This window comes from Amycolatopsis sp. WAC 01376 (genome assembly GCF_003947415.1).
Lineage (GTDB): Bacteria > Actinomycetota > Actinomycetes > Mycobacteriales > Pseudonocardiaceae > Amycolatopsis.
Map to the genome: position 1 here is coordinate 457,835 of NZ_QHKL01000007.1, position 55,124 is coordinate 512,958.

59 protein-coding genes (2 of these 59 running past the window's edge) are annotated in these 55,124 nt (G+C 68.5%); 36 read left to right on the top strand and 23 right to left on the bottom strand.

Annotation, left to right across the window (positions count from 1 at the left end):
* Window positions 1-262, bottom strand: partial view of an aldehyde dehydrogenase family protein gene (locus DMH03_RS32580; protein ID WP_125795807.1) — the 5' portion only. It extends 1,124 nt beyond the left edge of the window; 262 of the gene's 1,386 nt are visible here — the first part of the coding sequence; it begins with the start codon at window positions 260-262; the stop codon falls past the left edge of the window.
* A 198-nt stretch (window positions 263-460) separates the two neighbouring features.
* Between DMH03_RS32580 and DMH03_RS32585 the strand changes: the two genes are divergently transcribed.
* The 14 genes from DMH03_RS32585 to DMH03_RS32650 all read left to right on the top strand — a co-directional run bounded on the left by DMH03_RS32585 (window position 461) and on the right by DMH03_RS32650 (window position 15,412).
* Window positions 461-1,396, top strand: a complete 936-nt coding sequence (locus DMH03_RS32585; RefSeq protein WP_233611776.1) for an alpha/beta hydrolase — start codon at window positions 461-463, stop codon at window positions 1,394-1,396.
* A gap of 1 nt (window position 1,397) precedes the next feature.
* Window positions 1,398-1,667 carry a phosphopantetheine-binding protein gene (locus DMH03_RS32590; protein ID WP_125795808.1) on the top strand — a complete coding sequence of 90 codons (270 nt, stop codon included), beginning with the start codon at window positions 1,398-1,400 and terminating at the stop codon, window positions 1,665-1,667.
* Window positions 1,657-3,099 carry a class I adenylate-forming enzyme family protein gene (locus DMH03_RS32595; RefSeq protein ID WP_125795809.1) on the top strand — a complete coding sequence of 481 codons (1,443 nt, stop codon included), beginning with the start codon at window positions 1,657-1,659 and terminating at the stop codon, window positions 3,097-3,099. Before DMH03_RS32590 ends, DMH03_RS32595 begins: the two co-directional genes overlap by 11 nt.
* A complete protein-coding gene (locus DMH03_RS32600; protein WP_125795810.1) occupies window positions 3,096-4,418 on the top strand; it encodes a nucleotide sugar dehydrogenase in 1,323 nt (440 codons plus the stop codon). Before DMH03_RS32595 ends, DMH03_RS32600 begins: the two co-directional genes overlap by 4 nt.
* A complete protein-coding gene (locus DMH03_RS32605) occupies window positions 4,408-5,382 on the top strand; it encodes an NAD-dependent epimerase/dehydratase family protein (protein ID WP_125795811.1) in 975 nt (324 codons plus the stop codon). Before DMH03_RS32600 ends, DMH03_RS32605 begins: the two co-directional genes overlap by 11 nt.
* A complete protein-coding gene (locus DMH03_RS32610) occupies window positions 5,379-7,214 on the top strand; it encodes a beta-galactosidase trimerization domain-containing protein (protein WP_125795812.1) in 1,836 nt (611 codons plus the stop codon). The genes DMH03_RS32605 and DMH03_RS32610 overlap by 4 nt, the downstream gene beginning before the upstream one ends.
* A complete protein-coding gene (locus DMH03_RS32615; protein ID WP_125795813.1) occupies window positions 7,211-8,254 on the top strand; it encodes an alcohol dehydrogenase catalytic domain-containing protein in 1,044 nt (347 codons plus the stop codon). The genes DMH03_RS32610 and DMH03_RS32615 overlap by 4 nt, the downstream gene beginning before the upstream one ends.
* A 113-nt stretch (window positions 8,255-8,367) precedes the next feature.
* Window positions 8,368-9,300 (top strand): 3-oxoacyl-[acyl-carrier-protein] synthase III C-terminal domain-containing protein, encoded by a 933-nt coding sequence (locus DMH03_RS32620; protein WP_125795814.1) that lies wholly within the window; start codon window positions 8,368-8,370, stop codon window positions 9,298-9,300.
* 63 nt (window positions 9,301-9,363) lie between these two features.
* Complete coding sequence (locus tag DMH03_RS32625) at window positions 9,364-9,630, top strand: acyl carrier protein (RefSeq protein WP_125795815.1); 267 nt, start codon at window positions 9,364-9,366, stop codon at window positions 9,628-9,630.
* A 3-nt stretch (window positions 9,631-9,633) separates the two neighbouring features.
* Window positions 9,634-11,103 (top strand): hypothetical protein, encoded by a 1,470-nt coding sequence (locus tag DMH03_RS32630; RefSeq protein ID WP_125795816.1) that lies wholly within the window; start codon window positions 9,634-9,636, stop codon window positions 11,101-11,103.
* Window positions 11,100-12,248, top strand: a complete 1,149-nt coding sequence (locus DMH03_RS32635; RefSeq protein WP_125795817.1) for an acyl-CoA dehydrogenase family protein — start codon at window positions 11,100-11,102, stop codon at window positions 12,246-12,248. Before DMH03_RS32630 ends, DMH03_RS32635 begins: the two co-directional genes overlap by 4 nt.
* The gene (locus tag DMH03_RS32640) at window positions 12,245-13,699 is read left to right on the top strand and encodes an MATE family efflux transporter (protein ID WP_199749111.1); all 1,455 of its coding nucleotides are present in this window, start codon (window positions 12,245-12,247) and stop codon (window positions 13,697-13,699) included. Before DMH03_RS32635 ends, DMH03_RS32640 begins: the two co-directional genes overlap by 4 nt.
* Window positions 13,700-13,871: 172 nt before the next feature.
* The gene (locus tag DMH03_RS32645; RefSeq protein ID WP_158633142.1) at window positions 13,872-14,543 is read left to right on the top strand and encodes a LuxR C-terminal-related transcriptional regulator; all 672 of its coding nucleotides are present in this window, start codon (window positions 13,872-13,874) and stop codon (window positions 14,541-14,543) included.
* Window positions 14,544-14,557: 14 nt separating this feature from the next.
* Entirely contained in the window at window positions 14,558-15,412 is an 855-nt protein-coding gene (locus tag DMH03_RS32650; RefSeq protein ID WP_125795819.1) for an SAM-dependent methyltransferase, read from the top strand.
* 112 nt (window positions 15,413-15,524) lie between these two features.
* Here DMH03_RS32650 and DMH03_RS32655 read toward each other — a convergent pair whose 3' ends face one another.
* The 8 genes from DMH03_RS32655 to DMH03_RS32690 form a co-directional block, all read right to left on the bottom strand.
* The gene (locus DMH03_RS32655) at window positions 15,525-16,574 is read right to left on the bottom strand and encodes a C45 family peptidase (protein WP_125795820.1); all 1,050 of its coding nucleotides are present in this window, start codon (window positions 16,572-16,574) and stop codon (window positions 15,525-15,527) included.
* Window positions 16,571-17,173, bottom strand: a complete 603-nt coding sequence (locus DMH03_RS32660) for a GNAT family N-acetyltransferase (protein ID WP_125795821.1) — start codon at window positions 17,171-17,173, stop codon at window positions 16,571-16,573. The genes DMH03_RS32655 and DMH03_RS32660 overlap by 4 nt, the downstream gene beginning before the upstream one ends.
* A gap of 34 nt (window positions 17,174-17,207) precedes the next feature.
* Window positions 17,208-18,731, bottom strand: a complete 1,524-nt coding sequence (locus tag DMH03_RS32665) for an AMP-binding protein (RefSeq protein ID WP_125795822.1) — start codon at window positions 18,729-18,731, stop codon at window positions 17,208-17,210.
* Window positions 18,728-20,707, bottom strand: coding sequence for a class I tRNA ligase family protein (locus DMH03_RS32670; RefSeq protein WP_233611760.1), 1,980 nt, complete (start codon window positions 20,705-20,707; stop codon window positions 18,728-18,730). The genes DMH03_RS32665 and DMH03_RS32670 overlap by 4 nt, the downstream gene beginning before the upstream one ends.
* The gene (locus DMH03_RS32675; RefSeq protein WP_125795823.1) at window positions 20,704-21,756 is read right to left on the bottom strand and encodes an FAD-binding oxidoreductase; all 1,053 of its coding nucleotides are present in this window, start codon (window positions 21,754-21,756) and stop codon (window positions 20,704-20,706) included. The genes DMH03_RS32670 and DMH03_RS32675 overlap by 4 nt, the downstream gene beginning before the upstream one ends.
* A gap of 2 nt (window positions 21,757-21,758) precedes the next feature.
* Window positions 21,759-23,069: a lysine N(6)-hydroxylase/L-ornithine N(5)-oxygenase family protein gene (locus DMH03_RS32680; RefSeq protein ID WP_125795824.1), complete on the bottom strand. Its 1,311-nt coding sequence runs from the start codon at window positions 23,067-23,069 to the stop codon at window positions 21,759-21,761.
* 159 nt (window positions 23,070-23,228) lie between these two features.
* Window positions 23,229-24,038, bottom strand: coding sequence for a MerR family transcriptional regulator (locus DMH03_RS32685; RefSeq protein WP_125795825.1), 810 nt, complete (start codon window positions 24,036-24,038; stop codon window positions 23,229-23,231).
* A 37-nt stretch (window positions 24,039-24,075) separates the two neighbouring features.
* On the bottom strand, window positions 24,076-24,543 hold the full coding sequence (locus DMH03_RS32690; protein WP_125795826.1) for a GyrI-like domain-containing protein: 468 nt from the start codon (window positions 24,541-24,543) through the stop codon (window positions 24,076-24,078).
* 193 nt (window positions 24,544-24,736) lie between these two features.
* On the opposite strand from DMH03_RS32690, the gene DMH03_RS32695 reads away from it, so the two are divergent.
* Window positions 24,737-25,288, top strand: a complete 552-nt coding sequence (locus DMH03_RS32695; RefSeq protein WP_125795827.1) for a flavin reductase family protein — start codon at window positions 24,737-24,739, stop codon at window positions 25,286-25,288.
* Here the strand turns inward: DMH03_RS32695 and DMH03_RS32700 are convergent.
* Window positions 25,264-25,737, bottom strand: coding sequence for a DUF1801 domain-containing protein (locus DMH03_RS32700; protein WP_125795828.1), 474 nt, complete (start codon window positions 25,735-25,737; stop codon window positions 25,264-25,266). The genes DMH03_RS32695 and DMH03_RS32700 overlap by 25 nt on opposite strands.
* A 523-nt stretch (window positions 25,738-26,260) precedes the next feature.
* Window positions 26,261-27,649: a KamA family radical SAM protein gene (locus tag DMH03_RS32705; protein WP_125795829.1), complete on the bottom strand. Its 1,389-nt coding sequence runs from the start codon at window positions 27,647-27,649 to the stop codon at window positions 26,261-26,263.
* Between the two features lie 142 nt (window positions 27,650-27,791).
* On the opposite strand from DMH03_RS32705, the gene DMH03_RS32710 reads away from it, so the two are divergent.
* The 3 genes from DMH03_RS32710 to DMH03_RS32720 are packed head-to-tail and all read left to right on the top strand — an operon-like array spanning window position 27,792 to window position 31,798.
* Entirely contained in the window at window positions 27,792-29,402 is a 1,611-nt protein-coding gene (locus DMH03_RS32710; protein WP_125795830.1) for an amidohydrolase, read from the top strand.
* Window positions 29,403-29,411: 9 nt separating this feature from the next.
* Window positions 29,412-31,004 (top strand): apolipoprotein N-acyltransferase, encoded by a 1,593-nt coding sequence (gene lnt, locus DMH03_RS32715; RefSeq protein WP_125795831.1) that lies wholly within the window; start codon window positions 29,412-29,414, stop codon window positions 31,002-31,004.
* A 26-nt stretch (window positions 31,005-31,030) separates the two neighbouring features.
* Window positions 31,031-31,798: a polyprenol monophosphomannose synthase gene (locus tag DMH03_RS32720; RefSeq protein ID WP_125795832.1), complete on the top strand. Its 768-nt coding sequence runs from the start codon at window positions 31,031-31,033 to the stop codon at window positions 31,796-31,798.
* Here the strand turns inward: DMH03_RS32720 and DMH03_RS32725 are convergent.
* Entirely contained in the window at window positions 31,785-32,549 is a 765-nt protein-coding gene (locus DMH03_RS32725) for a DeoR/GlpR family DNA-binding transcription regulator (RefSeq protein WP_125796000.1), read from the bottom strand. The two genes, DMH03_RS32720 and DMH03_RS32725, sit on opposite strands and share 14 nt — an antisense overlap.
* Window positions 32,550-32,600: 51 nt before the next feature.
* Here DMH03_RS32725 and DMH03_RS32730 point away from each other — a divergent pair, with 51 nt between their 5' ends.
* From DMH03_RS32730 to DMH03_RS32740, 3 genes are all read left to right on the top strand, one after another.
* The gene (locus tag DMH03_RS32730) at window positions 32,601-32,975 is read left to right on the top strand and encodes a DUF4406 domain-containing protein (protein ID WP_233611761.1); all 375 of its coding nucleotides are present in this window, start codon (window positions 32,601-32,603) and stop codon (window positions 32,973-32,975) included.
* 44 nt (window positions 32,976-33,019) lie between these two features.
* Window positions 33,020-34,312: a sigma-70 family RNA polymerase sigma factor gene (locus DMH03_RS32735; protein ID WP_199749112.1), complete on the top strand. Its 1,293-nt coding sequence runs from the start codon at window positions 33,020-33,022 to the stop codon at window positions 34,310-34,312.
* A 69-nt stretch (window positions 34,313-34,381) separates the two neighbouring features.
* Window positions 34,382-35,167, top strand: a complete 786-nt coding sequence (locus DMH03_RS32740; protein ID WP_125795833.1) for an SDR family NAD(P)-dependent oxidoreductase — start codon at window positions 34,382-34,384, stop codon at window positions 35,165-35,167.
* Here DMH03_RS32740 and DMH03_RS32745 read toward each other — a convergent pair.
* Complete coding sequence (locus tag DMH03_RS32745) at window positions 35,060-36,052, bottom strand: LysR family transcriptional regulator (RefSeq protein ID WP_125795834.1); 993 nt, start codon at window positions 36,050-36,052, stop codon at window positions 35,060-35,062. The two genes, DMH03_RS32740 and DMH03_RS32745, sit on opposite strands and share 108 nt — an antisense overlap.
* A gap of 73 nt (window positions 36,053-36,125) precedes the next feature.
* On the opposite strand from DMH03_RS32745, the gene dapA reads away from it, so the two are divergent.
* Entirely contained in the window at window positions 36,126-37,058 is a 933-nt protein-coding gene (gene dapA, locus DMH03_RS32750; RefSeq protein WP_233611762.1) for a 4-hydroxy-tetrahydrodipicolinate synthase, read from the top strand.
* Between the two features lie 298 nt (window positions 37,059-37,356).
* On the opposite strand, the gene DMH03_RS32755 is transcribed toward dapA, so the two are convergent.
* The 3 genes from DMH03_RS32755 to DMH03_RS32765 all read right to left on the bottom strand — a co-directional run bounded on the left by DMH03_RS32755 (window position 37,357) and on the right by DMH03_RS32765 (window position 40,120).
* Window positions 37,357-37,704, bottom strand: coding sequence for an RNA polymerase-binding protein RbpA (locus tag DMH03_RS32755; RefSeq protein ID WP_005151365.1), 348 nt, complete (start codon window positions 37,702-37,704; stop codon window positions 37,357-37,359).
* A 226-nt stretch (window positions 37,705-37,930) separates the two neighbouring features.
* Window positions 37,931-38,689 carry a thymidine kinase gene (locus DMH03_RS32760; protein ID WP_125795835.1) on the bottom strand — a complete coding sequence of 253 codons (759 nt, stop codon included), beginning with the start codon at window positions 38,687-38,689 and terminating at the stop codon, window positions 37,931-37,933.
* A gap of 30 nt (window positions 38,690-38,719) precedes the next feature.
* Complete coding sequence (locus tag DMH03_RS32765; RefSeq protein ID WP_125795836.1) at window positions 38,720-40,120, bottom strand: MFS transporter; 1,401 nt, start codon at window positions 40,118-40,120, stop codon at window positions 38,720-38,722.
* A gap of 270 nt (window positions 40,121-40,390) precedes the next feature.
* On the opposite strand from DMH03_RS32765, the gene DMH03_RS32770 reads away from it, so the two are divergent.
* Complete coding sequence (locus tag DMH03_RS32770; protein ID WP_199746717.1) at window positions 40,391-41,065, top strand: transglycosylase family protein; 675 nt, start codon at window positions 40,391-40,393, stop codon at window positions 41,063-41,065.
* Between the two features lie 57 nt (window positions 41,066-41,122).
* Here the strand turns inward: DMH03_RS32770 and DMH03_RS32775 are convergent, their stop codons facing one another.
* Window positions 41,123-41,902, bottom strand: coding sequence for a glycerophosphodiester phosphodiesterase (locus DMH03_RS32775; RefSeq protein WP_125795838.1), 780 nt, complete (start codon window positions 41,900-41,902; stop codon window positions 41,123-41,125).
* A gap of 66 nt (window positions 41,903-41,968) precedes the next feature.
* Here DMH03_RS32775 and DMH03_RS32780 point away from each other — a divergent pair, with 66 nt between their 5' ends.
* Window positions 41,969-42,352, top strand: a complete 384-nt coding sequence (locus DMH03_RS32780; protein WP_125795839.1) for a hypothetical protein — start codon at window positions 41,969-41,971, stop codon at window positions 42,350-42,352.
* A 1-nt stretch (window position 42,353) separates the two neighbouring features.
* Here DMH03_RS32780 and DMH03_RS32785 read toward each other — a convergent pair whose 3' ends face one another.
* Window positions 42,354-43,334, bottom strand: coding sequence for a tyrosine-type recombinase/integrase (locus DMH03_RS32785; protein WP_125795840.1), 981 nt, complete (start codon window positions 43,332-43,334; stop codon window positions 42,354-42,356).
* Window positions 43,335-44,118: 784 nt separating this feature from the next.
* Here DMH03_RS32785 and DMH03_RS32790 point away from each other — a divergent pair.
* The 6 genes from DMH03_RS32790 to DMH03_RS32815 all read left to right on the top strand — a co-directional run bounded on the left by DMH03_RS32790 (window position 44,119) and on the right by DMH03_RS32815 (window position 46,993).
* On the top strand, window positions 44,119-44,445 hold the full coding sequence (locus DMH03_RS32790) for a helix-turn-helix transcriptional regulator (protein WP_125795841.1): 327 nt from the start codon (window positions 44,119-44,121) through the stop codon (window positions 44,443-44,445).
* Window positions 44,442-44,924, top strand: a complete 483-nt coding sequence (locus DMH03_RS32795) for an SRPBCC family protein (RefSeq protein ID WP_125795842.1) — start codon at window positions 44,442-44,444, stop codon at window positions 44,922-44,924. Before DMH03_RS32790 ends, DMH03_RS32795 begins: the two co-directional genes overlap by 4 nt.
* Window positions 44,924-45,403, top strand: coding sequence for a pyridoxamine 5'-phosphate oxidase family protein (locus DMH03_RS32800; protein WP_125795843.1), 480 nt, complete (start codon window positions 44,924-44,926; stop codon window positions 45,401-45,403). Before DMH03_RS32795 ends, DMH03_RS32800 begins: the two co-directional genes overlap by 1 nt.
* A gap of 33 nt (window positions 45,404-45,436) precedes the next feature.
* On the top strand, window positions 45,437-45,925 hold the full coding sequence (locus DMH03_RS32805; RefSeq protein ID WP_125795844.1) for an HIT family protein: 489 nt from the start codon (window positions 45,437-45,439) through the stop codon (window positions 45,923-45,925).
* A 59-nt stretch (window positions 45,926-45,984) separates the two neighbouring features.
* Window positions 45,985-46,476 (top strand): DUF4303 domain-containing protein, encoded by a 492-nt coding sequence (locus tag DMH03_RS32810; RefSeq protein ID WP_199749113.1) that lies wholly within the window; start codon window positions 45,985-45,987, stop codon window positions 46,474-46,476.
* A 100-nt stretch (window positions 46,477-46,576) separates the two neighbouring features.
* The gene (locus DMH03_RS32815) at window positions 46,577-46,993 is read left to right on the top strand and encodes a VOC family protein (protein WP_125795846.1); all 417 of its coding nucleotides are present in this window, start codon (window positions 46,577-46,579) and stop codon (window positions 46,991-46,993) included.
* Between the two features lie 17 nt (window positions 46,994-47,010).
* On the opposite strand, the gene DMH03_RS32820 is transcribed toward DMH03_RS32815, so the two are convergent.
* A complete protein-coding gene (locus DMH03_RS32820) occupies window positions 47,011-47,382 on the bottom strand; it encodes a helix-turn-helix domain-containing protein (protein ID WP_125795847.1) in 372 nt (123 codons plus the stop codon).
* A 91-nt stretch (window positions 47,383-47,473) separates the two neighbouring features.
* Between DMH03_RS32820 and DMH03_RS32825 the strand changes: the two genes are divergently transcribed.
* The gene (locus DMH03_RS32825) at window positions 47,474-48,313 is read left to right on the top strand and encodes an NAD(P)H-binding protein (RefSeq protein WP_125795848.1); all 840 of its coding nucleotides are present in this window, start codon (window positions 47,474-47,476) and stop codon (window positions 48,311-48,313) included.
* Window positions 48,314-48,364: 51 nt separating this feature from the next.
* Window positions 48,365-49,204, top strand: coding sequence for a class I SAM-dependent methyltransferase (locus DMH03_RS32830; protein WP_125795849.1), 840 nt, complete (start codon window positions 48,365-48,367; stop codon window positions 49,202-49,204).
* Window position 49,205: 1 nt separating this feature from the next.
* Here the strand turns inward: DMH03_RS32830 and DMH03_RS32835 are convergent, their stop codons facing one another.
* From DMH03_RS32835 to DMH03_RS32850, 4 genes are read right to left on the bottom strand one after another with little or no spacing between them, the layout of a single operon-like run.
* Complete coding sequence (locus tag DMH03_RS32835; RefSeq protein ID WP_125795850.1) at window positions 49,206-49,847, bottom strand: class I SAM-dependent methyltransferase; 642 nt, start codon at window positions 49,845-49,847, stop codon at window positions 49,206-49,208.
* A 10-nt stretch (window positions 49,848-49,857) separates the two neighbouring features.
* On the bottom strand, window positions 49,858-50,616 hold the full coding sequence (locus tag DMH03_RS32840) for a putative protein N(5)-glutamine methyltransferase (RefSeq protein ID WP_125795851.1): 759 nt from the start codon (window positions 50,614-50,616) through the stop codon (window positions 49,858-49,860).
* A complete protein-coding gene (locus DMH03_RS32845; protein WP_125795852.1) occupies window positions 50,613-51,380 on the bottom strand; it encodes an NAD(P)-binding domain-containing protein in 768 nt (255 codons plus the stop codon). The genes DMH03_RS32840 and DMH03_RS32845 overlap by 4 nt, the downstream gene beginning before the upstream one ends.
* Before the next feature lie 2 nt (window positions 51,381-51,382).
* A complete protein-coding gene (locus tag DMH03_RS32850; RefSeq protein WP_233611763.1) occupies window positions 51,383-51,898 on the bottom strand; it encodes a DinB family protein in 516 nt (171 codons plus the stop codon).
* A 144-nt stretch (window positions 51,899-52,042) separates the two neighbouring features.
* On the opposite strand from DMH03_RS32850, the gene DMH03_RS32855 reads away from it, so the two are divergent.
* The 4 genes in view from DMH03_RS32855 to DMH03_RS32870 are tightly spaced (at most 32 nt apart) and all read left to right on the top strand, a layout consistent with a single transcriptional unit that may run on beyond the window.
* Entirely contained in the window at window positions 52,043-52,576 is a 534-nt protein-coding gene (locus DMH03_RS32855) for an RNA polymerase sigma factor (RefSeq protein ID WP_125795854.1), read from the top strand.
* 19 nt (window positions 52,577-52,595) lie between these two features.
* Complete coding sequence (locus DMH03_RS32860) at window positions 52,596-53,054, top strand: peroxiredoxin (protein ID WP_125795855.1); 459 nt, start codon at window positions 52,596-52,598, stop codon at window positions 53,052-53,054.
* Window positions 53,055-53,086: 32 nt separating this feature from the next.
* Complete coding sequence (locus DMH03_RS32865; RefSeq protein ID WP_076167033.1) at window positions 53,087-53,692, top strand: TetR/AcrR family transcriptional regulator; 606 nt, start codon at window positions 53,087-53,089, stop codon at window positions 53,690-53,692.
* Window positions 53,676-55,124, top strand: the 5' portion of a protein-coding gene (locus DMH03_RS32870) for an acyl-CoA dehydrogenase family protein (RefSeq protein ID WP_125795856.1). 171 nt of this gene lie beyond the right edge of the window; only the first 1,449 of its 1,620 coding nucleotides appear in the window; its start codon is at window positions 53,676-53,678; its stop codon lies off the right edge, out of view. The genes DMH03_RS32865 and DMH03_RS32870 overlap by 17 nt, the downstream gene beginning before the upstream one ends.

Genomic DNA, 55,124 nt, shown 5'->3' on the forward strand with positions numbered 1-55,124 from the left:
AGGGTTTGCCCTGTTCCCTGGTGAGGAGGGTGGCCAGTTCCTCCCGGCAGGCCGCGATCGACGCACCACAGTCCCGCAGGGCGGCCCGGCGGGAATCCGACGGACTTCGCGCCCAATGCGGTTGGGCGGCCGAGGCGGCGGTGACGACCCCGCCGAGTTCCGACGGCGAGGTCGCCGCGATCTCGGCGAAGACGGAACCGGTCGCGGGATCCTCCACGGCGATCAGGTCGGTGGCGGCACCGCGCCCCGGTTGAAACGTCATCGACCGCTCCCGCCACTCGACTGCACCGGCCGTTTCCAGCCTGACCGGGAACTCCGCGATCGGGAAGGTGCCCTTGTGACCTGCCTGGCCGGCCAGGTGTTTCGCGCGCTCCAGGGCCGCTTGTCCAGCGTCCGTCCTGTTGCGACCGTGAACCGACGGTGTTCGTGGATCGCTCGTCCTCGCGGAGGTGACGCGTTGGTGCTCAAGGCATACACGGCGGCGGTGATGTCGATGATGGCCGCGGCTCACCCGGACGTCGGCGGCACCGTCACCGACGCCGCACAGGCGCGCCGCATCCACGCCGAAGCCCGGTTCCCGCCCGGCCCGTCCGTCGCGTCCGTCGAGGACGTCGACCTCGACGGCGGTCTCTCGGTACGCGTCTACCGGCCGCGAGATCCCGGCACCGGAGGTGACCTGCCGGTGGTCGCGTACTTCCACGGAGGCGGGTTCGTGCTGTGCGACCTCGACACCCACGACGGCGTGTGCCGGATGATCGCGGCGAGGACACCGGCCGTCGTGATCGCGGTGCACTACCGGCGCGCTCCCGAGCATCCGTTCCCCGCCGCGGTCGAGGACGCCTACCGCGCGGTGCGCTGGGCGTCGGAGAACGCGGCGGCCTACGGCGCCGCTCCGGACCGGCTCGCAGTCGCGGGAGACAGCGCGGGCGGCACTCTCGCCACCGTCGCCTGCCTGATGGCGCGGGACCAGGGCGGACCGTCCATTCGCTTCCAGCTGCTCGTCTACCCGGTGACCGACTGCTTCGCACCGAGGACCGAGCATGCCAGGGGATTTCACCTGACGCGCCGCCAGATGACCTGGTTCATCGAGCAGTACCTCGCCGACCCCGCCGACGGAGAACAGCCCTACGCGTCACCGCTGCGTGCCCCAGACCTGAGCGGCCTGCCGCCGACGCTGGTCCTGACCGTCGAGCACGACCCCCTGCGCGCCGAGGGCGAAGCCTACGCGCGACGACTGGCCGACGCCGCCGTCCCGGTCACCCTGCACCGGGTCGACGGCTTGTTCCACGGCGTGTTCGGGCTCTCGGGGCTCTTGCCCGAGGCAGGCGAACTGGAACACCGGGCGGTCTCCGCGCTGAGAGACAACACACGCTCGACCACGACGAGAAGGGGATGAGATGCACGATCAGGCGATCGACCTGGTGCCGGCCATCGGCAGGGTGATGGGCGAGGTGTTGACCCGTGAACCACTGGACGGCGGCGACGACTTCTTCGCCTGCGGAGGCGATTCCGTCCGGGCGGTGGAGGTGCTCCAGCGGCTGGCTTCGGAACACGGTCCGGCCGGAGAGGAGGCGTCGGACATCTTCCAGGCCCAGTTGCTGCTCGCGATCTTCGACGACGCCTCGCCCGCGGCGCTGGCGTCGGTGATCACGTCCTATGTGGACTGAAAGGGCGGCGACGCCGGTACGCGCGGTGCTGCGGGCGAGGCTGAAATGGAACCGGGAGCGGGTGCCGGACCGGACCGCCTTGCGGGTCGCCACCGCGACCGGCTGGGACCACACCACCTGGGCGGAACTCGACCACGCGGTCGCCCAGGTCGAGCGACGCGCGACCGGGCTTCCCGGCGGGCCGGTCGTCGTGGTGGCCAACGGCGACGCCGACAGCGTCGCCACGCTGTTCGGCCTGATGACGTCGGGAGTGGACGTCGTGGTGCTGGAATCGCAGTCGTCCACAGTGGACGACCCTCGTTCGGTGGTGCACCGGATCGGCGCGTCCACTGTGGTCGGTGTACCGGAGCGGCCACACCGGGCCTGGCGTGCGGAGGCGGCACCGCCGGGCACCGCCGGGTTCGGCGCACCGGACGGCGAGGTGTTGCAGCTGACGTCCGGGTCGACCGGTGAACCGAAGCTGGCCCGCCAGCCGCTTCGCAACGTGTTGTCAGGTGCGTTGACCTACCGGCGGACCTTCGAGCTGACCGCGGACGACTCAGTCGTCGTCGCCGTCCCCGTCGCGCATTCGTTCGGTCTGATCGGCGGACTACTCGCGTCCTTGGTGTCCGGGGCGGATGTGTGGACGTTGCCCCGGTTCACCGTTCGCAGGGTGGTCGAGGCGCTCGACGGTGGTGCCACGGCACTGCTGGCCACGCCGCTGGCCTACCGATTGCTGATCCCGGCGCTGCCCGCGGCGGAGCGTGCGCTGAGAGTGGCGTTGTCGTCCGGCGCACCGCTCACCGACGAGCTGGCGAACGGTGCGCGACGCCGTCTGGGATGTCCCGTGCGCCAGGTTTACGGCAGTACCGAGACGGGATTGATCACCTGCCATCCGGCGTCGGCGACGGTGTGGCCCGCCGGTTCGGTGGGCACCGCGCCGCCGGGAACGGAACTGCTGGTCGACGACGCGGGAAGGGTGCTGGTGCGAACTCCGACCCTGTACGAGGGCTACGCGGGCACGACCGGCCCGGTCCGCCTCGAAGACGGCTTCTACGACACCGGTGACACGGGCCGCATCGAGGACGGCCACCTGTTCCTCACCGGTCGCAAGACGACGTTCGTCAACGTGGGCGGGAGAAAGGTCAACCCACGACGGATCGAACGATTCCTCGGTGGGACGCCCGGTGTGCGGGATGTCGCGGTCTACGGCGACACCGACGACAGGACCGGTGAGCAACGCCTGCACGCCGCGGTGGTGCTCGCGCCGGGCACGACCAAGGGGGACGTGTTGGCGTCCTGCCGCGAACTCGGATTGCTGCCTTACGAGACACCCCACCGCCTGGTTGTGCTGGAGCGCGTACCGCGGACGGCGATGGGGAAGGTCGACGCGCGGCGACTACGGGAGGCGCTCGGCGCCGTCCGCGACGACGAGAGCGAGGGAGTCACATGAATCATCCAGGAGCCTCTCCGGGCAGCGGCCCGATCGCCGTGATCGGCTTGGGGTACGTCGGACTGCCACTGGCACTGTCGTTCGCGCGACAGGGCAGGACGGTGGTCGGGGTGGAGTCGGACCCCGAGGTCAGATCGTCGCTGGCCGCCGGCCGTCCGCGGTTCCACGAGGCAGGGGTGGCCGAGCTGCTGAGGGAACAGCTGGGGGAGCGGTTCACGGTCGCGGCGCAGACGCCGTCATGGCCGGACGCGGTGGTGATCTGCGTCGGCACCGCCGTGGACCCGGAGACGAAGCGGCCGAATCTGGCCCATCTGCGGGCCGCCGTCGACGACATCGCGCCACGGGTGGACGACGACACACTGGTGGTCGTCCGCAGCACCGTGCCGGTGGGCACCACTCGGAAGCTGGTGCGTGCCCGGCTGCGGGACCGGGGTGTCGATCCGCTGCTCGCGTTCTGCCCGGAACGCACGATCCAGGGGCGCGCGATGGCGGAGCTGACAGAACTGCCCCAGGTCATCGGCGCGATCGACGAGCGGTCCCTCGCCAGGGCGAAGGAGTTGTACGCGCCGGTCGCTCCGGATCAGGTTCCGGTGTCCAGCCCGGAAGCCGCAGAGCTGGTGAAGCTCGTCTGCAACGCGCATACCGATCTCATCTACGGTTTCGGCAACGAGGTCGCATTGATCGCGGAGGCACTCGGGGTCGACGCCAGTGAGGTCATCGCGTCGGCGAACCTGCGGTATCCGCGGCCGGATCTGTGTCGTCCGGGATATGTCGGAGGCAGCTGCCTGACCAAGGATCCGTACCTGCTGGCGCATTCGGCCGAGGAGGCCGGTTACCACCCGCCGATGGTCGCCGCCGCCCGTGAGGTGAACGAGCGGGTCCCGCGGGCGGCGGTGCAGCACGTGCTCGCGGCGCTGGCCACGGCGGGGCGTCCGGTCAACGACGCGAAAGTCCTGGTGTGCGGCGTCGCCTACAAGGGCCACCCGGAGACCGACGATGTGCGTGGTTCGGCCGCGATCGATGTCGTCCGGCTGCTCGGGGGCCGGGTGGCGGAGCTGGCGGGCCACGACTACGTGGTCGGTGCCGAGCCGACCGCGCGGATCGGCCTCACCCCCGCGTCACTCGACGACGGGATGGCCGACGCCGACGCCCTGCTGGTCCTGGTCGACCACCCTCGCTACGCGCGGGAGATCACCGCCGAAGCGGTACGGGCGCGGATGCGTCCGTCCGCCACCGTCGTCGACATTTGGGGCGTGCTCGAAGACGAGCTCGGCGCTCTTCCGGACGTGGACTACCGGAGGCTGGGCAATGGGCGCTGAACGGGTCATGATCACCGGCGGCGCCGGGTTCGTCGGGCTGCACCTGGCCCGGCACCTCGTCCGCGGGGGCAGCGAAGTCACCCTCGTGGACGACTTCTCCCGTGGACGGCAGGACGAGGACTTCCGCGAACTCGGCGAGCACGTCGCGCTGATCGAGCACGACCTCCGGGAACCGTTGCCGTTCGACCCGCCCGACGACGGATTCGACGCCGTCTACCACCTCGCGGCGGTCGTCGGGGTGGCCAGGGTCAGCCAGAACGCGGCATTGGTGCTCGACGTCAACCTCCGCTCGGCGCTGAACGTACTGGAGTGGTGTCACCGGTACCCGCCGGGAGCGTTGTTCCTCAGCTCCACCAGTGAGGTCGCCGACGGCGCCGCCGGCCTCGGCCTGACGGCGTACCCGACGAAGGAGGACGGACCGTTCGCACTCGCTGCTCCCGCCGCCCCGCGCGCTTCGTACGCGCTGAGCAAGGTGGTCGCGGAATCCCTGTTCCGGCAGAGCGGTCTGTCGCGCGTGCGGATCGGGCGGTACCACAACATCTACGGCCCGCGGATGGGAGACGAGCACGTGATCCCCCAGTTCGTCGCACGTGCGCTCGGGAGGCTCGATCCGTTCCCCGTCTACGGCGGTACACAGGCCCGCGCGTTCTGCTACATCGAGGACGCGATCGACGCGACCGTCGCGCTCACCCGGCTCCCTGATGCCGACCCGATGGTCGTGAACATCGGGAACGACCGGGAGGAGATCCGGATCGACCGGCTCGCCGACAAGGTCGTCACGCTCGCCGGTTACCGGCCGGCACTCGACATTCACCCGGCACCGGCAGGGTCGCCCGAGCGGCGGCTGCCCGACCTCGGAAGGCTGCGCGACGCCGTGGGATACCGGCCGCGGGTGAGCCTGGACGAAGGGTTGCGCCGCACCTTCGAGTGGTACCTCGCCGAGCGCACCCGGACCGAGCCATGACCGGCTTCACCGTGCGTGCGGGCCGGTTGCTGCGCGACGGCGAGGACTTCGTCCCGGTCGGGGTCAACTATCACCCCTCGGTGGCGGGCTGTCGCATTTGGACGGACTGGGATCCGCACGCGCTGCGGTCCGACTTCGTCCGGATGGCCGCGGACGGCTTCGACACCGTGCGCCTGTTCGTTTTCTGGCGCGACTTCGAGCCAGAGCCCGGCGTTTACCGCGACGAGTCGTTCGAACGGCTGCGTGACGCGGTGCGGTTCGCCGGAGAAGCGGGGCTGGTGTGCGTGCTGTCCCTGCTGACGATCTGGATGAACGGGCAGCGGCTGGATCTGCCGTGGCGGCGGGGCAGGGATCTCTGGCTGGACAAGGGCATGCTCGAACGGCAGGTCGAGTTCGCGAACCGGGTCGCCGGGTCACTGCGCGGCCTTGGCAACGTGCTCGCCGTCGACCTCGGCGACGAGGTGTCCAACGTCGAGCCCGCCGCGGCCGCGGCACTGTCCCGCGCGGATGTCGCCGGGTGGCACTTGCTCCTGGCATCGACGTTGCGACGTGAACTGCCAGGCGTGCTGGTGACTCAGGCCAACGACGCCACGGGTGTTTTCGGCGGCTCGCCGTTCGGAGTGGACAACGCGGGGGGCCTGGATCTCATCGCTGTCCACGGATTCCCTACCTGGGCGCCAGGATCCATCGAGTCGACCATGTCGTACAAGGCGACGTCGCTGGTGCCCTTCCTCGCGCGGTTCGCGGGGGCGTACGGCCTGCCTTACGTCGACGAACTGGGTGGTTACGGGGTGAGCGACGAGGTCGCGGCCCGGTACCTCGGCGCGGCCGCGGCGGCGGCGCTCGCCAACGGCGCCGCCGGGCTCGCCGTGTGGTGCTGGCAGGATCTCACCTCGGCCACCGAGCCCTACGACCAGCGCCCTGGCGAGCGCCACACCGGGCTGCGCCGGATCGACGGCAGCCCGAAGCCCGCGCTCGCCCGGCTGAGCCGGGTAGCGGCGTCGGCGGCGGAGCTGGCGGGCTTCTCTCGTGGAGGTACCGCGTCCATCGCGCTGTACCTCCCGGAGGCCGTCCGCGCCGGACAGGGCTCATATCTGGACCCGGATTCGGGAACCGTCGCGTCGTTCTACGCGTACCTCCTGCTCAAACGCGCGCATCTCGACTTCGACGTCGTCTCCGGTCCGATCGACGGCTACCGGCTGGTGGTGTGTCCGTCCGTGACGAGGGTCGGCGCGGTGGACATCGAGCGGCTCGGTGCGTGCCTCGCCGACGGCGGCAGTGTCTATTACTCGCTGGGTGACCATCTGCACGGTTTCCCCGGCGACGCGGTGGCCGGCGTGCGGCTTCAGGACTTCCGCCGGTGCGCGGACGGGCGGGAGTCGTTGCGCTGGGGCACGGGTGAGTGGGCGCTGGACTGGGAGAAGGAGACTGCCTCGGACGTCGTGCCGACCACGGCCGACCCGGTCGGGTTCTACGGAGACGGCAGCCCCGCGGTGTTCGTCAACGCCGTCGGGCCGGGACGGATGCTGTTCTGTGGCGCGCCGGTGGAACGGCAGCTCGACCGGCCGGGACGTCTCGATGCCTGGGGAGGTGAGCGGTTCTACCGTCGGATCGCCGAGTTCGCCGGTGTCCTCCCTGACGTCGACTGCACGCTGCCGGAGGTGGAGGTGGTGCCCGCCAGAGCCGATCCAGGCGGGGCCGCGCTGGTCGTCAACCACGGCGCCGAACCGGCGCGAGTGGTCCTGAGCTGGCGGACGGGCGCCACGGCGGAGGTGGAGTTGGAACCGAAGGACTGGCGGATCGTCCCGGCCGGAACGGGGATGTCCGGATGAGGGGCGTGGTGTACCACGGGCCGGGAGACGTCCGGGTGGAACCGGACCTGCCGATGCCGACGGTGCGAGGACCGCGGGACGCGGTCGTCCGGGTCACCAGGACGGCGATCTGCGGTACCGACCTGCACCCGTACCGAGGTGAGATTCCGGGGTTCGAGTCCGGCACGGTACTTGGTCACGAGTTCACCGGCACGCTGGTCGACGCCGGAGCGGAGGTCTCTTTACATGCGGGGCAAAGGGTCGTCGCCTCCGACATTGTCGCATGTGGACGGTGCGAACGGTGCGCGCGTGGCGAGCATTACCAGTGTGAACTGGTGACCCTGTTCGGCTACTCGACCGTGGTCGGTACCGCCCTGCCCGGCGGCCAGGCGGAGTACGTGCGTGTCCCGTACGCGGACGTCGTCCTGGCAGCCGTACCCGACGATCTCACCGACGAGGAAGCATTGTTCGCCGGTGACATCCTGTCCACGGGATACGCCGCGATCCAGGCCACCGCGATGCTGCCGGGACAGGTCGTCGCGGTGGTGGGCGGCGGGCCGGTCGGGCTGTGCGCGGCCATGTGCGCCATCGCCGCCGGCGCCGCGCGGGTCGTCGTGACCGACCTCGACCAGGAACGCCGGGAACGCGCGAACCGGCTCGGGTTCACCGCGTCGTCGCCAGCCGGACTCAGCGCGGCGCTCGCTCGCGCAGGTGCGCCGGATGGCGCACCTGCGGTGGTCGAAGCGGTCGGGACCGATGCCGCGCTGGCCGCGGCCGTGCGCGCCGCCCGCCCGTGCGCCACGATCGCCATCGTGGGCGCGCACCACGCACCGGATCTGCCATTCCCCGCAGGCACGGCCTTCGCCAGGGAACTCACGGTGAGATTCGTTGTCGGCGACCCGATCCGACACCGGGACCAGGTGTTGGCGCTCGTCCGGGCGGACCGGCTCGACCCGGCCGCGCTCGTGTCGCACCGCATGCCGCTTTCCGCCGCCGCCGAGGCCTATCGCCTGTTCGACCGGCGCGAGGCCTTCAAGGTGGTTCTCGACGCCTCCGGATGAGGACACCCGATCAGCGGTAGCCGTTCGTACCGCTCAGTGGCCCGCCCGTTCGCGCATTACCGAGGTCGGCGGGGGTCTGGGAACGTGAGGACATCAGCAAGCGAGGAGGACGGATGACGGCGTTGGCGGCGGTATCGGTGCATCTGCCGGAGGAGGTCACATCGATCACCCCGTACCTCGCCGATGTAGGCCTCAGCCCGGCGCAAATCAAGCTGTACCACAGGTTCTACGGATTCTCCCGGCTGCGGCTCGCACCGTCGGAGTCGATCACCGAGCTGATGCTCGCCGCGGCGAAAGGGCTCGACGCGTTGCGCGGCAGGGAGAACCACGTGCGGTACCTCGTGCAGGCCAAGACGATTCAACTCGCCGCGCCCTATCCCCGCAACCCGTTGCACGAAGTTCGCGAGGCGCTCGGTCTCGACCACGCGATCGCCTTCTCCCTCACCCAACACGCCTGCGCGTCCGGACTGCTCGCCGTCGACCTCTGCGGCAAGCTCCTCGCCGCGGACGGCGACCCGGATGCGCTGGCGCTGATCCTGTTGGGGGAAAAGGCGTTCACGCCTTCGGCGCAGCTGATCGCGGACTCCGCGATCATGGGCGAAGGTATGGCGGCCGTCCTGGTCACCGCGAGCGGCGAGCGGGACCGGTTGATCGGTTACGCGACCAGGACCCACGGCGAATACCACACCGGTCCCTTTCTTTCTCCGGAACTGATGGCGACCTTCGATCGGCTCTACGCCCCCGCGCTCGCGGAGGTGATCCTCGCGGCGGTGGGCAGGGCAGGACTGGAAATGTCCGATGTGGACCTCGTGCTGCCGCACAACGTCAACCAGATGTCGTGGCTCCGGGTGGCGAAGTCGATCGGTCTGCCGAGGGACCGGATCCTGCTGGACAACCTGCCCGAGCTGGGGCACTGCTTCTGCGCCGACTCGTTCATCAACTACCGGACGGCGATCGAAGGCGGACGTCTCCACCGGGGAGCCCACTACGTGATGACGTCGGTCGGTCTCGGAGCGACCTTCGCCGCGATGGTCTTCCGGCATTGAGCCACGAGGACGACCGACTGCACCACCCACCCAGAGAAGAACGGCAGGCTGGAGGCAACAACCATGGAGTCGCACAGCGTCGAACGCGGCAAGATCGTCGAAACGGCCATCGGTCTGCTGGCGACCATGAGCCGGCGGGAGCCGGCGACCATGTCCGAGGAGACGCGCCTGTTCGAGGAACTCGGCCTGGACTCGGTCAACACACTGGAACTGCTGATGCAGCTCGAGGAGCTGCTGGACTTCCAATTCGACGCCGAAACGCTGGAGCAGCGGTATCTGGAAACCGTCGGCTCCCTGGCCACCTACGTGGCCAAGCAGGCGAGTGTGTGACCGATGTACCTGGCGACTTCACCGGCGGTGGCGACGATCGCACCGGAGGCCGGCAGACAAGTGCCGTTGCGGCTGGAGCGGGCCGCGAGCCGCGTCTTCGGCGAGGGCCGCCCCTACGATCCGGGCCTGATCCAGTACTTCGCCGATCTGGCAGCGCTGTACGGCCTGCGGCATCGGGACGACTACTTCACCCGCGTCCGCCGCAACACCTTCACCGACATGATCGGCGGTGTGCTGGCGGATCTGGCACCACTGGACGAGCCGTTCGACCTCGTCGTGCTCGCGCACAGTACGCCCGACGCCGAACCGGGCTGGCCCGCGTGCTTCGCCGCCGACGCGCTGCCTGGCGACCCGCTGATGCTGGCGGTGTCGGATCAGGGTGCCGCGGCCGCTTTCACCGCGCTCCGGATCGTGGCCGACTACGCGACCGCGGACGGGTTCAATCGCGCGCTTGTGCTGATCCTGGACCAGACCACCTTGATGGACGACGATCAGCCTGCCCCGCGCGAAGTGAGGCCCACTCACGACGCCGTGGTCGCACTGGTGCTGAGCCGTCATGCGAACGGCGGCTGCCCGGCGATCCGTTGCCAGGCCGACCTCGGGCGCGATGAGGCGATCGCGTCGGTGACCGAACTGCTGGCAGGCAGCCGGCCCGCGGCACTCGTGGCGGGACCCGCGGTCGGCGTCGAACGGCCAGGCGTCGATCTGGTGGTGGCCGAACCCGGCAGACCGTGCACGGGCGTCTGGGCCGCACTGGTCGATCGGCTCGGCGACTGGGACGCGGGACGCCGGGTGGTGCTGGCCGAATACGACCCGGCACTGCGCTATCTGGGAACCTGCTCGATCGAGACACCCCCGCGAGCGATCGCCCTGCGGTGGGCGCGCTGCCGGGCGGTGACGCGGGGCGAGAGCCTCGGCGCTGGATTCGACGTGCTGCTGGAGTCGTTCCCGGGCGGGCCCCCGGCGGGGCCGGGTGGGCATGTCCTCGTCCGGCGAGGGGAAGGCGAACCGCCCGAGGACGACCTGCCCGCGACGTCAAGGGAATTGCTCGCCGCCGAGGGCCTCGCCGTCGGAGAGCGCGATCCCCGCCCGGCCGTCGACGACGCGACGTGGTTGACCGGACTCGCCTGGCTGCGGCTGGGGGCGTCCGAACAGCTCACCGACCGGTGCGTCGCGTACCTGGGGGAGCGTGCCAGCGGCGAAGGCAGCCTTCTCGACCGGCAGCTGGTCGCCGGTCAACTGGCGGACGCCCTGATCGAGCAGTTCGAAATCGAGGCCGTACTCGGTGCGCCCGGCCTCGATCGCCCGACCCTGCGCCGGGTGCACCGCCGGATCACCGACGCAGACCGCCTCCTGTCGCGGCTGCTGGCGGCGAGCGGCTTCCTCAGCGACGGGCCGGGGCGGGTGGCCTACGTGTCCCAGCTGATCGCCGATGTCTGGCTCGGCACGGAGAGCACCGGGGAACGCGGATGACCGAACTGGATGACCGTCTGCTCGCGCTGCGAACGCATGCCCGTGGTTGGGCGGGCGATCTGCGTGCCGTCGCCCTGCGGCTCGAACGCGAGCCCGACCGGATCGTGGAGTCGCTCGGCCTGCCCGCGATGGACCACGTCGGATTGTTCCAGAGCCCGCCGCGGTTCCGTCCCGCGCCACTGGTCATCGGGTCGCACCGGTTCACCGGGGACAGCCTGCTGGAGCAGGTGGTGCTCGTCGAGGAACTGGCCTGCGGTGATCTCGGGGCGCTGATGGCGGCGCCCGGCGCGCCGATGGCGGGACCGCTGGTCGCGCTGCTGGGTGACGAACAGCAGCAGGAGAGCTTCTTCGGCAGGCTGGCGTCCCGGCCGACCTGGACGTTCTTCGCGCTCACCGAACCGGGTGGCGGTTCGGCGGCCACCAGTCTCGAAACCCGTCTGCGCCGTGACGGCGACGGCTATCTGCTCGACGGCGTGAAGAAGTACATCGGCAACGCTTGCCGCGCCGGGGTCGGCGTGGTCTTCGCCCGGTCGGATCCGGGCCCGCTCGGCATCCGCGCGGTGCTCGTCGACGCCGAAGACGCGGGGTACACCCCGACCGCGTTGCCGACCCTCGGGTTATGCGCGGCGGGGCTGAGCGAACTCACGCTGCGCTCCGTCCGGCTGCCGTCGGAGCGTCTGCTCGGACGGCAGCTCTCGGCGGTCCGTCGCGGCACGCTGGGCTGGACCCGGACGTTCGACCGGCTCCGTCCCGTGGTCGCGGCGATGGGGATCGGTGTGGCGCGGGCCGCCCACGACTACGTGCGGGCGCACCGCCGGGTCCTGCGGGGCGACGAGCGCACTCGCTGGGAAGAGCTCGGGCTGCGGATCGACGCGGCGCGACGGCTCGTGCGGCACGCGGCCGTCACCGTCGACGCGAATCCGGCGCAGGGCCACCTGGCCTCGGCGGCGAAAGTGCGCTCCACCCGGCTGGCCGAGGACGTGACCCTCGCGGCGCTCGGATTCTTCGGTCCCGGCGCCCGGCTCGACCACCCGTTGCTCGACAAGTTCGCCAGGGACGCGCGCGGCGTCGAGTTCATGGAGGGCTCGGGCGACGTGCAGAAGCTCGCCGTCCACCATCAGCTCACCCGAGGGAGGACCTCATGACTCAGCCGAACAAGCACGGCGGCCCAGGAGAGGCGGCCCCACCCATGCCATCCGGTCCGGGCGGTGGGCCGCCGGATCCGGCGGGTGGCCCGCCTCCCGGTGCTGGCCCGCCGCCGTGGGCGGTGCCGGGGCCGGACCGCCGTTCGATCCGCGCCGCGCTCGCGCGGCTGGCCGTTCCCATGGTGCTGGCCGAGGTCATCGGTCTGCTGGTGGTGGTCGGCGTCCAGGCGTTGCTGGGCAGGATGGACGGGGACGCGCTCTACGTGCGTGCGCTGTACATGCCCGTGGCGAGCCTGTTCCTCGCGTTGTTCATCGCGTTCGACATCAGCAATCAGGTCGCCGCGGCCATCAACCGCGGCAGGGGACGGCCTCAGGACGTGGTGCCGATGGCGCTGAGTTTCAGCCGGATGTGGCTGGCGTTCATCTCGGTTCTCATCGTCGTGCTGGCGCTCGTCGCGCCGTTGCTCGCCGACGCGCTGCTGGTGCCGCCGTCGTCCCACGACCACTTCGTTTCCTTCGTCCGTTGGATGGCGCTGGCCGAGCTGACCTACGTCGGCGTGGTCCTCTGCGCGTCCAGCCTGCGCGGGTTCGGCCACGCGCGGCACAGCGCGGCGGTGATGCTGGTGGGAGCGGGTGTCCAGTTCGGCGGGGTGTGGGCGCTGGGCATCGGCGCCGGAATGGGCGCGAGCAGTGTTCCGCTGTCGATCGCGCTGTCGTCGGTCGTCGGACTGACGCTCGGCCTGTTCTTCCTGCGCCGCACCGGTCTATGGCGGCCGGGGCAGCCGAAACCGTGGCAACCGGACGCCGTCCGGCATCTGCGGCAGGTCGGTCTGCCGGTGGCGACCACCCAGGTCATCCTGTTCGGCTCCAACCTCGTGCTGCTGCGGGTGCTCGGGGTTTTCGATCCTACGGTGGTCTCGGCCTACTCCGGTGCGTCGAGCCTGCAGATCCTGGTACTGATGCCCGGTATCGTCCTTGGCTCGGCGACGGCCATCGTGCTCAACCAGCAACGGGGGGCAGGCAAGGCCGAGCGGCTCCCTGGAACGCTCCGCGCCGGCCTGGAGATCGCGATCGGGACCTACGTCGTGCTCGGCGTCGCGGTGTGGGCGGCGAGCGGACCGCTGGGTTCGCTGATGTCCGACGTGCCCGAGGTGTCCCACCAGACCGCGCTGTACCTCGGCACGATCGGGCTGACCTATGTCCTGCAGGGGCCGGTCCTGTCCTCGCTGAACATCATGGAACAGATCGGTTCCGGGCTGGTCGCGGTGCTGTTGAACATCTTCTATTACGTCGTCATCGTGGTCGCCAGTGCGCTGGTCGTGGCCGCGGTACACGACCCGGTCGCCTTCTACCGCACGGTGGCGTTGGCCAACCTGGCGGGAGTCACCGTCGTAGTGGCGGCGGTGGTCGTGGTCCGCAGGGTGAGCCGGATCGAGTCGGGGCAGCCCTGACGTGCGGTTTGGCACGGTCGCGCCGTCGCGGGCGGCGGACCGCTGCCGCACATTTGGCATGGCCGGCCAGTGATTCTGCCGGGCCGGGCGCTGGAACCCGCTGCTATCAATGAGAAGCGGCGTTGTTCCGGCCGCAGCGGCACGAGCCGCGACGAGGGGAAGGGGCACAGCCATGACGCATACCGTTCCGGTCGCCGAGGACGCCGGCATGTTCAGCATCGCACTCCTGTCCGGCAACGAGGTCCTGCGGCACGGGCTGGAAATCGTGTTGAGGTCCGTACCCGGTGTCGGGACGGTTCACCGGTGCGGCAGCCGGGAGGACATCGACGGGCTGGCCGCGCTGCCGGTACTGGACTTCGTCATCGTCGCCTCGGCCGACGCGCGGTGGCTGGACAGCGTCGCGGGCGCGTTCGCCGCGAAGACGAAGATCCTCGTGGTGATCGACGAGATGTCGGTCACCGGTCCGGTTCTGCCCACCTCGGTTCCGGTGGACGGCTTCCTGTCCCAGCAGGACCTGTCCGCCGAGACACTCGGCGACGGCCTGCGCCGGTGCGCGCTCGGCGAACTGCCGATGCCTTCGCGGCTCGCACGGGAGTTGCTGTTCAGGGCGGACGACCCCACCTCGCGTCAGCGGATGCGAGCGGTGAAGCTGACCAGCCGTGAGACCGAAGCGCTCTCCCTGCTGGTGAAGGGGCTGAGCAACAAGCAGATCGCCCGGCGCCTGACCATCTCGAGCCACGGCGCGAAACGGCTCGTGGGCAGCATCATGTTGAAGCTCGACTCGCCGAACCGGACGACCGCCGCGGTCAACGCCATCAAAGCCGGCCTTCTCGACGATCACTGACGGGACGTAGGACCATGACCGCTGACCTGTCCGGCGAGCGCGAATCCTTCGCCGAAGTCGCCAAGACAGCACTGTGGACAGCCGCCGCGCGGGCACGGGAGAGCCGTCGCCACGACAGACTCTTCGACGATCCGTTCGCGGCGACGCTCGCCGGCCAGGAAGGCGTCACCCTGCTGTCCCACTTCCACCCGTCGCACGCGGCCGACGACGGCAACCCATTCCTGGCGATCCGCACCCGCTGGTTCGACGAGTTTCTTCTCCGGTCGGCCAGGCCGGGGTGCCAGGTCGTAGGTCTCGGCGCGGGTCTGGACACCAGGGCGTACCGGCTGGACTGGCCCGAAACGGCCGTCGTGTTCGAAGTGGACCAGGCGGACTTGCTGTCCTACAAGGAATCCCGCCTGTCGATGATCGGCGCGGAACCTCGCTGCGAGTGTCGCCGGGTGTCGGTGAACCTCACCGACGACTGGGTTGGCGCTTTGTCCGACAACGGTTTCGATCCGGCCCGGCCGACGATCTGGTTCGCCGAGGGGCTGCTGTTCTACCTCCCCGAGTCGCTGGCCAGGAACGTGGTCGCGCGCACCGCCGAGCTGTCCGCACCCGGCAGTCTGTTCACGGCCGACCTCATCGGCACCGGAATCTTCCGCTTCCCTTACCTGAAGCCGTTTCTGGGGAAACTGGAGGCGGCGGGCAGCCCGTGGCGCTTCGGCACAGACCGGCCCGGCGGGTTCGTACAGAACTGCGGCTGGCTGGTTGACAAGGTCGTCGAACCGGGTGCTCCGGCAGCCGATTACGGGCGGTGGCCCGCCTCCGTGGCGCCGGAGACGCTGCGCGACTTGCCCCGTAGCTACCTCGTCGAGGCGGCTGTCTAGACCGTGTCTCCCCGTTCAGCGCCCGGCACTGTTCCCAATGTCGCATTTGAGACACTCAGTGTCCCCGAGGAGGCATTGGGGACATCAAGCCTGTAGGTCAGCCACTTCGCCTTCACCTGAGAGTGAAGACCCTGGCCGGACCGTCCACCTGGCCCCCCGGTCGTAGATGCAGCTCACCGCGAGCGGGAAACAGGACCACCGTGGCCACCGTGTGCTCGTGACGGATGTCGCCGTTCGCGGCGACGTGCACCGGCGGCACCGACAGCAGCGCGAAGTGCTCCGCGGCGCTCGCGTTCGCGCGCAGTCCGGCGAGGCCCGCGACGCAAGCTTCGAGCCGCCGTACCGAAGAGCGGCGAGCGAACCGGTTCACCTCGTCCTGAGCCGTCAAATCCGGGTGCAGGATGTGGTTCGTATGCGCGAAAACCGGTGCGGAGACGGTCCGTAGCCGGCCGTCCACCAGCTCGACCCATGCCGCGCGGGACCGGTCGCAGAGCACGAGGTTGCGTGAACTGGCCAGTGGCAGGGTCTGAAGCAGCTCGACGCCCTCCTTCACGTCACGAGCGTGGTCGAGGAGGTACCGGACCGCGAGATAGGGCGGTACTCCCGGTTTCCAGGTCCCTCCCACGATCAGATTGATGCCGATCGCCAGCCCGGCGTCGTTCAGGCCGAGATAGCCGAGCTGACCACCGAAGCTGAGCACGAGGGCGCGGCCGGGCGAACCGTCGCGCACCACCTCGAGGACGGCGATCTGGTCTGCGAGATCGCCGTTGAGATCGACCGTCTGCGCCAGTACCGGGGTGCCGTGCCCCACCCGCGCGTAGGCGGTGCAGTCGCCGTGAGCGGGCACCCGACGGTAGCCCAGTATCTCACGCCGTGCCTGCAGCAGTACCGCCTCCCGACGGCTCAGGCCCGCCCCTTCCGCCAATCCGTCGATCTCGTCGGCAAGCTCCGGCACCGCGGCGGCGATCGCTGTCCGGTAGGCGTCGATCGTGGGACCGAGCGTGGCCAGCGACACGGGCCGCCACAGTATCCGGTTGAGACGGCAGAGATCATCGTCGAGGAAAGCCCGCAAAGCGGCCGCGCGAGCCGTTCCATGCGCGCGTCCCCGGGTACGGGCATCGCCCTCGACGCGGACGAACGGGACGTCCGGTACGCGGGTCATCCGGGAGTGATCTTCGGCTGCCGTTCGAGCTGTTCCTTGATCCGCGGCCACTCGGCGCGCAGGACGCTGAAGAACACGGCGTCCCGGCGTCGTCCTCCGGGCATCGGGTTGAAGCTGCGCAGCGTGCCTTCTTCGCGGGCACCGATGTTGCGCAGCGCGCTACGTGCCTGCTCGTTGAGCCGGTCGGTTTTGAACTCGACCCGTTCCGCCCCCAGCCGTTCGAAGGCGTGTTGGAGCAGCAAGTACTTCGCCCACCGGTTCATCCCCTTGCCGCGGAAATCCCGGCCGAGCCACGACCACCCGATCTCCATCCTGCCGTCGCGTTCGGCCAGATTGCCGTAGCTCATGCTGCCCGCGACGCGACCGTCACGTTTGTCGAAAACCAGGTAAACGACCCGCGTGCCGTCGGTGTGGTCGGCGAGCGTGGCGTCGAAGAAGGCTTCGAAGTCGGCGTCGGTCTCGACGCGTGAGACGAAGAAGCGCCAGATGTCCGGGTCCATCGCGATGGACCGCACCGCGGCCCGGTCCTCGGCCACGATCGGCCGCAGGAGTACGTACTCGTTGTCCAGGGTCGTAGCCGCGAGTTCCAGCCAGCTCATGCCGTTCCTTTCGGGTCCGCCGAGTTCGTTCCGCTCATGGTGCCCTGGTAACGCCCGTTCTGTCGTTCACCTCGTTCTCGTGAGCGGCGAGGATCGCGGCACGTCTCGGTTTGAGCTGCGCGGTCAGCTGGCCGTTCGCCACACTGAACCGCTCGCGCGCGAGCACGATCTTGGCGATCCGTTCATCCCGTTCGACCGTGGCGTTCGTCCGCGTCACCCAGTCCGTGATCGCGTCGAGGTCGGGCGGACGGCCGACGGCCGAAACCACGGCGACCAGGTAAGTCCGGAAGGGGCAGAAGATGACGCACTCGTCGACCGCGGGGCATTCCCGCAGCCGTTCCTCGATGGGCCGCACGACGATCTTGCGGGCGTTGTCGAGCACGATGACGTCGTCGGCGCGGCCGCGGATGTAAAGGAAACCGTCGCCGTCGAAATAGCCGAGGTCACCGGTGCGGACGGTGCCGTCGGTGCCGAACACCTCCTCCGAGGCGCCGGGCGGTCCGTACTCGTACCTTGTGTTCACCGGGTGGTCACCGCGGACGCTGATCACCCCTTCGGCGTCGATCAGGACCTCCTTGCCGGGCACGACCTTTCCGACACTGCCGATCCGCCAGGCCCCGGGGTGGTTCTTGGTGACGATGCAGGTCTCGTTCAAGCCGTAGCCCTCGAAGATGGGCAGGCCCACGTCGCTGAAGAAGCGCAAGGTCGCCGGGCTGGCGGGGGCGGAGCCGGTCCACAGATACCGGATTCGGGGGCCGAAGAACCGTTGCGCGGCGATGGGGAGCGCCGCGGCGGGGTCTGCGGGCGAGATCCTGGCCGCCAGCGACTCGATCCGGCGCCGCATCACCTCGTAGAAGGCCGGGATTCCCATGACCACGCTCGGCGCGGCGCGCCGTAGCGTGGCGAACGCCGCGTTGTGCGTGCTGATCGTGACGTCGTGGCCGTGCAGCAGAGCCGAGTAGATCCAGTACCGTTGCTGAAGCAAGGACAGCGGCAGGAAGACGAACAGGTGGTCGCCCGGTCCGTGGGAGAACAGCTGCTGAACCGCGCGCAGCGAGCTTTCGATGCTGCCTACCGTCGCGGCCAGTCCCTTCGGCTCGCCGGTGCTGCCCGAGGTGAACTTGATCGTCGTCACGTCGCCGGGCCGGTGGCTCACGGGTGCCGGTGTGGTCCCGGCGTCCATCCATCGGCGTACCTCGGCCATGTCGTGGACACCGAGCGCGTCCACCGGTGTGTCGGTGAACAGCAGACGCAGGCTGTAGCGCGGGAGAAGCGCGGGATCAACCCTGAACTTCTCCGGTTCCAGTCCCGCGGTGACGACACCGAGCCGGAGCGCGGCGAGGTCCAGCAGCACCCATTCGAGGCTGTTGCTCCCGTGGATGCCAATGCGGTCTCCTCGGACGACACCGAGTTCGGCCAGTCTGCCGGCCACGTGTCCGGCCAGCTCCTGAAGCCGGCTGAGATCAAGCGATTCCGACCCGCCGAAGCGGGTGAAGGTGATGTGACGATCGCTGCGGGGGCGGTCGGTGGCGAGGTGGTCCAGCAGTGACTCGCTCACTCGTCCGCCTCCTCGACGAAGAACACGCGCCCGGCGAGGTCGACGCGGGCCCCGGGAGAGAGCAGTTCCACGGCCGACGGCCAGCGTTCCGGCGGCGTCAGCCCCAGTGCGCCTGCCAGACGATGGGCGAAGCGGGGCATCACCGGCGCGGCGCAACCGGCGAGCAACCGCGCGGCCGCCAGTTCGAGCGCGATCGCGGTACGGGCCTGATCGCTCCAGCCCGGCAGTCGGATGCCGGGTTCCTCTCGTCCGGCGAACGCGCGGGCGTCCTGAACCAGCGCGGTCAGGCCACGGGCGGCCTGGTTGAGGGAGAAGCCGTCCGGGCCGAGACTGCCGGTCAGTGCCCGGAGCCTGTTCTCCAGATCGGCGAGGAAGGCCGTGTGCTCGGGTGTCCAGGTACCGGTGTCCGGAGCGTGGCCGCCGTACCGCTCGTCGACCCGGGCACCGAGGTCGCGCAGCCAGCTCTGCCACTGTCCGATGAGGACGGTGCTCCGCACGGCCTCGAACTTGCTCTGGCTGAAGCTGGTCCGCCGCCCTTCGGGACGGGTCGAGGCGAGGAAGTATCGCACTGCGTCGACGCTTTCAGCGGAGAGGATCTCCTTCCCCCAGATCGCATGACGCCTGCTGGTCGAGAACTTGTCCTTCTCCAGCAAGTAGAACTCGTTGACGTGGTAGTCGATGTCGGGGCGCCACTCGGGAAACGCGAGCCGGTAGAGCGTGGGGTACAGCACCGCGTGGTAGAAGCTGTTGTCGAAGCCGAAGAAGTGGACGATCTTCCAGTCATGCCGTGGCTGATCCCACCGCCAGTTCTTCGCCGAACGGCGTCCCAGCGCTTCGATTCCGTACAGGAAACCGTAGGCCATCTCCGGCCAGGCCCAGATGACCTGCTCACCGATGTCCGGCGCGGCAGGTGACACACCCCAGCCGGTGGGATGGGTCAGGCTGACATCGAGCCTGGGGCGGGCGAAGAGGCGGTCGGCCAGTTCACGCAACCGTGCCGGAACCCGGCCGAGCGCGTGGTGGTCCGCGACCGTCGCTCGGAAGTCGTGCAGAGGCAGGGAATGCCGGACCATCTCCGCCCGTCGCGGCGGTTCCGGGGACAGTGCCGACCGTGGCTGCAGCAAATCGACGCACGCGTTGGGCTCACCGCACTCCTCGCACAGGTTCCCCCCGGTCGGCTGCCCGCAAGCGGGGCACGTGCCGCTGACGTCCCCTTCGTGCAGGTACTCACCGGTAGCACCGTCGAACAGCGCGGTTCCGGGCGTCGGGCGGACCTCGCCCGACGCCGTGAGCCGGGAGAAGAACTCGCGCAGCCCCTCCGCATACCGCGGCGCGGTACGCGGGACAGTGAACTGATCCGGTTCGATGTCCATCAGCGCCAGCGTCTCGCGGATCTCCGCGCTGAACCGCGCGGCGGTGGTGGCGGGTAGCTCGCCGGCTTCGCGAGCGTACGCCGCGACGTAGCTCTGGAAATCGTCGCTGCCGGTGAGATGCCATGCGTCCGCACCGTTCATCCGCTGGAACCGGACGTAGACGTCGGCACCGAGGTACGGGCCGGAAAGATGCCCGAGGTGCAGGTCACCGTTGGGGGTGGGCGGAGTGGAGAACACCAGTAGCGGTCGCCGCCGAAGCCTCGTCGGTGATCCCGCCGCGAGGGACGCGCGTGCGAAATCCCGCCAGTACACGTCCGCGAAGACGAGGTCGGTTTCGCCGGTGTTCTCCACGATGTGCGTCTCGAAGGGCTCGAACAAGGCAACGGTCCCCGGCCCGATGGAATGGTTGACTCCGTTCACGACCAGCTCGCCAGAGCCTTCGAGCACGACGAACATCTCGATCTCGTCGTGCTGGTGTGGGGCGGAGCTGGTGCCGGGGCGTACCCGTGCCCATCCGGCGCCGACGGCGCTCCAGTCGATCACACTCATGTCGATACCGAACGCCGGATGCAGTTCGGCGTCGGAGTACTTGTCAAGAATCACCACAGGCTCCTCGAACCGACGGGGACTTCCAGAAGATCGGCGGTCTCTCGGGCGATAGCCGGGGCCAGTCGGTAGCCCGAGCCGTTCGCGGCGCCGGCGAACACCACGCGACCGGTGTCGTCAAGGGTGCGAATCTGCGGCTCGCCGTTGTCGCTGTAGGCGTCGCAGAACACCCTGCCCGACCTGAGGGCGGCTCCGGGCAGATAGCGGTTCAGCACGGTCTCCGCCTCGCGTCTGTGCCCGGCCGAGAGGCCCTCCGGCGGCGCGTCGGGATCGACATCCCATTCCGGGCAGGTATAGCTGAACAACCAGTGCGCCCGGCGGGGCAGCGGGAGCAGGAAGGCGTCCTCCCGGTCGAACACCACGAGACTGTGCCGCCGGGAGACCGGCCGGTCCAGATGCAGGGCGACCACCCGTTTCACCCTGGCGCCCACCGTGGGTACGAGGGTTCGCCAAGCCGGGTCGCCGAGCCAGGGGCCCGGACAGAGCACGACTCGGCCCGCCGTCAGGGTGTCGCCGCTTGCCAGCCGCAGCGCGACATGGGTCGAGCAGGGTTCCACGCCGGTGACTCGCACTCCTTCGCCGATGCCGACCTGTGGCCGCAGGGATCGGGCCAGGAGCTGGGCGAGGGCGGGTACATCGGTGTGGTGGCAACCCCGGCATCGCCACACTGTGGCGCCCGACGGAAGGGTCACTGACCGGCCCGGGACAGCGTCGACCCTGCCCAGTTCCGCCCCGGCGAGGTAACCGGCCGGAGGCGTGGCGCCGGAGGACACCACGTAGGCGTCGACCGAGCGGATGGGGGAACCCGGTAGCTCCACGCGGAGCCGCCGGTAGTAGTCCTGGCTGTATTCGGTCATCGCCTGGACGCGCGGTGTCGCCCCGCGCGGGAAGTGCACACCGGCGGACCGCCGCGTGGCACCGGATCCGATGGCGTCGCGGTCGAGCACCACCACCGTGGAACTCGGCTGCCTCGTCACGATCTCCCTCGCGACGAGGCAGCCGACGATTCCGCCGCCCACCACCGCGACGTCGACGGTACCGTGCATCGTCAGGTCCTCTCCTGGCCGTCGACCGGCCGCTGGGCGGACCACTCGAGGAACGACGGGAGCTGGTCATCGGAGTCGACCTCGCGCAACCGGTCGATGATGCGTCGGCAGCGCCACGCGAGCAGGCTCAGGTTCGGGTCGGCGAGCCCGCGCTGCTGCCGAGTCGCGTTCTGCACGAAGATGTTCCGGTCCCTCGGTCCGTCCCATCGGACGGCGAAGCTGCGGTCGATGCGGTATTCCTCGTTCTCCCGTTCCAGCCGGCTTTCCAGCGGTGTCAGGAAGTCCATCCGGGAGGGCCGGTAGCCGGTCGCCCAGACCACGACGTCCGCCCGCACGCGTTCGAGCGTTCCGGCGTGGGCGTTGTGACGGCAGGTCAGCTCCCACTCGCCGGGCCTCCCGGCGACGTCGACCACTTCCCGGTTCGGGTACAGCGACACCAGGCCCTCGTGTCCGTAGACGAACCGGTGCAGATAGAACTGCTGATACAGCTGGCGCAGGGTCGACATCGAGATGCCGTCGCTGGAGAGGACCTGGCGGCGGTTGAACTCCGCCCGCGTCGCGGGGTCCAACCCGGCGAAGTAGTCCGAATGGCAAGGCATGTAGTAGTCGTTGGTGAACGGCGAGTCGTCCAGCGGGAGGTAGTTCGGCCGCCGCGACAGCCAGGTCACGTTGGCGACCGGGCGTTCGACGCGGCTGATCAGATCGAGTACCGCTTCCGCCCCGGACTGCCCGCCGCCGACGACGGCGACCCGCTTGCCGCTGAGGTCACCCGCGGTGGTGAGGAAATCGCTGACGTGGAACTGGGTCTCGCCGAGTTTGCCGGTGGTGCAGGCGGGCAGCCACGGGCGCTGTCCGATACCGACGGCGATGTTCTCCGCCGTGAACGTCCGATGGTCGGTCCGTATCCGGAACAGGCCGTCGAACTCGACCGACCGCACTCGTTCACCGAAAAGCAGGTTCTTGTTCCGCTTGCTCGCCCATTCCAGATAGTTGCGGTACTCCTGCCGTGGAATGGCGTCGAACTGAGCGTTGGCGAAGTGGTAGATGCGGCCCTGGTCGTGCAGGTACGCCAGGAACGAGAACTCGTTGGTCGGGTCGGCGAGGGTGACGAGATCCTTGAGGAGCGACACCTGCAGCGTGGCGCCGTGGAACAGTTGCCCCTCATGCCAGCCGAACTCAGGCTCGCGTTCGAGGAACAGATTCGAGATGTCGGGACGGCCGTGCAGCAGCGAGGCGAGGCTCAGATTGGCCGGGCCGATGCCGATCCCGACACACCGGTACCGGATCTGCTCCCGGTTTCGTCCGGTGGCCACCGCCAAACGGTTCGTCTCGGGTGCCGCCACTGTTATCCACCTTCGGCGTGAATCGCTGTTGTCCACACAGGACCCGGCTCGGTCAGTGCTTTCAGTGTTCAGCAGCGCGAAAGCGGGCGGCAGATCCACATTGTGGTATGCCTGTTTTTCCGGAGGGGCTCAGCCGACGGGGATGGCGACGTCGCACACCTGGTCGTCCGGCTCGGCCGAGGCGAAGTCGGCGAAGTACACCTCGCGAGGGGCGCCGGTCATGTTCAGCTCCCGCTGGGAGATCCAGTGCGTGACGAGGTCGTAGGCGGACAGGATCTGCGGGAACTCCACCTGGGCGCGACGCAGGCGCAGGTACGCCTCGCGGTGCGCGGGCTCGGGACGGACGGCGAACTTGGCGGCGGGTGTCACGTCGAGGGAGATCGGCACGCAGACCTCGACCGGCCCGTCACTGTCCTCGGAGACGTCGCCGTAGTAGACGGCGAACGGGTGGCCGGCGGGTCCGCCGAGAGCCGCGGCGGCCTTGTGCAGTCTGCCGAACGCGCCGCCGAGCCAGCAGGAGAGTGTGTCGACGGTCGTATGCCGCTGTTCGGTCAGGACCTGCTGTGGCAGCACGTCTCGTACGGCGACCGCGGTGGTGTCGGGTGTGTCCCCGCGCATCGTGCCGAGCAGGTGACTGACGAGTTCGCGACGGACGGACATGTCGCGTTCGATCGTCTGCCAGTACCGCGTGATCATCTCGGCAGCGTGCGGCGACGGTGCCGAGATGATCTCCGCGATGGTGGAGAGGGGGATGTCCAAGCGCCGCAGCGTGCCCACGAGCCTCGCGGTTTCCAACTGGCTTTCCTCGTACCACCGATAGCCGGTCTGCGCGTCGACATGCCTCGGTGTGAGCAGGCCGAGCCGGTCGTACAGGCGCAGCGCCTTCAGCGACAAGCGTGATCGGCGTGCGAACACGCCGATCTTCAGCAGGGCGTCCACGCCATCGAGCGTAGTACAGGTGAGCGGACGGACGCGGTCATCGAATGGGGAAGGCGATGTCACAGACGTCTTCGTCGTCGGCGGCGGCCATAAGATCGGTGAAGTACACCTCGCGGGGCGCGTCGGAGATGGTATATCCCTGCTTCGCGACCCACTGTGCCACCGTGGCGAACGCGTTCGCGATCTCCGAGGGGTTGGTGAACTGGTGTTTCTTCAGCCGCAGATACGCCTCGCGGTGTGCCGGCTCGACCCGGGTCGCCAGGTCGCCTGCCTCATCCGGGGCGACGGGACCGCAGACCTCGACGGGGATCTCCGGCGTCTCGTCGGTGAACTGGCCGTGGTAGACGACGAACCAGTGCCCGGTCAGCCCGTTCATCGCCTGGGCGATGCCGAACTGCCGGTCCATCGCCTCGGTGAGCCACTCTTTCACGTCGGGCGCCGCGACGGTCCGCTGCTCGGTGAGCACGAACTGCTCGGGTACGTCGCGCTCGAGAATCTCGGTCATGGGGGCCTCTCCCTGTCTGCGCGGACGCTGTTCGCCCGGTCAGGGGCGACACTGATGCCTGCCCCAAGGGCAGGGTCAAGAACGCGCGGCCGGTTCACCCGATGGTGACGCAGCGCTGCGCACGGACGAAGGTGGTGGGCTCGACCTTTCGGCGGCACGCTGATCTGCGACGGCACCGGAGACGGGAGACCAGGTGGCCAGCGACGAGAGAGTGCCGGCGCGGCATCCCGCCGCATCGGCTGGAACCCCGCTGCGAGACGTGCTTGCCGAGTTCGCGACCAGTGTCACGGTGCTGACGGTCGCCGGTGAGCGACCGCACGGGATGACCGCCAACTCGGTCACGTCGGTGTCCCTCGACCCGCCGCTGGTGTTGTGCTGCGTCGCCCGCACTGCGCGGATGCACGACGCGATCGCTTCGACCGGCAGGCTGGGCGTGTCGGTGCTCGGCCGAGGGCAGGAACAGCTGGCCAGGCACTTCGCCGACAAGCGTCGCCCTGAGGGTGCGGCTCAGTTCGACCGGGTCGACTGGCGCCCTGGCCCGTACACCGGGGCGCCGTTGTTGAGCGGCGCTCTGGCCTGGCTGGAATGCGAGGTGGCCGAGACCTACGAGGGTGGCGATCACTCGATCTTCCTCAGCCGTGTTCTCGACGCGAACCGCCGCGACCGGCGCCTGCCCGGTCTGGTGTTCTTCCGCAGCGCTTTCCACCGCGCCGTAGCGGATCAGGATGCTTTGACGCGACCGTAGCGCAGTTCCAGTTCGCCGGTGGCGAGACCGTCCTGGACGTGGTGGAGGAGTGTGCCGAGACCCGAGTCGTCCAGGTCGTCGGCCTTCTTGAAGCGGACACAGTTCTGGCCGAGGCTGACCTTGCCGAGTTTGCCCGCGTAGTCCTCGACGAGGTATCGGTCGTTCCGCACGGCGGCGACGTAAAGACTGAGGTAGTTCTTCTGCAGTGCCAGTCCGATGACCGGCCAATCGATGGGGTCGGAAGAGGACTTGACCTGATATTGGAACTTCCCGTAGCCGATCAGGCTCATTCCCATCCCGGGCTTTCCCGCGCCGGTGCCGCCGAAGAACTCCCGTTTCAGCTCCGGCGCCGCGTCCCGGACGATGCGGTCAACCGCCCGAAGGTCTGCTTCCCTGGCGGGATCCGCGGCGAAATATTCGTTGAGATTGGACGCTGCCACTGTGAACATGGCGGCCAAGCGTACTCGCGATATCGACCGGCCGAGTGAGGAATCACGCGCAAGTACATCTTTGGAGGAATATCGCGGTTCGCCCGGCCCGGCCGTGAACCAGAAGGATTTGCGGATTTCGCATCATCGACGGTCGAGTCTTGCGATCGCGGTACCACTTCGGCCGGTCGAATACTGAAGACCGCGCCGGCGCGCAGCATTTCCAGGCTGCCGGTCAGCGACTTCAAGAACGGCTTGGCGAACGGTCGCGATGGTCTCGCTCAGGCCGTCCCTGAAGGAAGTCAGCCGCGTCACGACCGACGGGAGTTTTGCCCGCTCGGCGGCCAGTTCCGCGCCGATACCGTTACCGCCGTTACGCCTGAATGCGAACTGGATGCCGACGGCGGGCGGACTCGTACTGTCCGGCAGCGTGCGAAAGTGCGGCCCAGGGCGGCTCAGTGTCCTATCTCTGGGCCGCTCCCGGACCGCTTCAGGACCAGTCGCATCCGGTCCCTAACCGGTATTGACCAGTTTTCCGAACTGATCAGCGCGGCTGGTCACGCCACCAGCGCTGGCCGGCTTCAGGCAGCGTCGAGATCGGGTCGTAGTACGGGTACTTGCGCTGCAAGGCCTCGGGGTCTTCGTGTTCGATCCCGGTCCGGTAGTTCTTGGTCCAGTACGAGATCCCGAGCTCGCGGTCGTACTCCGCCAGCTGGTGGACCCACCGCTTCCCGACATAAGGCACGTCGCAGACGATGCGCGGAGTGGCGTAGCCCGGCAGATACCCCATGATCGCGTGCTGGAGTTCCTGTGCCTCGTGCACGGAGACCCGCCAGTGCTCGGCGTTGGGGATCATGTCGCACATGTAGAAGTAGTACGGCAGGATGTTCGCCTCGCCTTGGAGCGCGAAGCACAGGTCGAGCAGTTCGGCCGGGGTCGCGTTGACGCCCTTCATCAGCACGCCCTGGTTGCGCACGTCGCGGACGCCGACATCGAGCGCGGTCCTGGCGGCTTCCGCGACCAGCGGGGTCACCGACTGGGCGTGGTTGACGTGGGTGTGGATCGCGAGGTTGACGCCGCGGCGCTGCGCGGTGCCGGCGACGCGCTCGAGGCCTTCGACGACCTTCGGCTGGATCCAGTGCTGCGGCAGGGCGGCGAGCGCCTTGGTGGCGAGCCGGATGTCGCGGACGGTGTCGATGTCCATCAGCCGCATCAGGAACGACTCCAGCTGCGGCCACGGCACGTTGGCGACGTCACCGCCGGAGACCACGACGTCACGCACGCCGGGGGTCTTCTTCAGGTAGTCGATCATCGCGTCCTGGCGGTCGACCGGTTTGAGCGAGAGCTTGTGCTTCTCGACCTGCTCGGTGGAGTTGCCGACGAGGTCCATCCGGGTGCAGTGCCCGCAGTACTGAGGGCAGGTGGAGATCATCTCGGCGAGGACCTTGGTGGGGTAACGGTGCGTCAGCCCCTCCACGACCCACATCTCCGCCTCGTGCAGCGAGTCCCGTTCGGAGTGCGGGTGGCTCGGCCACTCGGTGTCACGGTCGCTGCGCACCGGGAGCATGTAGCGGCGGATCGGGTCGGCGTACCAGGCCTCGGTCACCTTCGCCGGGTCGGTGCCCGCGTTGGGCGCCGTGGTGTTGATCATCTGCGGCGGCAGCAGCATCGACATCGTGGCCATCTCGCGCTGGTCGGCGAGCATGTCCTCGTAGAAGCGCTCCTCGAGCAGGTCACCCATGAGGGCGCGCAGTTGCTTGGCGTTGCGGATGCAGTGCACCCGCTGCCACTGCGCGTCACGCCACTCTGCCTCGGTCACGTCGTGCCAGCCGGGGAAGCGGCGCCAGTCGGGTTCGATCAGCTCGACTCGGGTGTAGTCGTAGGGCTGATCGTAGGCGGCCACCGGCGAGGTCGGTTGCTGGATCGCAGTCACTTGTGCTCCTCGTCGTCGGAAACGCGTGAAATTATCCTGTCACATCGTTCGGAAGACGTAAATATTCCTGTCCTGCGTGGTGTGTCGAAATCATGCCGACCCGCCGGTCGCGTGGTCGTCCGGACGCTGCAAACTCGGGAGGGTGACGAACGCGCGAACCACACTCCTGCTCGGCGGACGCATCTACAGCCCCTCGGCTCCCGACGCCACGGCCATGGCGATCACCGACGGCACCGTCGTCTGGGTGGGACAGGACGGACCGGCCAAGGCACTGCATCCCGACGCCGAGGTGGTCGGCCTCGACGGCGCCTTCGTCGCCCCGGCCTTCGTCGACGCGCACGTCCACGCAACCGCGACCGGCCTGCACCTCACCGGGCTGAACCTCGCGGGGATCCGCGGTGCCGGTGAACTGCTGGCCGCGGTCCGCGACGCCGTCCGGCCCGGTCAGGTCCTGGTCGCGCACGGATGGGACGAATCCCGCTGGACCGACGGCAGGCTGCCCAGCCGCGCGGAGATCGACGAGGCGTCGAACGGGACTCCGGTGTACCTCAGCCGGGTCGACGTCCATTCCGCGCTCGTCTCCAGCGCACTTGTCGCGCTCGCCTCCGGCGTGCACGAGGCGCCGGGCTGGTCTGCCGATGGGCCTCTGACCCGCGAAGCCCACCATCTCGTGCGTGCCGCGATGCGCGAGGCGATCACGCCGGAGCAGCGCCGTGAGGCCCAGCGCGCTTTCCTTGCCGAAGTGGCCGCACGGGGAGTCGTCAGCGTCCACGAATGTGCGGGCCCGGACATCTCCGGCGCCGAAGACCTCACCGACCTGCTCGCGCTCGCCTCCGGACCGGGACTGCCGGAGGTCGTCGGCTACTGGGGTGAACGCGGCGGGGTCGACAACGCCCGCGCACTCGGTGCCAGGGGCGTCGCGGGCGACCTGTTCGTCGACGGCGCGCTCGGCTCCCGCACCGCCGCCCTGCACGAGCCGTACGCCGACGCACCCGGTACCTCCGGGACGCTTTACCTCGACGCCCCCGCCATCGCCGAACACATCAGCGCCTGCACCGAAGCCGAGCTCCAGGCCGGTTTCCACGTCATCGGCGACGCCGCGGTCGCCGAGGTCGTCGAAGGATTCCGGCTCGCGGAGAAGACCGTCGGCCGCCGAGCGCTGGCCGCCAGGCACCACCGGCTCGAACACGTCGAGATGATCGACGTCGACCAGGCGAAGGCGCTCGCGGACTGGGGTGTGGTCGCCTCTGTCCAACCGCAGTTCGACGCCGAATGGGGCGGCACCCACGGCATGTACACCGACCGTCTCGGCGCGGAACGGGCCGCGAAGCTCAATCCCTTCGCCGCGATGGCCGCCGAAGGGCTCCTGCTCGCGTTCGGCTCCGACGCCCCCGTCACGCCGGTCGACCCGTGGGCCACGGTCCGCGCCGGGACCTATCACCGCACAGCGGGCTCGGGTTTGTCCGCTCGCGCGTCCTTCACCGCCCACACCCGTGCGGGGCACCGCGCCGCCGGGGTCAACGACGGCGTCACCGGCAGCCTGGTCCCGGGTGCTCCCGCGCACTACGCGATCTGGGACGCCGAGGACCTGGTCGTCGCGACCCCGGACTCGCGAGTGCAGCGCTGGTCGACCGATCCGCGGGCGGGTGTTCCGCCGTTGCCGAACCTGGCGGAGGGGGCGACACTGCCCCGGTGCCTGCGCACGGTCCGCGACGGGCAGGTCATCCACGATCTGTTCACCCGGACGGCCTAGGGTTCAGGAGTGTCCACAACCGTGACCGATCCGGATCCCGAAGCGGCGCCCCGGAAGCGGTTCTCCCGCGCCTGGCTGCTGCGTTTCCTCGTCGCCGCGGCGTCGGGTTTCACCTTGTACCTGAGTTTCGCGCCGCGTCCGCTGTGGTGGCTCGCGCCGCTGGCGTTCACCGGCTTCGCGTTGGTGGTGCACGGACGCCGGTTCCGTGGCGCGTTCGGCTACGCGTTCGTGTTCGGGGTGGCGTTCTTCCTGCCGTTGCTGACGTGGCTGCTGGATTTCCTCGGTCCTGGCTTCGGGCCGTGGCCGTGGCTCGGGCTGGCGATGGCGCTTGCGGTGTATCTCGGCTTCGGCGGGGCTTTCGCCACCGTGGTGTGGCGGCTGCCGCTCGGGCCGTTGTGGGCCGCGCTGGTGATCATCGCGCTGGAGACACCGCGGACCTGGTTCCCCTTCGGCGGCTTCCCCTGGGGCCGCGTCGCTTTCAGCCAGCCCGAGGGCGCCTTCGTCTCGCTGGCCTCGATCGGCGGCGCTCCGCTGGTCGGGCTCGCCGTCGTGCTGACCGGTTTCGGGCTCGCGGCGCTGTGCCTGCGACTGAAGGGCGCGGATCCGCGACGTTCCCTGGTGGCCGCGTCGGCGCTGATCTTGGTGCCGGTGGTGGCGGGGCTCGCGGTGTGGCCGACGATCGGCACCGAGGCGCAGGACGGCGAACTCACCGTCGCCACGGTGCAGGGCAATGCGCCCGACATCGGCCTGGCGCTGGAAGGCCGCCGCGACGAACTCCGGGACAACCACCTCGCCGAGAGCGCCCGGCTGCTCGAAAAGCTCAAGGCGACCAACACGAATGTCGATCTGCTGGTCTGGCCGGAGACCGCGATGGCCATGCGCACCGGTGACGCCGGCGTCGACCAGATGGTCCGCGACTACGGCACGCAGGCGATCATCGGCGCGCTGGTCCGGCTGCCCGACGGGAGCGCGCAGAACTCCGCGCTCGTCTGGGATCCGGCCACCGGCCCGGGCCAGCGCTACGCCAAACAGCAACTCGTCCCGTTCGGCGAGTACGTCCCGGCCCGTGAGCTCGCGAAGCTGGTGACACCGTTCGTCGACAGCGTGGCGAACATGACACCGGGTGATGGCGCCAACGCCGCCCTGTCCGTCGCGGGCACGAAGGTCGGCGTCTTCATCTGTTACGAAACGGCGTTCGACTACCCGGCTCGTGAGTCGGTGGCCGATGGCGCGGAGCTGCTCGTCGTGCCGACCAACAACGCTTGGTACGGGCCGGGGGAGATGAGCTACCAGCAGCTGGCGATGTCGCGGCTGCGGGCGGTCGAACATGGGCGCGCGGTGATCGTTTCCGCCACCAGCGGAGTGAGCGCGATTGTCGCTCCCGACGGTTCGATCACGGCCTCTACCAGCCTGTTCACCGCAGACTCCCTGGTGGGGCGCGTGCCGTTGAGGCAGCAGACTACGCTGTCGGATCGACTCGGTGTGACGACGGAGTACGGGCTGCTGGCTCTGGCGATCGCCGGGGTTACCGGCGGGTACGTGCTCCGTTTCCGCACCCGGCGCGCGAGCGCCGCCAAGGCAACGAGGGAAGCGGCGGGCTGACCCGCCGGAACACGGAGGAAAAGCGGATGGCGCAGGCGCCGCGGGGGGCCCAGGGAATCGACCCGGTGCTGGTGGTGGTCCCGACGTACAACGAGCGGGAGAACATCGGGCCGATCCTGGAACGTCTGCTCGAAGCACTCCCGGACGTGCACGCCCTCGTCGTCGACGACGGCAGCCCGGACGGGACCGGCGATGTGGCCGATGAGCTCGCGAAGGCCGACGAGCGGATCCAGGTCATGCACCGGACCGAGAAGGCCGGGCTGGGCGCCGCGTACGTCGCCGGGTTCCGCTGGGGTCTCGCCCGTGACTACGCCACCATCGTCGAGATGGACGCCGACGGCTCGCACGCGCCGGAAGATCTGCCCCGGGTGCTCGCTGCCCTCGAGGACGCGGACCTGTCCATCGGCTCCCGCTACGTTCCCGGCGGCAGCACGGTGAACTGGCCGTTCCGGCGCAAGGCGCTGTCCTGGGTGGCGAACTTCTACGCGAAGGTCGCGCTCGGCATGAAGATCAACGACATCACCGCCGGCTTCCGCGCGTACCGCCGCACGGTGCTGGAGAAGCTCGCGCTCGACGAGATCGCCTCGCGCGGCTACTGCTTCCAGATCGACCTGGCGTTCCGGACGAAGCTGGCCGGGTTCGAGGTCGTCGAGGTGCCGATCACCTTCACCGAGCGTGAGGTCGGTCAGTCGAAGATGAGCGGTTCGGTCGTGCGCGAGGCGATCCTCCTGGTCGGTTTGTGGGGGATCAAGCGTCGCTGGCAGCAGCTTCGCGGCCTGGTCAAGAAGGGCTGACCCCCAGCACGCTCACCCCGAGCCTCCCCAGCTCCTTCACCGTCGGTTCGTCCGGCGCCGCGTCGGTGATCACGCCCGCGACGTCGGAGAGGGGAAGCACGGTGAACGGCGAGGCCGCGCCGATCTTCTCCGAACTGGCCAGCACATAGGTGTCGGCTGCCCGTTTGGCGAGGGTGCGTTTCATCGCGGCCTCGTCCGAGTCGCCGGTGGTGAGCCCGGTCTCCGGGTGCACGCCGGTGACGCCGAGGAAGAACAGATCGGCGTTGACGTTCATCGCCGCTTCCGCCGCGGTCGCTCCGCAGGTGACAGCCGAGTGTTTGAAGAGCCGTCCGCCGATCAGGAACACCTCGACCTTCGGATGCGTGACGAGCGCGGCCGCGACCGTGGGGCTGTGGGTGACGATCGTCGCTTCGAGGTCGACGGGGAGCGCCTTCGCCAGCGCGAGCGCGGTGGTCCCGCCGTCGAGGATGACGGTCGATCCCAGGCGGATCAACGCTGCTGCACGTTTTGCGATCCGTTCCTTGCCCGCGACGCTGACCGCCATACGGGTCGCGTAGTCCGCGGTGGCGGGGGAGACCGGCAAGGCACCGCCGTAGACCCGCTGGCAGAGTCCGGCGTCGGCGAGTTCTCGCAGGTCCCGGCGGATACTGTCCTCTGATATGCCGAGTTCGGCGGCAAGGTCCTTGGCCACGATCCGGCCTTCGGTCTTCAAGCGTTCGAGCAGCAGGTCTCGGCGTTGCGCAGCCAACATGTGCACGTTCCTCCTTGTTCTTGCCGATTGTTGCACATTAGGCTCCGGTTCATGAGCAAACCTCTGATGATCCTCATCGCCGGTCCGTTCCGCTCCGGCACCGGCGACGACCCCGAACTCCTCGCCCGCAACCTCGCCCGGCTCGAAGAGGCCGCGTGGCCGATCTTCCGCAGCGGGCACGTGCCGATGATCGGCGAGTGGGTCGCGCTCCCGGTGCTGCGCGGCGCGGGCGGGAAGACCGTCGCGGACCCGATCGCCAAGGAGGTCATGTACCCGACGGCCGACAGGCTCCTGCACCACTGCGACGCCGTCCTGCGCCTGCCTGGGGAATCCACCGGCGCCGACCAGGACGTCGCCATCGCGCTCTCCCGCGGGCTGGCGGTGTATCACCGTGTCGAGGACATCCCGGGCTACCAAGCCGCATAATGCGTAACTCGACCGCGTGTGACGTTTCTGGGGGAAGGTGAGCCGTGACCGGGAAGGTCTGCGGAATGTGCGGAGGCCCGCTGCCATCGAAGGCGGGTTCGCGCGGGCGCGTGGCCGTCTACTGCTCGGCCGCGTGCCGCCAGCGGGCCTACCGGTCACGGCACGACCCCGCCCCCGACGTGGAAGCCCTCATCGCCGAGGTCGGCCACGTCGCGAACCGGCTGGCACCTCAGCCGCCGGAGGCGTTCCTCACCGATCTCACCTCGCTCACCTCCGACGTCGGAAGGCTGCGACGCATCGCTCAACTGGCGTTGCGGGCCGAAGACGAAAACGTCACGCAGGCGCCCGTGACGGAAACCGTGGACGAGGTCGCCTTCGCCGGGAGGATCGAGCAGCACCAACGAGAGTTGCGCGTGCACTGCTACCGCATGGTCGGGTCCTACGACGACGCGGAGGATCTGGTCCAGGAGACGTTCCTACGCGCCTGGCGCGGCCGCGAAGGCTTCGAAGGCCGGTCGAGTTTCCGTGCCTGGCTCTACCGCATCGCCACCAACACCTGCCTGGATTTCCTGCGGCGCAACAAACGGGTCCCGCGCCCGTACGACCCGCTGCCCGGCGTCGACCAGCAAGGCGAACCGCCCCAGTTCCTGCCCTGGCTGCAACCCTTCCCGGACAGCCAGCTGGTCTCGGCGGAGGCCGAACCCGACGAGATCGCGGAGACCAGGGAAACGATGGAGCTGGTCTTCCTCGCCGCCATCCAGCATCTCCCGCCGAAACAGCGGGCCGTGGTGATCCTCAACGACGTCCTCGGCTGGAAGGCCGCGGAGACCGCCGACCTGCTGGAAACCACCGTCGCGTCGGTCACCAGCGCACTCCAGCGCGCCCGCCCCACCCTGCGCGAACGCCTTCCGGAACGCCGCACCGACTGGGCACGGACCGTCCAGCCGACCGAGGAGGAGCAAACGATCCTGCGGCGCTACATGGCCGCCGCCACCGGCAGCGGCGACAGCCGGGTCATGGCCGAGCTGCTGAGGGAGGACGTGCTGGTCACGATGCCGCCGAACCCGCTGTGGTTCTCCGGCCGCGACGTCTTCCTCGGCTTCGTCGCCGAGTCCTTCGACCCCGCGTCACCGACGTACTTCGGCGAATGGAAGCACCTTCCTGCCATCGCCAATCGCCTTCCCGCCGCGGCGGGCTACGTCCGGCGGCCGGGCACCCGGATCTACCGCGCACAGGTGCTCGACGTGCTGCGGATCGAGGACGGGAAGGTCGCGGAGATCACCGCTTTCGAACCGCATTTGTTCCCCGCGTTCGGGTTGCCGCTGACGATCACCTGAGGACCGATGAGATCCACGCCCCTTCCGCGTCTCAACGGTCGAACCCGATCAAGCGGAAGGAACACCCTCATGAGCCTCCAGAACAAGAACGCGGTCATCTACGGCGCCGGCGGATCGATCGGCGGCGGTGTCGCCAAGGAGTTCGCCGCGCGCGGCGCCCGTGTCTTCCTCACCGGCCGCCACGAACCGGCGCTGACGAAGGTCGCCGACGAGATCAAGGAGACCGGGGGACTGGCCGAAGTCGCCGTCGTCGACGCCATGGACGAGACCGCGGTCGATGCGCACGCCGCGTCCGTCGTCGCGGAGGCCGGCAGCCTCGACATCTCCCTCAACCTCGTCCCGCGCGGCGACGTCCAGGGCAGCCCGCTCGTGGAGATGTCGGTCGAGGACTTCGTCCGCCCGATCACCACGGGCGTCACGACCAACTTCATCACCGCCCGAGCGGCCGCCCGGCACATGATCACGCAGGGCTCCGGCGCGATCCTCGCCCTCGACAGCGGCTCCGCCCAAGGCAGCCCGATGATGGGCGCGACCGGTTCGATCGACGCCGCGCTCGACACCTACATCCGCAATCTCGCCGTCGAGATCGGGCCGCACGGTGTCCGCGCGCTCGGCATCTGGGTCGCGGGGATCCCGGAGACCTTCACCCCCGAGAAGCTCTCCGCGGTGAACAACCAGCTGCCCGCGAGCCCGGAGATGGTGGAGAACGTCCTCAACGGGCTCAAGGAGGCCCGGATGACCAAACGTTCACCGCGTCTCGCCGAGGTCGCCCGCACGCTGGCGTTCCTCGCCTCCGACGACGCGATGGGGATCACCGGCACCTTCGTCAACGTGACCAGCATGTTCCCCAGCTGACCGGAGTTCCGCGAGCACAGCCCTGATCGCGGGGCTGGCCTCGGCGCTGCGGCGCCACGCCGCGTGCACCTCGCGCGTCGGCGGGCGCCGCAACGGCCGGGCGAGCAGCCCTTCGCTCAAGGGCGGGCGCGCCAGGCGCGGGATCAGCGCGACGACTTCACCCGAGGCGACCAGTGACAGCTGCGTGGAGAAGTCGTCGACCAGATGCCGCACGTCGGGCTCCCCGGTCAGCCCGGCGAACAGGCGCCGGAACCACTGGTGGCAGACCGTGCCGGGCGGGCTGGTCACCCACGTGTACCCGGCAAGGTCGGCTCCGTCCAGTGGGGGCTCGGCGCGTGCGAGCGGATGGGTCTCGGCCATGACGACGTCACCGAGATCGGTGTGCACCAGCCGTCGGGACAGGGCGGGGGACAGCGGGACGGGCAGGCCGTCGGCGTCGTGGAGGAGCGCGAGATCAGCCGTCCCGGCCTCGACCGAATGCAGGGCCTGGTCGGGATCCTGCTCGGTGATGTGCAGCCGGAGATCGGGGTGCCGCGACAAGAGCCGCGGCTGGACGGGGGCGAGCAGCCCGCGGATACCCGTCGAGAACGCGGCCACCCGCAAGACGCCGCGAGGCGCGCCCTCCGCCACCGACTGGGCGGCCTCGGCACAGCGCTCGAGCGCCTGGAACACCTCCAGGGAGGAGTCGACGACAGCCTGCCCCGCCGGAGTGAGCACGACTCCGCGTCCAGCCGGAGCGAGAACGGGCATCCCGATCTGGCGCTCCAGCCGCTTGATCTGCTGCGACACCGCCGACGCGGTGAAGCCCAGTTCGTCCGCCGCTCGCGCCAACGTCCCCAGCGCGGCCACCGACCGCAGCGCCCGCAGGGCCCCGACCTCGATCATGAAGCCAGGCTACGCAATACCGGTCATAAAGCATCGCTGGACCGCAGGTATCGGTGTCGACAGGATCGATTCCATGACCGAATCGCTCTTCGGCTCCAACCTCGTCGCCATGGTCACCCCGATGGAACCCGGCGGCGCGCTCAGCGAACCCGGCCTCACCGGCCTGGTCGGCCACCTGCTCGCCACCGGCTGCGACGGCATCGTCGTCGGCGGGACCACCGGCGAAGCACCCACCCTCACCGACACCGAAGCCACCCGGCTCGTCCACACCGTGGCGACCCTCGCCGGAAACCGGGCACGCGTGATCGCCGGCGTCGGCACCTACGACACCACCGCCTGCATCCGCCGCGCGAAGGAAGCCGAGGCGGCCGGAGCCGACGCGCTCCTGCTCGTCTGCCCCTACTACTCCAAACCGACACAGGCCGGAATCGTGGCGCACTGCCGAACGGTGGCCGACGCCACCGACCTGCCCGTGATGCTCTACGACGTACCGGCCCGCACCGGAACCGCCCTGGAGGCGGCCACCCTGATCGAACTCGCCCGCCATCCCCGGATCCGGGCCGTGAAGGACGCCAAAGGCGACCTGTTCGAAGCGATGTCCGTCATGGCACGCAGCCCGCTGGCCTACTACTGCGGCATCGACGAACTCAACCTGCCCTACCTCGCCGCCGGAGCCACCGGCCTGGTCAGCGTCGTGGGCAACGTCGCCGCCGACCGCAACGCCGAACTCATCGGCGCCGTACGCGGGGGAGACCTCGACACCGCGCGGGCACTCAACGACGCGCTGCTTCCCTTGGCGGACGTGATCATGCGTACTTCGCAAGGAGCGATCATGGCCAAGGCGGCACTGGCCGACCTCGGCGTCATCCCGCACGCCACGGTCCGGCTCCCGCTGCTCGAATCACCGCCCGAGCACCTGCGGCGGCTTCGCGAGGCCGCTGGTCAAGCGGGGGTTGAGGTGGTGCCCGATTTGGGTGTTTTGCGAGGGGGTCGTGAGTGGCAATGAGGGTTAGAACGACCTTTGCCACTCACGACCCTTTGACAAAACCGCCCATTTCGTTACCAATCGGACATTCAGTCATCGAAACGTGTCCACACTGGACACAGGGGCGCGCCGGCTCCCGTCGGCCAGGGCAGCGGAGCGTGCTGCTGAGGTCGGGGTGCGTTCCGGCGACTTCCCTCACAGCGTCGAAACGTCCTGAACGACCCTTTCCTGACATCCCCCAGACGCGGCGAAGCCCCCGCGGAGGGAGGTCGCGGGGGCTTCGCCGATTCGTGGTGGGGCTAGCTACTTGTGCCGTGCGTCAGGCGGACCGGGTGGTCCTGCGTCCCTTCAGCTCGGCGAGACGTTCGTTGAGCAGATCTTCGAGCTCCGGGATCGAACGACGCTCCAGGAGCATGTCCCAGTGCGTCCTCGGGGGCTTGACCTTCTTCTGCTCCGGCTGCCCGCCGTCCACGATCTCGGACTCGCTGCCGTGCAGCCTGCACTCCCACACCGAGGGGATCTCGGCGTCGTCGGAGAAGGGCACCTCGAACTCGTGGTTCTTGGGGCAGGCGTAGCGCACGGTGCGGCGGGGCGCGAGGTCGTGGTTGCGGTCGGTCTCGTAGCTGACCGCTCCCAGCCGGCTTCCACGGAGAACACGGTCGGCCATGATGGGGGTCCTTTCAGTCAGCTCCGGGTGGAGCCAGGGTGATGCTCACCCTATGCAACGACAATGAGGGCCAGAGGATTCCCTGAACAGCATGTCCTTGCTCACGATGAGCTGTGTCACCCGGTGGCAACAGCTTCTCCTAGTAGGAGTGGTTTCGCGCTCTGGCGTGACGTCAATACGGCCATCTTGGTGCGGATATCCCCCAGATGGGCTAGTAGTACGCCTGTCACGTCAACCGTAACTGACCGTGTTGGGCCGAGGTCGGCCCCAGGTCGCCCAGTCGAAAGTGCCGACGGCACAATACCTGATAACGGACCGTGTTCGGTTCGCCCTCAGACGGTGATGCCGATGAAGTTTCAACGACCAACTGCTCGGTATCCGCCACCACGACGGTGTCCCCGGCCCGCAACACCTCGCCGTCGGACACCCTCGCGTTGAACCGCCCCGTCTGCCCGCACCAGCACAGCACCTCGACCTGAACGGGCTGCAACTCGTCCGCCAGCTCGAACAACCGCGCCGCCCCCGGGAACAACATGCTCCGGAAATCCGTCGCGATCCCGAAGCAGTACACGTCGATCTGGACGTCATCGGCCAGTTCAGCCAGCTGATCCACCTGATCGGGCGACAAGAACTGCGCCTCGTCGACGATCAAGTAGTCCACGTGCCGGCCAGCCGCCCACTGCTCACGCACCAGCAACCGCAGATCGGTCTCGTTCCCGACCTCGATCGCCTTGCGCGTCAACCCGATCCGGCTGGTGATCTGCGGTTCACCGGACCGGTCGTGGCGCACCAGCACCATCCCGCGACGACCCTGCCGCGCGTGGTTGTGGTCGATCTGCAACGCCAGCGTCGACTTCCCGCAGTCCATCGGCCCGTAACAGAACTTCAACTTCCCGACGACCGGCACACCCCGCCGTGAACCCGCCACCGGCACCGACGACAACGCGTCCGTGGGATCCGGGCCACTCTCCTTCAGTACGGTCACGACGCTCGACCCTATCGGCACGCTCCGCCGTCACAGCACCGCCGGTGGCCGGTTGCCCGCCGCCTCGATCGCACGGCGCACCGGCACCAGCCACACGAACACGAAACCGAGCACGAAGAAGATCACCAAAGCGATGATCGCCCACCGGAACGAACCGGTGATCTGCCCGACCGCGGCGAACAACAGGGGACCGAGCCACGACGTCCCGCGCTCACCCACCACGTACAGCGAAAAGTACTGCGCGTCCTTCCCCTCGGGGATCATCTGCCCGAACAACGACCGCGACAACGCGTTCGTTCCACCGAGCACCAGCCCGATCCCGACCGCCACCGCGTAGAACTGCAACGGCTGACCGGCCTCGATGAAGAACGCGAAGCACAACACGACCACCCAGGCCACCAGACTGCCCAGGATCGTCTTCTTCGCCCCGATCCGCGCCGCGATCGCACCGTGGATCATCGCCCCGGCGTACGCCAGGAACTGGATCACCAGGATCGTGACGATCAGCACCTGCGTGCTGTACTTCAGCTCGTCCTTGCCGTACTGCGCCGACACCGCCACCACCGTCGTGATCCCGTCGGTGAAGACCAGGTAGCTGCCGAGGAACGCCAGCGTCAGGGGATAGGCCCGCGCCTCCCTGATCGTCTGCTTCAGCTCCTTGAACCCGGCCGTCAGCACCGACAGCCCCCGCTCCGCGGACTTCGGCACATGAGTCCGGGGGAGTGCGCGCACCGCGGGGACCGTGAACACCGCCCACCAGATCCCCGACGTCAGGAAGCAGATCTGGATCGCCAGATGTTCGCTCACCCCGAAGAAGTCATGCCCCATGAAGAACCCCAGCTGCAGCGCCAGCGCCAGACCGCCGCCGAGATACCCGAACGCCCACCCCTTAGACGACACCGCGTCCCGCTCATCCGGCTCCGCGATGTCCACCAGGAACGAGTAATAGACGACCAGCGCACCGCCGTAACCGATGTTGGCCAGGATGAACGTCCAGACCCCGACCTCCCAGTTCGTCCCCGAGATGAAGAACATCAGCGCCGACGCCACCGCGCCAAGGAACGCGAACCCGCCGAGGATCCGCCGCTTGTGCCTGCTCCGGTCCGCGATCGCGCCGGCGATCGGCAGCACCAGCACCTGCGTCACCGTCGCGATCGACAGCAGATAGCCCCACAGCGAGCCCGCCGGGAAATACAGCCCGAACAACGAGACGTCGCAGTTCTGCAGCGTGCTCGAAGCTCCACTCGAATCGGTGCACGCCCTGTCCCCGTTAAGGGTGAAATTCGCCTTGGCGTCCGCGGACGCGATTTCGCTCAAATAGAGCGCTCCGAAGACGGTGATGACCGACGAATAGAACGGCGAATTGGCCCAGTCGTAGAGGTACCAAGCCCGCCACACCCGCTTGCGTTCACGGGTCACGGCCACCGTCATGCACTGCTCCTGAAGTCGAGAACGTCGAGGTCAGCGGGAGACTACTGGTCATCGAGCCCACCTGTCCGGCACAAGCCGGGACCGTGTTCGTTTCGACGCGAGACGAACCCTTCCCGGCAACCTCCACGACCATCGTCGGCGTGTCGCTGCCACGATCCTTGTGTGTTTCATGTGAGGCTGGAGTGCGAGCTGTGACTCTTGTGAAGCATGTGTCCTGTACTTACTGTTCCGCTCATGAGGACCCATCGCCTTCGCACAGCACACCGCGTAGTGGCGAGAACGCTCCTGCTCGCCCTCGCCGTCACGGGCCTGCAGATCGCCACCACCGGATCAGCCGCCGCGGACCCCCACGGCTCCCACTGGGCCAAGCTCCGCATGTGTGAATCGAGCGGCCGCTACAACATCAACACCGGCAACGGCTACTACGGCGCCTACCAGTTCGACCTGCCCACCTGGCGCAGCGTCGGCGGCCAAGGACGCCCCGACCAGGCCAGCCCCCGCGAACAGGACTACCGGGCCCTCTACCTGTACCGCATGCGCGGCTGGCAACCCTGGGAATGCGCCGGCAAACTCGGCTTCCGCAACGACGGCGACGGCCGCAGCAAACGCGTCCCGTCCTATGACGACTCCGCCTACATCGGCGGGGGAGGACAGCCCGCCCCGCCGCCTCCGCCCAAACCGAAGCCGACCCCGCCCGCTCCGCCCGGCGGCCCCCAACCCGCCTGGCCCGGCGTCGTCTACGCCTACGGAGACTGCGCCGCCCCGCTCAAGCAGTTCCAGCTCCGCATGAACGCCTTCGGCTACGGCTTCACCGGCACAGGCTGCTACTACGACAAAACCCGCGAAGCCGTCCTCGCCCTCCAGCGAGCCAACGGCATCAACGACTCGGGCCGCCTCGGACCCAAGACCTGGGACGCCGCCTGGAACGGCAAACCACCACGATGACCCCGCGTTTGGTCCTCTAAATGCGCTTGTCCGCGCATTTAGAGGACCAAACGCGGATCAGGAGGGCCAAGCGCCGCGTTCCCGAAGCACCTCACGCAGCAGATCCGGCCGGTCCGTCACGATCCCGTGCACCCCCAAATCCAGCAGCAGCCGCATCTCCGCCGGATCGTCCACCGTCCACGTGTGCACCTCGAAACCCCCACGCGTCGCCTGCCGCAGGAACGCCCGGTCCACCACCTTCAACCGCCCCTGCCGCACCGGCACCTGCGCCATCGCACCCCGCGACAACGCCCGCAGCGAGACCAGCGGCAAAAACCCGTTCGCCCACATCACCGCCACCGAACGCGGCCCCATCGCCGTCACCAGCTTCGGCCCCGCCAACCTCCGGATCCGCGCGAGCCGCGCGTCGGAGAACGACGCGGCCGCGACCCGCTCGTAGGCACCGGTCCGCTCGATCGCCCGTACGAAGGGCGCCACCGCCTCGTTCGACTTCACGTCGATATTGAACCGCGCCTCCGGCAACTCCTCGAGGACGTCCTCCAGCCGCGACAACGGCACGCGACCGCCGACCTTGACGTTCCGCAACTGCGCCCACGTCTGCCGGGAGATCAACCCCGCGCCATCGGTCGTCCGGTCCAGCGCGGCATCGTGATGCACGACCACCACACCGTCCGACGTCGCGTGCACATCCGTCTCGAGATAGCGATACCCCTCATTCACCGCCTGCTGGAACGCCGGCAGCGAGTTCTCCAGTCCGTCCAGGTCACCGAGATGCCAGCCCCGATGGGCGAAGGCACGCGGGAGCGGATCGGCGAGGTACGGAAACAAGGTCGGCACCCCACTAGTGTGCACTTCGGCCGTGGCCTCGGCATGATCGTCGGATGGCCAGCTAGGGTCTGATCCGTGAGGGAAGTCGCCGAACACCCGAAGACGTCCGCCGAAGAGGTGTCCGAGCTACGTCGCGCGGGAGCACCCAAACACTGCGGATGGTGCGGCCGACGGCTCGAACAAGGCGGCAACGTCGGCAGGCGCCGCCGCTACTGCGGGCAATCCTGCCGCCAGCGGGCCTACGAACGCCGCACCGCCCTCCAGCGCAGCGGTCTCCCCGAAGACGCCGTCGTCCTCTCCGACACCGAGATCGCCACCCTGCAGGACAGGCTCTTCCAACTACGCTGCGCCGCCGAAGACATCGTCACCGCGGCCGACGACGGCGCGTCCGTCGCCGAACTCCGCGGCCTCGCCGGCGAAATCGCCCAGGCCGCCAAAGACCTCGAACAGCTCCGCTGAGCTACACGATCCCGTCCAACGCCCGGTACGTCCGGTTGCTCGCGGCCGCCGCTCGCTGCTCACGACCGGTCGCCTCGATGTAGTTCTGGCTGGTCGCCAGGCTCGCGTGCCCCAGCAGCGCCATGATCTCCGACGCGGTCGCGCCGTCCTCGGCCAGCCGGGTGGCGAAGGTGTGCCGCAACGCGTGGAGATTCGCCCCGACCGGCACACGGTCGTGCAGGCCCGCCCACCGATAGCACGACTTGACCAGGTACTCGAGCGCGCCGCGGCCGATCGGCTCGCCGGCACGATCCCGGAGGAGGGGAGTGGAGGGCCCGAACCGCTGCTGCGGGAAGCGGCGGCGGCACGAAGCCAGGTACTCCTCGATGATCTTCTCCATGATCGGCTGCACCGGGATCGACCGGTCACGGCTGCCCTTACCGGTGACGTGCAACCGCATCTCGCCCTGACGACCGACCAGCGACCGCGCGGTCAGCGCCCGCATCTCCGCGGCACGCAGCCCGGCGACCAGCCCGAGCGCGATCACCAGCACGTCCCGCTCCGGCCACGGATCCCTCGTGCGGCGCGAACCGTCGGCGGCGGCCGCGAGCAACTGCTCCGGGGTTTCCTCGCCCCGCAACGGTTTCGGCGTCAACGGAGGTGCCTTCGGACGCGCGACCGCGCCCATGGGATTGCCCGCGAGCAGCCCGTCGGACACACAGAAGGTGAGGAACTGGTTCCAGGTCGACCACGCACGCAGCACCGAACTCTTCGCGTGAGTGTCCGCGAAGGCACCGAAGGCGTTGCGGAGCGCCTGAGCGGTGAGCATCTCGACGGTGAGTTCGTCGGGGGAGCGGCCGAGCTCGTGGAGCAGAAGAGCGGTGATGCCGGCGAGGTCGCGGCGGTAGGCGTCGGTGGTGTGAGGAGAATCCTTACGGGGACGACGTGCGGCGAAAAAGGCTTGCTGTGCCTCGGAAACCCTCATGAGCATCTTGTACCGCATGGCACCGACAGTCTTACACTGGGTTATATTCCGTTTCATGCATAATAGTGATTATGCATGAAACGGAGTGACGGGTCCGGAAGCCCCTCGCGGGGGATCTCGGTTCGCTCGCCGCTCCCTGGCGTCCCGCTCGGGACTTCCGCGGCCGGTTTCCGTCCGAAGTTCCTGTCGTGACACTTGGAGCTTCGGAGACCTCGACATGACCGCCGGGATGGCCAGATTGGCGAGATGAGCCCAGGTGGCGCCTCCATTGATCAACATCGACCCGAGACGTCCGAATTGATTCGTCACAGTGACGTATTGAGGCCGGGTGATCGGGCATCCGTTTTGCGTCCCCGGGGGTGCTCCGGGTCGCCTCGGAGGATCAAGGGCCACCTGGGTTCAGGGAGAGCCGAAGGGAGCCGTGCCCGCATCCGACGCGGCGAAGGGCCCTTTGCTACATGACATGTAGCAAAGGGCCCTTTCGGCTCCCGCCAGAGACCCCTCTCGACCCTTGTTCTCCAGGTCAGCCAAAGTGCCGATAATGTACATTATGTCAAGTAACTGCCGTCTGGCTGTCCGGAACCGCTAGCCCACCCCTGTCCTACGGCTTTACCGCGCACCCCACCACTGAGGTCGTCGCCCAGTCCGACCGAGCTTCGCCTTCGCGCTCGGCGGGCCACCAGTTCACCCGCAAGCGCCCTGAACTCGCTGCGCAACCCTGGATCCGCCGCGCCCCGACCTGTAAAGACCGCTCATCCTTCGGTGTTGTCACCGGCGACCCGTAAGTCTAGACTTACCGTTCGTGGAGACTTACCGAGTCACGGATGCCGCGTGGAACGCGTTCGGGGATCCGAGTCGGCGCGCGATCATCGAGTGCCTGGCCGAGCGGCCACGGTCCGTCCGTGAACTCGCCGACCAGCTCCCGATCAGCCGACCAGCGGTGTCCCAGCATCTCAAGGCCCTCAAAGGCGCAGGGTTGGTCACCGACCGCCCCGCCGGCACCAAGCGCATCTACCAGCTCAATGCGGCCACCATGGGCGCGTTACGCGATCAGCTCGACACTTTTTGGAGCCGCGCGCTGGCCGGCTACAAGGACGTCGTCGAACAACCCGAAGGAGATCAGCGATGACCCAGGCAACGAGCACGGTGGTCCGCAAGGAGGTCGTCGTGAACGCCCCGATCGAACGGGCCTTCACCGTTTTCACCGAGCGATTCGGCGACTTCAAGCCGCCCGAGCACAATCTGCTTCAGGTCGAGATCGTCGAGACGGTGTTCGAGCCCCACGTCGGTGGTCACATCTTCGACCGCGGGGTGGACGGCAGCGAGTGCCGCTGGGCCCGGATACTCGCCTACGATCCCCCGCGTCGCGTCGTCTTCAGCTGGGACATCAGCCCCCAATGGCAGATTGAATGCGACCCTGAGCACACAAGCGAGGTCGAGGTCCGCTTCATCGCCGAAGCCGCGCAGCGTACGCGCCTGGAGCTCGAACACCGCAAGCTGGATCGCCACGGACCGAGCTGGAAAGCCGTCAGTGACGGCGTCGGAGGCGACGCGGGCTGGCCGCTGTACCTCGCTCGCTACGCCCAGCTGCTGACCGGGAGCCGCTGATGGCGGCGTCGAGCACTGTCGGCGACACGATGCAGCCACCACGGGAACTGTTGCAGCGCAGGAGTGATGCGCTCGAACTGCTGCGTTCGGAAACCGCCGCGTGGTTGGCCACGGGCGATGCCGACGGTCCACACCTCGTCCCGCTCCTGTTCCACCACAACGGCGAGGTGCTCACGTTCGCGACCTTCGCGAACAGCCGGACGGTGACCAACGTGGCCGCCACCGCACGAGCACGAGCGGCCATCGGTCATCCCTACGACGTGGTCATGATCGACGGCACGATGAAAGTCATCGAACCCGACGCGATTGATCCGGCCGTCGCCGATGCGTTCGCTTCACTGCTGCGGGGCGGTCCTGACCCGCGGCATACACCCGGATTCGTCTACCTCCAGCTCACCCCGACCCGGTTGCAAGCATGGCGCTCCTTCGCCGAGCTCGGCGACAGAACCCTGATGCAGTCCGGTCAGTGGCTAGTCTGACCGCAAGGCGATCCGCTCTGGTAGACGAGACTGGTGACCACGCGTTCGCCTTGGCAGCCTGACGTCTACCTCGACCTAGCCCGCCGTGCTTGTTTCGTCTGCGAACTACTCGCCGGCAATCCCGACTATCCCCACCACATCGCCCACCGCGACGACCATGCCGTCGTCTTCGCCAGTCGTTTCCCGTCGGTGCTCGGGCACTTCCTCGTCGCTCCGGTCGAGCACCGAGAACACGTCGTCGCCGACTTCACCACCGACGAATACCTTGCCCTCCAGGCGGTCGTGCACCGCGCGGGCAGCGCACTCGCCGACCTGCTTCCCACTGAACGCCTCTATGTCCTGTCCCTCGGCAGCCAGCAAGCCAACCGGCACGTCCACTGGCATCTCGCTCCCCTGCCACCCGGCGTGCCCTACGACCAGCAGCAGACCGCCGTCTTCGAGCCGGGCCGCGGCTACCTCGACGTCCCCGACGACGAACTAGCCGAGCTTGCCCGTCGCCTCGGCGAACAGATGGCCATCTGACGCGCGTCGGTGTGGTTTGATGCCTCATGATTCCTACCGAAGCCGACCTTGCGGACGCGTTGACCACGGCCGCTCGTGCGGCGGTCACGGACCTGTTCCGTGACAACCCCGGCCACTCGTTCTACTACGTCACGCTGACCACGCCCGGCGAGGCGTTTGGTCCGGCGCTGTCGGCGTGGTCGCGTGAGGCGCTGGCACGGCGAGCGGACGCCGACGACGTCCGCTACTCCTACGCCGATTCGCCGTTTTCGATTGTGGGCGAGGAATACCTGAAGCCGGTCCGCGAGATGTTCGCTGCCCGGCCGGAGGTGTTCGACATCGCCGACGACGATGCGTCCGAAGCGGAGTTCGATCTCCGGCTTCGCGCGATGGAGACAGCGCTGCGCAGGTTGGATGATGAAGGGCTGTTCGGTGTCGGTGTGGCTCGAGCGGACGTGCTGGTTTTGGTCGAGGTCGTTCCTGACGACGAGGAAAACGTGGCCAGGGCTCGTCGGCTCAACCCGCCTGGTCCGGTGTTGGACGCTTGGCTGGCCTACTGGGCGCTTGCCTGATCACCAGTGTGAATACCTGACACAGGATGTCGTGTATCCGGTGGAATGCTCGCGGTTCAAACCGTCGCTGTTCACCTACACGAAGGACGTTCGAATTCAGATGGGGTCTCGACTCAATCCGTACATCAGGTACAACGGGAACGCGCGGCAGGCGATGGAGTTCTACCGGGAGGTACTCGGCGGCAAGCTGGAGATCGGCACGATCGCGGATTTCGGTGCGCCGGGCTCGCCCCATGCCGACAAGGTCATGCACGCGCAGCTCGACACCCCGCACGGATACACGCTGATGGCTTGTGACGTTGATGGTCAGGTCGAGGACGTGTCCCACTCCCCTGGCAACAACGTCGCGGTCTACCTCGGTGGCGACGGCGAACTCCGTGGCCATTTCGAGAAGTTGTCCGTCGGCGGCACCGTGACCATGCCTCTGGAGAAGCAGGTATGGGGTGACGAGGCCGGCGCGCTCGTGGACAAGTTCGGGATCAGCTGGATGGTCAACATCAGTCTGCGGCCGACCTGATCGATGGCCGTCCGGTGCTATTCCGCCTCGCGTGGCCCCAGCCGTCGGGTGATCCGGTCGAACAACTCCCCTAACGGCTCGCCGAGGTCCCGGCCGAAGTCGGTCAGTCCGTAGGTGACCTGGGGTGGTGTCGTGGGCTCGACCTTCCGCCAGATCAGGCCGTCTTGAACGAGTGCGCGCAGGGATTGGGCGAGCATCTTCTCGCTGATCCCCCGGATGCTTTCGCGTAGCTCGTAGAACCTGAGGTCGTTGGCCTGCAAGGAGATCAGTACCCAGATCCCCCATCGGCTGGTCACGTGGTCGACCACCTCGCGTGCCGGGCAGTCGGTGTGAAACACCTCATACCGCAGCTTGGTGTCGGCCGGTGTGAACTGCACGCCTCCTGTCATGGCAGGAGCTTACCTCAAGGTATGCCCTTACCAAAAGTAAGCCACTCTCCTAGCGTCGTGATCACAACAAGATCGGATGAAGGAGCTGTTCATGATCGTGGTGACCGGGGCTACGGGAAACATCGGCCGGCCGTTGACTCAGGCGTTGGTCGAAGCGGGTCAGCAGGTGACGGCGGTGTCGCGGCACACCGCCGAGGCACCGCCGGGCGGTCGGCATGTGGTGGCGGACCTTGCCGAACCTGCCGGGCTCGAGCAAGCGCTGGATGGGGCGAAGTCCTTGTTCCTGCTGCTTTCCGGCGACTTGCATGCCGCCGAGGCCAACCCTGCCGACATCGTCGGCCAGGCGGCGGCCGCCGGAGTTCGCAGGGTTGTCCTGCTCTCTTCGCAGGGTGTGGCGACCAGACCATTCGGTACGACGCGGATCGCGATGCGCGAACTGGAGGACGTGGTGCGGGACTCCGGTTTGGACTGGGCGATCTTGCGGCCGGGTGGTTTCGCCTCCAACGCCTTGTGGTGGGCGGAGTCGGTCCGTTCGCATCAGGTGGTCGCCGCGCCGTTCGGTGACACGGGGCTGCCGATCATCGACCCGGCGGATATCGCGGAGGTCGCCGCCGCTTGTCTGGTGGATGACCGGCATCTCGGTGGCGTGTACGAATTGACCGGCCCGGAGGTGATCTCGCCGCGCGAGCAGGCGGAGGTCCTCGCCGGCGCTCTGGGCAAGCCGGTGCGGTTTCAGGAGCTCACCCGTGAAGAGGCCAAGGCGGGTATGGCCCGGAGCATGCCGGCGGAGCTCGCGGACGACACGCTGGACATCATCGGTTCCCCGAGTGCGGCCGAGCTGCGGGTGAGCCCGGACGTGCGACGGGTGCTCGGCCGTGATCCGCGGTCGTTCGCCGACTGGACCACCCGGAACATCGCCGCGTTCCGCTGATGGCGTCGCGCTAAGGTCGTCCCCGGAAAGCCGAATCTGGGGGTTACCGCGATGTCCGAGAGCACCGCTGTGCGTGTCGATCCGTCCAACGAGCGGATGTTGAAGGCGTGGGACGGTGATGACGGCTCGCTCTGGGCGAAGCGCGCGCAACGGTTCAACGACGGCGTCGCCGCTTATCGCGACACGTTCTTCGCCGCGGCCGGTATCGGCCCTGCTGACAACGTTCTCGACGTCGGCTGCGGTGCGGGTCAGACGACGCGGGACGCGGCGCGGCTGGCGACTGCCGGCTCGGCGCTGGGTGTGGACCTCTCCAGTGAGATGCTCGGCGTCGCTCGCCGGCTCGCCGTGGAGGAAGGTCTTGCCAACGTTGCTTTCGAGCAGGTGGACGCGCAGGTCCATCCGTTCGCCGATGCGGGTTTCGATGTGGTGATCAGCAGGCATGGATCGATGTTCTTCGGTTCTCCTCTGGCCGCGTTCTCGAATCTGGCGAGGGCGACCCGGCCTGGTGGCCGTCTGGTCCTGCTGACGTGGCAGCCGTTCCGGCTCAACGAATGGATCACCACGTTCCGGACGATCTTCGCGGCCGGCGGTGAGGTGCCGTCTTCGGATCTCGCGCTCAGCGACCCCGTCGAGATCGGAAGGTTGCTGGCCTCCGCCGGGTACGCCGACGTGCGGTGCACCGCGGTGAACAAGCCGATGTACTTCGGTGAGGACGTCGATGACGCCGCCGAGTTCATCGTCGAGCAGCACGGCGGGCGGTTGACCGACCTGGATGAGACGACGCGCGCGGGAGCCGTCGAGGCGTTGCGGGCCGATCTCGCCGAGCACCAGGCCGACCGAGGCGTTTTCTACGGCTCGGCGGCCTGGCTCGTCGAGGCTCGGCGACCTTGACCTACTGCTTGCGGGCGATCAGGTAGGCCTGTGGGGTGCTCTCGAATTCCTCGGACGGTTCGCGGACGAGGGTGGAGAGCAGGCTGAACCCGGCCTCCCTCAGCTGCTCGGCGATCTTCTCCGGTGCCAGCCGGTACGCGTCACAGGAGATGTCGTGCCCGTACGCGTGCTCGATGTGGCGGATTTCGTCGCCTACCTGGAAGGCGACCAGCAGGTGGCCGCCGGTGGCGAGGATCCGGTGGAAGTCGGCGAAGATCTCCGGCAGGCGCTCCCGTGGTGTGTGGATGATCGAGTACCAGGCGACGACACCGGCCAGTGCACCGTCCTCAAAGGACAAACCGGGCATCTCCCCGGTCTGGAAGTCCAGGTGCGGATACGACTTCCGGGCGACGGCGACCATTTCCGGGGAGAGGTCGACGCCGTGGATGTCGAGGCCCAGTTCGTGGAGGTGCTGGGTGATGCGGCCGGGGCCGCAGCCGATTTCGGCGACGCGTCCGCCGCCGTCGGCCTTGACGAGTTCGGCGTACGCGCCGAGTACGGCGCGATCCCAGGTGGATCCGGCGAGGTGGTCGCGGAGGAGTTCGGCGTAGTCGGCCGCGACCGTGTCGTAGGCGGTGCGGGTGGTGTGGAGGTAGTCGGTCACGGCGGCGACCCTATCGCTTCGCCCCGACAACAATCGTCGCGTACAGCTCGTCGTCGGTGATCACCTCGGGGGTCAATCCGTTGTGCGCCATGGCTTCCGCGGTGTGCGTGGCCTGGCTTTCGCCGGTTTCGATCAGCAGGTGCCCGCCTGGTGCGAGCCATTGTGGAGCTTCGGCGGCGACGCGGCGGTGGACGTCGACGCCGTCGTGCCCGCCGTCGAGTGCGACGCGGGGTTCGTGGTCGCGGGCTTCGGGTGGCATCAAAGCGATGGCGTCGGTGGGGACGTATGGGGCGTTGACGACCAAGATTCCGACGCGGCCTCGTAGCGACGCGGGCAGCGGTGTGTAGAGGTCGCCTTCGAAGACCTCTCCCCCGGCTTCGGCGATGTTGGTGCGGGCGCAGCGGACGGCGGCGGGTTCGATGTCGGCCGCGTAGAGGCGGATTTCGCCGAGTTCGGCGGCGATGGCGGCGCCGAGTGCGCCGGTGCCGCAGCAGAGGTCGAGGACGACCGCTCCTGGTCCGGCGAGGGTGACGGCGTGGCGGACGAGGAGTTCGGATCGTTGGCGTGGCACGAAGACGCCGGGTTCGACGGCGATGCGGAGGCCGTGGAATCCGGCCCAGCCGAGGATGACTTCGAGTGGTTCGCCGTCGACGCGGCGTTGGACCATGGTGTCGAGTTCGGCCGGGGTGCGGGCCTCTTCGGTGAGGAGGCGGGCTTCGTCTTCGGCGAAGACGCATCCGGCTTTCCGAAGCTTCTCGATGACGGTCACTTGTCGCGCAGTCTGGTGAGGATGCCGTCGAGGGCGTGCCGGACGGTGTCGGGGACGCCGTTGGTGCGCAGGTCGGTGAGGAATTGCTCGTTGAGCCCGCCGGGGGTCATGTGTTTGCCGGTGAGAGTTTCGAGGTCGCCGCTCTGCTGGAGCAGCGAGTGGCCGAGCTGGCCGAAGATGTGGCTGGTGAAGGCGGTCGCCGTGGTGTCCTCGATGCCCTGGTCGGTCATCCAGGCGGCGATGGTGCCGAGGTAGTCGAGGTGAGCGGCGAAGGTGGCCGTGGCGCCGCTGAAGACGTCGAGGTCCTTCTCCGCCGCGGGGACGACACTGCCACCGATGCTGTCGAAGAGCGCCCGTGCCCGGGGGTTGTCGGGGTACATCGCGGTGAGGCTTTGGCGGCGGGCGGCCGGGGGTAGCGGGATGCTCCGGACGACTTCGCCCGCGGGGGCGGCCCAGTCGCGCAGCCGGTCGAGGGGGACGCCGGCGAGTGCGCTGATCAGGACATGGCCGGGCTGGAAGGTGAGGTCTCGGAGGACTTGTTCGGCGATCGGCGGGCGTACGGCGAGGACGATCGTCGTGGCGCTGTCGACGACGTCTTGGTTGCTGTCGCGGACTTCGACGTTGGCGAAGCGGGCCGAGAGTTCTTGGCCGACGCTGCGGCTGCGGGGTGAGAGGAAGATCGAAGGCGGGTCGGCGATGTCTTTGCTGAGGCCTTCGACGATGGCGGCGGTGATCTCGCCCGCGCCGATGAATCCGTAGTCCATGGTCAGGCTCCCTTGTGACCGTCGACGCGTTCGCGGATGAGGTCGGCGTGGCCGTTGTGGCGGGCGTACTCGCCGATCATGTGGACGTAGAGCATGCGGAGCGAGAACGGGTTCCCGCCGACGTCGAAGGTGTCGTCGAGGGAGCCTTCGGCGGCGGCTTCGTCGGCCAGGCGGATCTCGTCGAGGAGGATGTCGTACGCCTCTTCGGCTTTGGCGGCGTCGAGGGCTTCGAAGTCGTGGTCCTTGCCGAGGGCGGGGTCGTAGAGGGGTTCGATGTCCTGTGCGGCGTAGCGCAGGCGGAACCAGATGCGTTCGACCTTGGCGAGGTGGCGGATGAGGCCGAGGAGGGTGAGGTTGGACGGCGGGACCGACGCCGTGGCGAGTTGTTCTCCGGTGAGGCCGGCGAGTTTGTGGAGGAAGGTGCCGCGGTGCCAGGCCAGCAGGGAGGGCAGGAGGACTCGCTCGTCGGCGGCGGTGTCGCCGGACGGACGGGTGACCTCGGGGGCGGTCCATGTCATAGCGGCGATCATGCCATCGGGTGACGTGGGGTTCGTGGCGCGCCTGCTGAGGTGAGCGGCGTCACGTGGAGGTCGCTGAATCCTTTTGCGAGGGTCGCGGCTCTTGTAGGGGCCGGGACAAGCTCGGCGCGGGAGGAGGTTGTCGTGGAGGCCGAGTGGCCGAGGGAGTCCTTGATCGTGGCGGCACAGGGTGGGGACGAGTCCGCCATCGCCGCCTTGGTCTCGGGTTCCCATCCGCATGTGCAGCGTTTCGCGCGGTCGTTGTGCGCTTCGCCGGAGGATGCGGAGGATTCGGCGCAGGAGGCGCTGATCATCCTGTATCGCAAGATCGGCACGCTGCGGGCCACCGGTGCGCTCGCGTCGTGGATGTACCGGATCGTGCGCAACGAGTGTCTCCGCCGGGCTCGCCGGGCGTTGCGCGGTGACGATCTGGCGGGTTCCGTCGCGATGGTCTCGGCGGAGGACGACGCGTTGGATCGGCTGGAGGCGCAGCGGGTGGCCGCGGCGATCGCCGGGTTGCCCGCCGATCAGCGTCGCGTCCTGATCATGCGGGACATCCAGGGCCATCCGGGCCGGGCGGTCGCGGACGCGCTCGGGTTGAGCACGGCCGCGATGAAGTCCCGGCTGCACCGTGCGCGGGCGACGGTCCGTTCGGTTCTCGACAACCCCGTTTCCTGACCTTCTTTGAGGAGTTTTCATGCTCGAAATCGGTTCTGTGGCCCCTGACCTCGCCTTGGAGGACACCACCGGGCAGGTTGTCCGGCTTTCGGAGTTCCGCGGCAAGGAGAACGTGCTGCTGTACTTCATGCGCTCGACCACTTGTCCGGTGTGCAACGGCCATGTGAAGGACCTCGTGGGGCGGGCCGCCGACTTCGCGGCCGCCGATGTGCGTGTCTTGATCGCCGTCCCGGAGGGTCGGGAGGAGGCCAAGGCGTGGCGGGCGAAGCGGGGGTTGTCGCTGCGGGTGGTCACCGGCCGGGGTGCCACACCGCATGAGGCCTTCGGGCTGTCGAAGAAGATGCTGCAGCAGTCGGGCAGCGTGCTGATCGACCGGGACGGCAAGGTTCGTCATGCGCATGCGGCGACGATGCCCATCAGCGCTTATGACAAGAAGGGCATCGCCAAGGCCGTCGACGAGCTGGCCAAGGTACATTGACTGAAGGTGTGAATCGGTGCTTCACTTCTTGAGTGCCGTATCGCCGTACACCGAAGGTCCAGGAGCGACTGGACGCCCAGCGCGACGCCGTCCTCGCCGCCGCCATGGAGCAGCTGGCCGAGCGTGGGTACGCGGGCTGCTCCGTGTCGGCGGTCGCGGAACGGGCGGGGGTGGCGGTCGGCAGCGTGTACCGCCACTTCCCCACCAAGGCCGCGCTGGTCGTGGAGTTGTTCCGGAAGGTCGTCACGCGTGAGGTCGAGGCCGTGCGCGCGGTGTCGGAGCGGCCCGGCACACCGGCGGAGCGGGTCGTGGCGGTTTTCGACACCTTCGCGAGCCGCGCGCTGAAGACGCCGCGGATGGCGTACGCGCTGCTGGCCGAGCCTGTCGACGCGCCGATCGAGGCCGAGCGGCTGGTGTTCCGGCGCGCGTTCCGCGATGTGGTGGCCCAGCACGTCGCCGATGGCGTCCGGTCCGGGGTGCTCCCGGCTCAGGACGCGGAGGTCACCGCGGCGGCGCTCGTCGGGGCGGCGGCCGAGGTGCTGATCGGCCCGTTGACCACCGGCAGTGCGGACGAGGTGTCCGGGCTGCGCACATTCGTCCTGCGTTCTTTGGGAGGTTCCGATGCCGGTCACTCATGAGGTCACCAACCAGGTGCCGCCGCTGGCGGAGTACGACGTCGCCGCGGATCCGGCTCTGCTGGAGGGTTTGGAGCGGGCGGGCGCCGGCTGGGCGGTGGCGGAGGTGCACGCCCTCGGCAGGCTGGCCGGGAGCGAGCAGGCCCAGGAGTGGGGCAGGCTGGTCAACGAGAACGAGCCGGTGCTGCGGACGCACGACCGGGTCGGGAACCGGATCGACGAGGTCGAGTTCCATCCGTACTGGCACGAGTTGATGGACGTCGCGGTGTCCTACGGGCTGCACGCGGCCCCGTGGCGGGATTCCCGGCCGGGTGCGCACGCGGCGCGGGCGGCGAAGATGTACGTCTGGGGTCAGGTCGACGCGGGGCATACGTGCCCGATTTCGATGACGTACGCGGCAGTTCCGGCGTTGCGGTTCAATCCTGAGCTGTCCGAGCGGTACGAGCCGTTGCTGGCGTCGACGGAGTACGACTTCGGGCTGCGTGAGCCGAGCACGAAACGCGGGCTGATCGCCGGGATGTCGATGACGGAGAAGCAGGGCGGTTCGGACGTCCGGGCGAACACGACGACGGCGCGGCCACTGGGTGACGGCAGCTATGTGATCGTCGGGCACAAGTGGTTCACCTCGGCGCCGATGTCGGACATGTTCCTGACGCTGGCCCAGGCACCGGGCGGGCTGTCGTGTTTCCTTCTCCCCCGCATCCTGCCGGACGGCTCGCGCAACGGGATCCGCTTGCAGCGACTGAAGGACAAGCTGGGCAACCGATCGAACGCGTCATCGGAGATCGAGTACGACGACGCGATCGGCTGGCTGGTCGGCGAGGAGGGCCGCGGCGTGCGCACCATCATCGAGATGGTGAACAACACCCGGCTGGACTGCGCGGTCGGGAGCGCGTCAGGGATGCGCTACGGCGCCGTGCGGGCCATCCACCACGCGCGTCATCGTCAAGCGTTCGGGGCGAACCTGGTTGATCAGCCGCTGATGGGCAACGTGCTGGCGGACCTCGTCGTGGAGTCCGAGGCGGCGACGACGGTCGGGATGCGGCTGGCGGCCGCGACCGACCGGCCGGACGACGAGCAGGAGCAGGCGTTCCGCAGGCTGGGGCTGGCGGTGACGAAGTACTGGGTGTGCAAACGCGGTCCGTCGCATGCGGTGGAGGCGTTGGAATGCCTGGGCGGGAACGGGTACGTCGAGGAATCGGGGATGCCGCGGCTCTACCGCGAGGCTCCGCTCATGTCGATCTGGGAGGGGTCGGGCAACGTCGCGGCGCTGGACACGTTGCGGGCGATGGCGAAGCAGCCGGAATCGGTGGCGGCGTACTTCGCGGAGGTCGAGCAGGCCTCCGGCGCCGACGCGCGGCTGGACGACGCGGTGGGCAGGCTGCGCAAGGAGCTGTCCGACCTGTCGGACATCGAGTACCGGGCGCGGCGGCTG

What these genes read in the sequence shown, in the direction of transcription:
- DMH03_RS32590 (WP_125795808.1), top strand. Translation starts at nt 1,398, where the DNA reads ATGCACGATCAGGCGATCGACCTGGTGCCGGCCATCGGCAGGGTGATG.
- DMH03_RS32595 (WP_125795809.1), top strand. Translation starts at nt 1,657, where the DNA reads ATGTGGACTGAAAGGGCGGCGACGCCGGTACGCGCGGTGCTGCGGGCG.
- DMH03_RS32600 (WP_125795810.1), top strand. Translation starts at nt 3,096, where the DNA reads ATGAATCATCCAGGAGCCTCTCCGGGCAGCGGCCCGATCGCCGTGATC.
- DMH03_RS32605 (WP_125795811.1), top strand. Translation starts at nt 4,408, where the DNA reads ATGGGCGCTGAACGGGTCATGATCACCGGCGGCGCCGGGTTCGTCGGG.
- DMH03_RS32610 (WP_125795812.1), top strand. Translation starts at nt 5,379, where the DNA reads ATGACCGGCTTCACCGTGCGTGCGGGCCGGTTGCTGCGCGACGGCGAG.
- DMH03_RS32615 (WP_125795813.1), top strand. Translation starts at nt 7,211, where the DNA reads ATGAGGGGCGTGGTGTACCACGGGCCGGGAGACGTCCGGGTGGAACCG.
- DMH03_RS32620 (WP_125795814.1), top strand. Translation starts at nt 8,368, where the DNA reads ATGACGGCGTTGGCGGCGGTATCGGTGCATCTGCCGGAGGAGGTCACA.
- DMH03_RS32625 (WP_125795815.1), top strand. Translation starts at nt 9,364, where the DNA reads ATGGAGTCGCACAGCGTCGAACGCGGCAAGATCGTCGAAACGGCCATC.
- DMH03_RS32630 (WP_125795816.1), top strand. Translation starts at nt 9,634, where the DNA reads ATGTACCTGGCGACTTCACCGGCGGTGGCGACGATCGCACCGGAGGCC.
- DMH03_RS32635 (WP_125795817.1), top strand. Translation starts at nt 11,100, where the DNA reads ATGACCGAACTGGATGACCGTCTGCTCGCGCTGCGAACGCATGCCCGT.
- DMH03_RS32640 (WP_199749111.1), top strand. Translation starts at nt 12,245, where the DNA reads ATGACTCAGCCGAACAAGCACGGCGGCCCAGGAGAGGCGGCCCCACCC.
- DMH03_RS32645 (WP_158633142.1), top strand. Translation starts at nt 13,872, where the DNA reads ATGACGCATACCGTTCCGGTCGCCGAGGACGCCGGCATGTTCAGCATC.
- DMH03_RS32650 (WP_125795819.1), top strand. Translation starts at nt 14,558, where the DNA reads ATGACCGCTGACCTGTCCGGCGAGCGCGAATCCTTCGCCGAAGTCGCC.
- DMH03_RS32655 (WP_125795820.1), bottom strand. Translation starts at nt 16,574, where the DNA reads ATGACCCGCGTACCGGACGTCCCGTTCGTCCGCGTCGAGGGCGATGCC.
- DMH03_RS32660 (WP_125795821.1), bottom strand. Translation starts at nt 17,173, where the DNA reads ATGAGCTGGCTGGAACTCGCGGCTACGACCCTGGACAACGAGTACGTA.
- DMH03_RS32675 (WP_125795823.1), bottom strand. Translation starts at nt 21,756, where the DNA reads ATGCACGGTACCGTCGACGTCGCGGTGGTGGGCGGCGGAATCGTCGGC.
- DMH03_RS32690 (WP_125795826.1), bottom strand. Translation starts at nt 24,543, where the DNA reads ATGACCGAGATTCTCGAGCGCGACGTACCCGAGCAGTTCGTGCTCACC.
- DMH03_RS32700 (WP_125795828.1), bottom strand. Translation starts at nt 25,737, where the DNA reads ATGTTCACAGTGGCAGCGTCCAATCTCAACGAATATTTCGCCGCGGAT.
- DMH03_RS32720 (WP_125795832.1), top strand. Translation starts at nt 31,031, where the DNA reads ATGGCGCAGGCGCCGCGGGGGGCCCAGGGAATCGACCCGGTGCTGGTG.
- DMH03_RS32725 (WP_125796000.1), bottom strand. Translation starts at nt 32,549, where the DNA reads ATGTTGGCTGCGCAACGCCGAGACCTGCTGCTCGAACGCTTGAAGACC.
- DMH03_RS32730 (WP_233611761.1), top strand. Translation starts at nt 32,601, where the DNA reads ATGAGCAAACCTCTGATGATCCTCATCGCCGGTCCGTTCCGCTCCGGC.
- DMH03_RS32740 (WP_125795833.1), top strand. Translation starts at nt 34,382, where the DNA reads ATGAGCCTCCAGAACAAGAACGCGGTCATCTACGGCGCCGGCGGATCG.
- DMH03_RS32745 (WP_125795834.1), bottom strand. Translation starts at nt 36,052, where the DNA reads ATGATCGAGGTCGGGGCCCTGCGGGCGCTGCGGTCGGTGGCCGCGCTG.
- dapA (WP_233611762.1), top strand. Translation starts at nt 36,126, where the DNA reads ATGACCGAATCGCTCTTCGGCTCCAACCTCGTCGCCATGGTCACCCCG.
- DMH03_RS32755 (WP_005151365.1), bottom strand. Translation starts at nt 37,704, where the DNA reads ATGGCCGACCGTGTTCTCCGTGGAAGCCGGCTGGGAGCGGTCAGCTAC.
- DMH03_RS32765 (WP_125795836.1), bottom strand. Translation starts at nt 40,120, where the DNA reads ATGACGGTGGCCGTGACCCGTGAACGCAAGCGGGTGTGGCGGGCTTGG.
- DMH03_RS32785 (WP_125795840.1), bottom strand. Translation starts at nt 43,334, where the DNA reads ATGCGGTACAAGATGCTCATGAGGGTTTCCGAGGCACAGCAAGCCTTT.
- DMH03_RS32795 (WP_125795842.1), top strand. Translation starts at nt 44,442, where the DNA reads ATGACCCAGGCAACGAGCACGGTGGTCCGCAAGGAGGTCGTCGTGAAC.
- DMH03_RS32800 (WP_125795843.1), top strand. Translation starts at nt 44,924, where the DNA reads ATGGCGGCGTCGAGCACTGTCGGCGACACGATGCAGCCACCACGGGAA.
- DMH03_RS32815 (WP_125795846.1), top strand. Translation starts at nt 46,577, where the DNA reads ATGGGGTCTCGACTCAATCCGTACATCAGGTACAACGGGAACGCGCGG.
- DMH03_RS32820 (WP_125795847.1), bottom strand. Translation starts at nt 47,382, where the DNA reads ATGACAGGAGGCGTGCAGTTCACACCGGCCGACACCAAGCTGCGGTAT.
- DMH03_RS32825 (WP_125795848.1), top strand. Translation starts at nt 47,474, where the DNA reads ATGATCGTGGTGACCGGGGCTACGGGAAACATCGGCCGGCCGTTGACT.
- DMH03_RS32830 (WP_125795849.1), top strand. Translation starts at nt 48,365, where the DNA reads ATGTCCGAGAGCACCGCTGTGCGTGTCGATCCGTCCAACGAGCGGATG.
- DMH03_RS32845 (WP_125795852.1), bottom strand. Translation starts at nt 51,380, where the DNA reads ATGGACTACGGATTCATCGGCGCGGGCGAGATCACCGCCGCCATCGTC.
- DMH03_RS32850 (WP_233611763.1), bottom strand. Translation starts at nt 51,898, where the DNA reads ATGACATGGACCGCCCCCGAGGTCACCCGTCCGTCCGGCGACACCGCC.
- DMH03_RS32860 (WP_125795855.1), top strand. Translation starts at nt 52,596, where the DNA reads ATGCTCGAAATCGGTTCTGTGGCCCCTGACCTCGCCTTGGAGGACACC.